Annotated in this window: 69 protein-coding genes, 1 tRNA gene, 1 other RNA gene and 6 pseudogenes (2 of these 77 running past the window's edge); 64 read left to right on the top strand and 13 right to left on the bottom strand. The window is 33.9% G+C overall.

Annotated elements, in window-relative coordinates; translation table 11 throughout:
* Both PGC14_RS06620 and PGC14_RS06615 read left to right on the top strand, forming a co-directional pair.
* Positions 1-640, top strand: partial view of a DUF6345 domain-containing protein gene (locus PGC14_RS06620; protein WP_271629825.1) — the 3' portion only. 209 nt of this gene lie to the left of the window's left edge; only the last 640 of its 849 coding nucleotides appear in the window; the start codon falls outside the window, past its left edge; its stop codon occupies positions 638-640.
* A gap of 19 nt (positions 641-659) precedes the next feature.
* Positions 660-1,607, top strand: coding sequence for a hypothetical protein (locus tag PGC14_RS06615; RefSeq protein ID WP_011917687.1), 948 nt, complete (start codon positions 660-662; stop codon positions 1,605-1,607).
* A 105-nt stretch (positions 1,608-1,712) separates the two neighbouring features.
* Here the strand turns inward: PGC14_RS06615 and PGC14_RS06610 are convergent.
* Positions 1,713-1,970 (bottom strand): annotated as a pseudogene (locus tag PGC14_RS06610) (glutamate--tRNA ligase family protein); the annotation flags it as partial.
* 264 nt (positions 1,971-2,234) lie between these two features.
* Between PGC14_RS06610 and PGC14_RS06605 the strand changes: the two are divergent.
* From PGC14_RS06605 to PGC14_RS06585, 5 genes are read left to right on the top strand one after another with little or no spacing between them, the layout of a single operon-like run.
* The gene (locus PGC14_RS06605) at positions 2,235-3,350 is read left to right on the top strand and encodes a hypothetical protein (protein ID WP_271629824.1); all 1,116 of its coding nucleotides are present in this window, start codon (positions 2,235-2,237) and stop codon (positions 3,348-3,350) included.
* Positions 3,351-3,358: 8 nt separating this feature from the next.
* Positions 3,359-3,721 (top strand): GntR family transcriptional regulator, encoded by a 363-nt coding sequence (locus tag PGC14_RS06600; protein WP_013430662.1) that lies wholly within the window; start codon positions 3,359-3,361, stop codon positions 3,719-3,721.
* A complete protein-coding gene (locus tag PGC14_RS06595) occupies positions 3,708-4,331 on the top strand; it encodes a hypothetical protein (RefSeq protein ID WP_271629823.1) in 624 nt (207 codons plus the stop codon). The genes PGC14_RS06600 and PGC14_RS06595 overlap by 14 nt, the downstream gene beginning before the upstream one ends.
* Positions 4,332-4,335: 4 nt before the next feature.
* Positions 4,336-5,430, top strand: a complete 1,095-nt coding sequence (locus PGC14_RS06590; protein ID WP_271629822.1) for an alpha/beta hydrolase — start codon at positions 4,336-4,338, stop codon at positions 5,428-5,430.
* Positions 5,431-5,467: 37 nt separating this feature from the next.
* A complete protein-coding gene (locus PGC14_RS06585; protein WP_271629821.1) occupies positions 5,468-6,322 on the top strand; it encodes an ABC transporter ATP-binding protein in 855 nt (284 codons plus the stop codon).
* Positions 6,323-6,519: 197 nt separating this feature from the next.
* Here the strand turns inward: PGC14_RS06585 and PGC14_RS06580 are convergent, their stop codons facing one another.
* Together PGC14_RS06580 and PGC14_RS06575 are read right to left on the bottom strand one after the other, a co-directional pair.
* Positions 6,520-6,816 carry a hypothetical protein gene (locus PGC14_RS06580; protein ID WP_271629820.1) on the bottom strand — a complete coding sequence of 99 codons (297 nt, stop codon included), beginning with the start codon at positions 6,814-6,816 and terminating at the stop codon, positions 6,520-6,522.
* Between the two features lie 75 nt (positions 6,817-6,891).
* Positions 6,892-7,257, bottom strand: coding sequence for a hypothetical protein (locus tag PGC14_RS06575; protein WP_011917673.1), 366 nt, complete (start codon positions 7,255-7,257; stop codon positions 6,892-6,894).
* Positions 7,258-7,484: 227 nt separating this feature from the next.
* On the opposite strand from PGC14_RS06575, the gene ylxM reads away from it, so the two are divergent.
* From ylxM to rnpB, 41 genes and pseudogenes are all read left to right on the top strand, one after another.
* A complete protein-coding gene (gene ylxM, locus PGC14_RS06570) occupies positions 7,485-7,835 on the top strand; it encodes a YlxM family DNA-binding protein (RefSeq protein WP_011917672.1) in 351 nt (116 codons plus the stop codon).
* Positions 7,828-9,159: a signal recognition particle protein gene (gene ffh, locus PGC14_RS06565; protein WP_011917671.1), complete on the top strand. Its 1,332-nt coding sequence runs from the start codon at positions 7,828-7,830 to the stop codon at positions 9,157-9,159. The genes ylxM and ffh overlap by 8 nt, the downstream gene beginning before the upstream one ends.
* Positions 9,160-9,195: 36 nt before the next feature.
* Positions 9,196-9,441 carry a 30S ribosomal protein S16 gene (gene rpsP / locus PGC14_RS06560; RefSeq protein WP_011917670.1) on the top strand — a complete coding sequence of 82 codons (246 nt, stop codon included), beginning with the start codon at positions 9,196-9,198 and terminating at the stop codon, positions 9,439-9,441.
* 28 nt (positions 9,442-9,469) lie between these two features.
* Entirely contained in the window at positions 9,470-9,703 is a 234-nt protein-coding gene (locus PGC14_RS06555; protein ID WP_011917669.1) for a KH domain-containing protein, read from the top strand.
* A 50-nt stretch (positions 9,704-9,753) separates the two neighbouring features.
* Positions 9,754-10,263: a ribosome maturation factor RimM gene (gene rimM, locus PGC14_RS06550; RefSeq protein WP_011917668.1), complete on the top strand. Its 510-nt coding sequence runs from the start codon at positions 9,754-9,756 to the stop codon at positions 10,261-10,263.
* Positions 10,264-10,265: 2 nt separating this feature from the next.
* Entirely contained in the window at positions 10,266-11,003 is a 738-nt protein-coding gene (trmD, locus tag PGC14_RS06545; protein ID WP_011917667.1) for a tRNA (guanosine(37)-N1)-methyltransferase TrmD, read from the top strand.
* Positions 11,004-11,110: 107 nt separating this feature from the next.
* Positions 11,111-11,497 (top strand): 50S ribosomal protein L19, encoded by a 387-nt coding sequence (gene rplS / locus PGC14_RS06540; RefSeq protein WP_271629819.1) that lies wholly within the window; start codon positions 11,111-11,113, stop codon positions 11,495-11,497.
* Positions 11,498-11,553: 56 nt separating this feature from the next.
* On the top strand, positions 11,554-12,405 hold the full coding sequence (ylqF, locus tag PGC14_RS06535) for a ribosome biogenesis GTPase YlqF (RefSeq protein ID WP_271629818.1): 852 nt from the start codon (positions 11,554-11,556) through the stop codon (positions 12,403-12,405).
* Positions 12,386-13,003, top strand: a complete 618-nt coding sequence (locus tag PGC14_RS06530) for a ribonuclease HII (RefSeq protein ID WP_271629817.1) — start codon at positions 12,386-12,388, stop codon at positions 13,001-13,003. Before ylqF ends, PGC14_RS06530 begins: the two co-directional genes overlap by 20 nt.
* Positions 13,004-13,009: 6 nt before the next feature.
* Entirely contained in the window at positions 13,010-14,437 is a 1,428-nt protein-coding gene (locus tag PGC14_RS06525) for a hypothetical protein (protein ID WP_271629816.1), read from the top strand.
* 4 nt (positions 14,438-14,441) lie between these two features.
* Entirely contained in the window at positions 14,442-14,726 is a 285-nt protein-coding gene (locus tag PGC14_RS06520; RefSeq protein ID WP_039764490.1) for an EscU/YscU/HrcU family type III secretion system export apparatus switch protein, read from the top strand.
* Complete coding sequence (locus PGC14_RS06515) at positions 14,723-15,079, top strand: YraN family protein (protein WP_039764488.1); 357 nt, start codon at positions 14,723-14,725, stop codon at positions 15,077-15,079. The genes PGC14_RS06520 and PGC14_RS06515 overlap by 4 nt, the downstream gene beginning before the upstream one ends.
* 84 nt (positions 15,080-15,163) lie before the next feature.
* Positions 15,164-15,313 carry a hypothetical protein gene (locus PGC14_RS06510; RefSeq protein WP_156823657.1) on the top strand — a complete coding sequence of 50 codons (150 nt, stop codon included), beginning with the start codon at positions 15,164-15,166 and terminating at the stop codon, positions 15,311-15,313.
* Positions 15,314-15,569: 256 nt separating this feature from the next.
* Positions 15,570-16,463 carry a dipicolinate synthase subunit DpsA gene (gene dpsA / locus PGC14_RS06505; RefSeq protein WP_039764487.1) on the top strand — a complete coding sequence of 298 codons (894 nt, stop codon included), beginning with the start codon at positions 15,570-15,572 and terminating at the stop codon, positions 16,461-16,463.
* Complete coding sequence (locus PGC14_RS06500) at positions 16,453-17,043, top strand: dipicolinate synthase subunit B (RefSeq protein ID WP_039764486.1); 591 nt, start codon at positions 16,453-16,455, stop codon at positions 17,041-17,043. Before dpsA ends, PGC14_RS06500 begins: the two co-directional genes overlap by 11 nt.
* A 109-nt stretch (positions 17,044-17,152) precedes the next feature.
* Positions 17,153-19,330 carry an FtsK/SpoIIIE family DNA translocase gene (locus PGC14_RS06495; RefSeq protein WP_039764485.1) on the top strand — a complete coding sequence of 726 codons (2,178 nt, stop codon included), beginning with the start codon at positions 17,153-17,155 and terminating at the stop codon, positions 19,328-19,330.
* A gap of 7 nt (positions 19,331-19,337) precedes the next feature.
* Positions 19,338-21,212 (top strand): YgiQ family radical SAM protein, encoded by a 1,875-nt coding sequence (locus tag PGC14_RS06490; RefSeq protein WP_039764484.1) that lies wholly within the window; start codon positions 19,338-19,340, stop codon positions 21,210-21,212.
* Entirely contained in the window at positions 21,154-22,023 is an 870-nt protein-coding gene (gene folD / locus PGC14_RS06485) for a bifunctional methylenetetrahydrofolate dehydrogenase/methenyltetrahydrofolate cyclohydrolase FolD (RefSeq protein ID WP_039764483.1), read from the top strand. Before PGC14_RS06490 ends, folD begins: the two co-directional genes overlap by 59 nt.
* A 28-nt stretch (positions 22,024-22,051) precedes the next feature.
* Positions 22,052-23,374 (top strand): 30S ribosomal protein S12 methylthiotransferase RimO, encoded by a 1,323-nt coding sequence (gene rimO / locus PGC14_RS06480; RefSeq protein ID WP_271629815.1) that lies wholly within the window; start codon positions 22,052-22,054, stop codon positions 23,372-23,374.
* Positions 23,374-23,922, top strand: a complete 549-nt coding sequence (gene pgsA / locus PGC14_RS06475; protein WP_271629814.1) for a CDP-diacylglycerol--glycerol-3-phosphate 3-phosphatidyltransferase — start codon at positions 23,374-23,376, stop codon at positions 23,920-23,922. The genes rimO and pgsA overlap by 1 nt, the downstream gene beginning before the upstream one ends.
* A gap of 14 nt (positions 23,923-23,936) precedes the next feature.
* A complete protein-coding gene (locus PGC14_RS06470; RefSeq protein WP_271629813.1) occupies positions 23,937-25,172 on the top strand; it encodes a competence/damage-inducible protein A in 1,236 nt (411 codons plus the stop codon).
* A gap of 62 nt (positions 25,173-25,234) precedes the next feature.
* Positions 25,235-26,306, top strand: a pseudogene (gene recA / locus PGC14_RS06465) (recombinase RecA).
* Positions 26,290-26,892 carry a regulatory protein RecX gene (locus PGC14_RS06460; protein ID WP_039764478.1) on the top strand — a complete coding sequence of 201 codons (603 nt, stop codon included), beginning with the start codon at positions 26,290-26,292 and terminating at the stop codon, positions 26,890-26,892. Before recA ends, PGC14_RS06460 begins: the two are co-directional and overlap by 17 nt.
* 85 nt (positions 26,893-26,977) lie before the next feature.
* A pseudogene (gene rny / locus PGC14_RS06455) lies at positions 26,978-28,544 on the top strand (ribonuclease Y).
* Between the two features lie 87 nt (positions 28,545-28,631).
* The gene (locus tag PGC14_RS06450) at positions 28,632-29,411 is read left to right on the top strand and encodes a TIGR00282 family metallophosphoesterase (protein WP_271629812.1); all 780 of its coding nucleotides are present in this window, start codon (positions 28,632-28,634) and stop codon (positions 29,409-29,411) included.
* 116 nt (positions 29,412-29,527) lie between these two features.
* Positions 29,528-30,451: an AAA family ATPase gene (locus PGC14_RS06445; protein WP_271629864.1), complete on the top strand. Its 924-nt coding sequence runs from the start codon at positions 29,528-29,530 to the stop codon at positions 30,449-30,451.
* A gap of 4 nt (positions 30,452-30,455) precedes the next feature.
* Positions 30,456-30,938: a stage III sporulation protein AB gene (locus PGC14_RS06440; protein WP_039764650.1), complete on the top strand. Its 483-nt coding sequence runs from the start codon at positions 30,456-30,458 to the stop codon at positions 30,936-30,938.
* A 21-nt stretch (positions 30,939-30,959) separates the two neighbouring features.
* Complete coding sequence (spoIIIAC, locus tag PGC14_RS06435) at positions 30,960-31,160, top strand: stage III sporulation protein AC (protein ID WP_039764475.1); 201 nt, start codon at positions 30,960-30,962, stop codon at positions 31,158-31,160.
* 14 nt (positions 31,161-31,174) lie between these two features.
* The gene (spoIIIAD, locus tag PGC14_RS06430) at positions 31,175-31,561 is read left to right on the top strand and encodes a stage III sporulation protein AD (RefSeq protein WP_039764474.1); all 387 of its coding nucleotides are present in this window, start codon (positions 31,175-31,177) and stop codon (positions 31,559-31,561) included.
* Positions 31,562-31,580: 19 nt separating this feature from the next.
* Positions 31,581-32,690, top strand: a complete 1,110-nt coding sequence (locus tag PGC14_RS06425) for a stage III sporulation protein AE (RefSeq protein ID WP_271629811.1) — start codon at positions 31,581-31,583, stop codon at positions 32,688-32,690.
* A gap of 4 nt (positions 32,691-32,694) precedes the next feature.
* A complete protein-coding gene (locus PGC14_RS06420) occupies positions 32,695-33,213 on the top strand; it encodes a stage III sporulation protein AF (protein ID WP_271629810.1) in 519 nt (172 codons plus the stop codon).
* A complete protein-coding gene (locus PGC14_RS06415) occupies positions 33,194-33,742 on the top strand; it encodes a hypothetical protein (protein WP_271629809.1) in 549 nt (182 codons plus the stop codon). The genes PGC14_RS06420 and PGC14_RS06415 overlap by 20 nt, the downstream gene beginning before the upstream one ends.
* Positions 33,739-34,254, top strand: coding sequence for a SpoIIIAH-like family protein (locus PGC14_RS06410; protein WP_039764471.1), 516 nt, complete (start codon positions 33,739-33,741; stop codon positions 34,252-34,254). Before PGC14_RS06415 ends, PGC14_RS06410 begins: the two co-directional genes overlap by 4 nt.
* A 91-nt stretch (positions 34,255-34,345) precedes the next feature.
* Positions 34,346-34,732, top strand: a complete 387-nt coding sequence (locus PGC14_RS06405; protein ID WP_011917640.1) for an Asp23/Gls24 family envelope stress response protein — start codon at positions 34,346-34,348, stop codon at positions 34,730-34,732.
* A gap of 53 nt (positions 34,733-34,785) precedes the next feature.
* A complete protein-coding gene (gene amaP / locus PGC14_RS06400) occupies positions 34,786-35,325 on the top strand; it encodes an alkaline shock response membrane anchor protein AmaP (RefSeq protein ID WP_039764469.1) in 540 nt (179 codons plus the stop codon).
* A 10-nt stretch (positions 35,326-35,335) separates the two neighbouring features.
* Positions 35,336-35,545 (top strand): DUF2273 domain-containing protein, encoded by a 210-nt coding sequence (locus PGC14_RS06395; RefSeq protein WP_039764468.1) that lies wholly within the window; start codon positions 35,336-35,338, stop codon positions 35,543-35,545.
* Positions 35,546-35,569: 24 nt separating this feature from the next.
* Positions 35,570-35,998 carry a transcription antitermination factor NusB gene (gene nusB, locus PGC14_RS06390; RefSeq protein ID WP_083931432.1) on the top strand — a complete coding sequence of 143 codons (429 nt, stop codon included), beginning with the start codon at positions 35,570-35,572 and terminating at the stop codon, positions 35,996-35,998.
* Positions 35,999-36,001: 3 nt separating this feature from the next.
* Positions 36,002-37,360, top strand: coding sequence for an exodeoxyribonuclease VII large subunit (xseA, locus tag PGC14_RS06385; protein WP_271629808.1), 1,359 nt, complete (start codon positions 36,002-36,004; stop codon positions 37,358-37,360).
* Complete coding sequence (xseB, locus tag PGC14_RS06380; protein WP_039764464.1) at positions 37,361-37,624, top strand: exodeoxyribonuclease VII small subunit; 264 nt, start codon at positions 37,361-37,363, stop codon at positions 37,622-37,624. It abuts the gene before it with no gap.
* Complete coding sequence (locus tag PGC14_RS06375) at positions 37,621-38,517, top strand: polyprenyl synthetase family protein (RefSeq protein ID WP_271629807.1); 897 nt, start codon at positions 37,621-37,623, stop codon at positions 38,515-38,517. Before xseB ends, PGC14_RS06375 begins: the two co-directional genes overlap by 4 nt.
* A 39-nt stretch (positions 38,518-38,556) precedes the next feature.
* Positions 38,557-38,916, top strand: an RNA gene (rnpB, locus tag PGC14_RS06370) — RNase P RNA component class A.
* 66 nt (positions 38,917-38,982) lie between these two features.
* Here rnpB and PGC14_RS06365 read toward each other — a convergent pair.
* The 3 genes from PGC14_RS06365 to PGC14_RS06355 form a co-directional block, all read right to left on the bottom strand.
* Complete coding sequence (locus PGC14_RS06365) at positions 38,983-40,323, bottom strand: MFS transporter (RefSeq protein WP_011917633.1); 1,341 nt, start codon at positions 40,321-40,323, stop codon at positions 38,983-38,985.
* Positions 40,324-40,482: 159 nt separating this feature from the next.
* A complete protein-coding gene (spoVT, locus tag PGC14_RS06360; RefSeq protein ID WP_271629806.1) occupies positions 40,483-41,034 on the bottom strand; it encodes a stage V sporulation protein T in 552 nt (183 codons plus the stop codon).
* Between the two features lie 79 nt (positions 41,035-41,113).
* A complete protein-coding gene (locus tag PGC14_RS06355; RefSeq protein WP_039764461.1) occupies positions 41,114-41,482 on the bottom strand; it encodes a hypothetical protein in 369 nt (122 codons plus the stop codon).
* 153 nt (positions 41,483-41,635) lie between these two features.
* On the opposite strand from PGC14_RS06355, the gene iorA reads away from it, so the two are divergent.
* The 8 genes and pseudogenes from iorA to PGC14_RS06310 all read left to right on the top strand — a co-directional run bounded on the left by iorA (position 41,636) and on the right by PGC14_RS06310 (position 49,063).
* Positions 41,636-43,432, top strand: a complete 1,797-nt coding sequence (iorA, locus tag PGC14_RS06350; RefSeq protein WP_271629805.1) for an indolepyruvate ferredoxin oxidoreductase subunit alpha — start codon at positions 41,636-41,638, stop codon at positions 43,430-43,432.
* On the top strand, positions 43,425-43,985 hold the full coding sequence (locus tag PGC14_RS06345; protein ID WP_039764459.1) for an indolepyruvate oxidoreductase subunit beta: 561 nt from the start codon (positions 43,425-43,427) through the stop codon (positions 43,983-43,985). Before iorA ends, PGC14_RS06345 begins: the two co-directional genes overlap by 8 nt.
* 43 nt (positions 43,986-44,028) lie before the next feature.
* Positions 44,029-45,277: pseudogene (locus tag PGC14_RS13255) on the top strand (phenylacetate--CoA ligase family protein).
* Positions 45,237-46,808, top strand: a complete 1,572-nt coding sequence (locus PGC14_RS06330) for a hypothetical protein (protein ID WP_271629802.1) — start codon at positions 45,237-45,239, stop codon at positions 46,806-46,808. Before PGC14_RS13255 ends, PGC14_RS06330 begins: the two are co-directional and overlap by 41 nt.
* A gap of 63 nt (positions 46,809-46,871) precedes the next feature.
* Complete coding sequence (locus PGC14_RS06325) at positions 46,872-47,549, top strand: DUF421 domain-containing protein (protein WP_271629801.1); 678 nt, start codon at positions 46,872-46,874, stop codon at positions 47,547-47,549.
* 5 nt (positions 47,550-47,554) lie between these two features.
* The gene (locus PGC14_RS06320) at positions 47,555-47,935 is read left to right on the top strand and encodes a DUF4363 family protein (RefSeq protein ID WP_271629800.1); all 381 of its coding nucleotides are present in this window, start codon (positions 47,555-47,557) and stop codon (positions 47,933-47,935) included.
* Between the two features lie 76 nt (positions 47,936-48,011).
* Positions 48,012-48,656: a hypothetical protein gene (locus tag PGC14_RS06315; protein WP_011917624.1), complete on the top strand. Its 645-nt coding sequence runs from the start codon at positions 48,012-48,014 to the stop codon at positions 48,654-48,656.
* 11 nt (positions 48,657-48,667) lie between these two features.
* The gene (locus tag PGC14_RS06310; protein ID WP_039764457.1) at positions 48,668-49,063 is read left to right on the top strand and encodes a CoA-binding protein; all 396 of its coding nucleotides are present in this window, start codon (positions 48,668-48,670) and stop codon (positions 49,061-49,063) included.
* 252 nt (positions 49,064-49,315) lie between these two features.
* On the opposite strand, the pseudogene PGC14_RS13480 reads toward PGC14_RS06310, so the two are convergent.
* The 4 genes and pseudogenes from PGC14_RS13480 to PGC14_RS06290 all read right to left on the bottom strand — a co-directional run bounded on the left by PGC14_RS13480 (position 49,316) and on the right by PGC14_RS06290 (position 50,752).
* A pseudogene (locus tag PGC14_RS13480) lies at positions 49,316-49,733 on the bottom strand (type II toxin-antitoxin system HicB family antitoxin).
* Positions 49,734-49,912: 179 nt separating this feature from the next.
* A complete protein-coding gene (locus tag PGC14_RS06300; RefSeq protein WP_162151430.1) occupies positions 49,913-50,104 on the bottom strand; it encodes an ImmA/IrrE family metallo-endopeptidase in 192 nt (63 codons plus the stop codon).
* A gap of 145 nt (positions 50,105-50,249) precedes the next feature.
* Positions 50,250-50,453, bottom strand: coding sequence for a hypothetical protein (locus PGC14_RS06295; protein WP_271629799.1), 204 nt, complete (start codon positions 50,451-50,453; stop codon positions 50,250-50,252).
* Positions 50,453-50,752 carry a HigA family addiction module antitoxin gene (locus PGC14_RS06290; RefSeq protein ID WP_039764453.1) on the bottom strand — a complete coding sequence of 100 codons (300 nt, stop codon included), beginning with the start codon at positions 50,750-50,752 and terminating at the stop codon, positions 50,453-50,455. The genes PGC14_RS06295 and PGC14_RS06290 overlap by 1 nt, the downstream gene beginning before the upstream one ends.
* 113 nt (positions 50,753-50,865) lie before the next feature.
* On the opposite strand from PGC14_RS06290, the pseudogene PGC14_RS06285 reads away from it, so the two are divergent.
* Positions 50,866-51,124 (top strand): annotated as a pseudogene (locus PGC14_RS06285) (IS256 family transposase); the annotation flags it as partial.
* A gap of 95 nt (positions 51,125-51,219) precedes the next feature.
* Here the strand turns inward: PGC14_RS06285 and PGC14_RS06280 are convergent.
* Both PGC14_RS06280 and PGC14_RS06275 read right to left on the bottom strand, forming a co-directional pair.
* A complete protein-coding gene (locus PGC14_RS06280; protein WP_051109292.1) occupies positions 51,220-51,432 on the bottom strand; it encodes a hypothetical protein in 213 nt (70 codons plus the stop codon).
* Between the two features lie 100 nt (positions 51,433-51,532).
* On the bottom strand, positions 51,533-51,670 hold the full coding sequence (locus PGC14_RS06275) for a helix-turn-helix domain-containing protein (RefSeq protein WP_156823655.1): 138 nt from the start codon (positions 51,668-51,670) through the stop codon (positions 51,533-51,535).
* 172 nt (positions 51,671-51,842) lie between these two features.
* Between PGC14_RS06275 and PGC14_RS06270 the strand changes: the two genes are divergently transcribed.
* The 6 genes from PGC14_RS06270 (at position 51,843) to PGC14_RS06245 (ending at position 54,438) form a co-directional block, all read left to right on the top strand.
* Positions 51,843-52,679: a helix-turn-helix domain-containing protein gene (locus PGC14_RS06270; protein WP_271629798.1), complete on the top strand. Its 837-nt coding sequence runs from the start codon at positions 51,843-51,845 to the stop codon at positions 52,677-52,679.
* Positions 52,660-53,241 carry a Uma2 family endonuclease gene (locus PGC14_RS06265; protein ID WP_039764452.1) on the top strand — a complete coding sequence of 194 codons (582 nt, stop codon included), beginning with the start codon at positions 52,660-52,662 and terminating at the stop codon, positions 53,239-53,241. The genes PGC14_RS06270 and PGC14_RS06265 overlap by 20 nt, the downstream gene beginning before the upstream one ends.
* Position 53,242: 1 nt before the next feature.
* Positions 53,243-53,392 carry a hypothetical protein gene (locus PGC14_RS06260; RefSeq protein ID WP_237738174.1) on the top strand — a complete coding sequence of 50 codons (150 nt, stop codon included), beginning with the start codon at positions 53,243-53,245 and terminating at the stop codon, positions 53,390-53,392.
* Positions 53,370-53,735 (top strand): N-terminal phage integrase SAM-like domain-containing protein, encoded by a 366-nt coding sequence (locus PGC14_RS06255; protein WP_271629797.1) that lies wholly within the window; start codon positions 53,370-53,372, stop codon positions 53,733-53,735. Before PGC14_RS06260 ends, PGC14_RS06255 begins: the two co-directional genes overlap by 23 nt.
* Before the next feature lie 155 nt (positions 53,736-53,890).
* Positions 53,891-54,136, top strand: a complete 246-nt coding sequence (locus tag PGC14_RS06250) for a hypothetical protein (RefSeq protein ID WP_271629796.1) — start codon at positions 53,891-53,893, stop codon at positions 54,134-54,136.
* Positions 54,137-54,162: 26 nt separating this feature from the next.
* Complete coding sequence (locus tag PGC14_RS06245; protein WP_307189054.1) at positions 54,163-54,438, top strand: tyrosine-type recombinase/integrase; 276 nt, start codon at positions 54,163-54,165, stop codon at positions 54,436-54,438.
* Positions 54,439-54,547: 109 nt separating this feature from the next.
* Here the strand turns inward: PGC14_RS06245 and PGC14_RS06240 are convergent.
* Positions 54,548-54,622: transfer RNA gene (locus tag PGC14_RS06240), tRNA-Thr, on the bottom strand.
* Positions 54,623-54,737: 115 nt separating this feature from the next.
* Between PGC14_RS06240 and PGC14_RS06235 the strand changes: the two genes are divergently transcribed.
* A protein-coding gene (locus PGC14_RS06235) for a damage-control phosphatase ARMT1 family protein (RefSeq protein ID WP_271629795.1) crosses the window boundary here: on the top strand, positions 54,738-54,942 show its beginning. The gene runs 674 nt beyond the window's last position; 205 of the gene's 879 nt are visible here — the first part of the coding sequence; the start codon lies at positions 54,738-54,740; its stop codon lies off the right edge, out of view.

Below are 54,942 nucleotides of genomic sequence, written 5' to 3'. Positions count from 1 at the left end.
TGCTTATCTTATAAAACTCAATAGTGAAGCGAATGAATCCTATTTGAAGGATACTTCACTTACGTCACAGGCTGATTTGTTAGTTTATTCTGGACATGGACTGTGTCTTTCTAAAGAGAATGCTGCTCACTTTTTTGCAAGAAGTACAGGTGAAACTTGGCATAACAGTTCGATGGAATATAATGATGAGGTGAATGCAAGAACAAACGAAGTTCGATTTGGGCGCAGTAATCTAAAATGGATTATAATGTATACATGTAACTGGCTTACCAACAACGGGGATCAAGAAAAATTAGAGAATATTTATAAAACATTTGAGGGCGCAACACTTGTTATGGGTTTTGCATCTACCATGTATTTAGACAGTCGTGAAGCAGTTGATTTTGTAAAGTTTTTAACGGGATACAAATATAGCTTTGTAAAAGCATTTGTGGAAGCTGCAAAAATTTATCAGCCACAAAGGCAAGATGGTCAAAGCAGTATTGTTCGTATAATGGGATATAAATTAGCAGCGAATGATTCGCTTTATAGTTTTTATGGCTGTCGACCTGAAAAAGAATGGTATAAAAATTACAAGCAAGGATATGGTATAATAGCAGAAAAAGTAATATATCCATCTAAAGTTACTGTTGTTAAGTGAATTAAAGGGGGATGATTAAATGAAAATAAATGGTATTAAAATTGGAAATATGTTAAAAGTTTTTTTTGTAATTTTAATAATTGCTTTTATAGCAGGTTATTTTTTGTATATAAGACCAAACAGGATACCACCACTTAATATTCCCAAGCCGGGGAATGAAATACCTGAAATAGACTATAAAGTAACAGCAAAATTTGACAATTTACCTACTGAAGCTATGGTATACAGATTTAAAAAACCTAAAGATCCAGAAGCAGAAATAAAATCTTTAGCTAAGATATTTGGACTAAATGGTGAGGTACAATATTATCAAGCGGCTAATGAATACTTTATAAAAGAGGGAGTGGACGATAGAGATTATCGTCTACTGAGGTATCAGATTAATACAGGGCGTTGGGTTTACACGGATATGAAGGAATATATGCATAACTATGATTATAAACCACAGAATCTGCCTTCAGATGAAGAAGCCAAAAAGATTGCACTTGATTTTTTAAAGAAAAATGGTATTTATGATAAAAGATTTATATATTGCGGAGTTGCATATGAATCCTCTGGAAGTGCGCTTACTAATGATTATAAAGTACTTCGTAAAGATGTAAATTTTTTCCCAGTAGTAGATGGGAAAGATGTATATGGTGTTTCGAAAATAATAGTTACTGTAGGTGACAATGGCAAAATAGTAGAAGTTACCAAATGGTACAAAGAGATAGAAGAGTATAAAAAGGTAAAATTAGTGCCTGTAGAGAAAGCCTTTGAGAAGGTAAAGAAGGAGGAAGCGTCAAATAGTATTAATCCGAAAGCAAAGTCTGCAACAATCAAAGAAGTTGTTCTTGCTTACTGGGAAGATGCAGGTACAATTGAAGAGCAGCCATATTTGCAACCTGTTTGGGTATTTGTTGGTGAGGCAGTGACAGAAGATGGAAAGGTGGAAAAATTTGATGCGATTGTTCCGGCTATAGAGTAAAAGTTCGGACTGGTTGTTTATGTAGGGATGTCTCAAGATAATAATTATTGATAATTAATATACAGTAAAAAATAAGAGGGTTGAGGTAAAGTTACCAACCAACCCTCTTGCTTTTTCTATTTCCTCTTGGCTACAAAAACAATAATAAGCTTTTCCTTCATCCCATTCAATTCCAAGCCATCTCAAGCTTCTCATAATACCTTCTGCCCACTCTTCTCTTGACCTCTCAAGGTCAGTGTCTTCTATACGCAAAATGAACTTTCCATTGTGTTTTTTGGCAAATAGATAGTTAAAAAGTGCTGTCCTTGCACCGCCTATGTGAAGCTGACCTGTTGGACTTGGTGCAAATCTGACTCTTACCATCTTTTTACTCCTTTCATGCTAAGTTGCGTTTTGATTAGCATTATAAGTTGTTTGGTTTATAACAGATTGTATTATAACACAAAAATGCAGCTGAAGGAGGAGTAATTTTGCAAAGAAAAGTAACAAAATGTGAGATAAATAATGGGCAAAATAGGCAATTCCATCCAGTTATATACAAAAAAAGAAAATACATCTTCTTGACAAAATCAAATCATAGTGTTATATAATTATATAACACTATAAAAATCAAACAGGAGGCAGATTATGCATTACAATCAAAATATTTTAGGACTTGTTAGTTTGCTGGTGGTCATCTTTTTCATTGCACTTGGACTTTTCTATCTTGTATCCAAAGATGGCTCTAACATATTTCAGATTAAAAAATTTCACACAAGCCAAACAATGAGACTTGTTTTATCACTGTTGTCAATTTTATTTGCATGGATTTTTCCATGGACTGCATTAAAAGTTTTGTTTGTATTGAGCTGCATTTTGTTTTTATTTAGTATTTTTCCAATAAAGAAAACCTCTTTTGGAATGGTTATTGCTGTAGCCTTAGTCACATTGGTTATTGTTGGTTTAATTATATCTCAACTTCACTACTATTCTTCTGATAAGCAAGATTATAAGTTTTCTGGGTTATCAAAAAGTATTTCACAAATAATTTCTGATGTGATTACCAGCAGCGACTTTATTGAGGTTTATCATTCAATTACTTATTCTCCAGACCAGGATATGTCAATTAAGAATTTTGATGAAATTGTAATTACCTGTTCAGGCGGAATAGATTTAGAACTCATTGATGATGAAGATACCATCTATTTTCCTTCAGTGCTCAAAACAAAAGTTTCAGGAAAAACTTTGAAAGTCTTTGACAGAAATACAGAATTTGATACAACATATGAAATAAGACTTGGTACAAAATCTTTGAGAAATGTAAAAATTTCCTGTAGAGGGCTAAAAACAAGAGGTGATGGGAAGTTCAAAAATCTAACAGTAAATTCAACTGGCAGCTTTATTCAAGGGCAGATTGAAGCAACAAATGATATCTCTATAGACTGTGCAGGGCTTGAGCTGAGAGCTGATTTTAAGGGGAAGCATTTGAAGGTTAATTCTTCTGGAGCAGATATAAATTCACAGTTGATATTTGATAAAATTGAGATTGATTCAACAGGATTGAATATCAGGGCAAAAGCAAGGTTTGAGGATTTTGATATTAATGCAACAGGATTGAATGGATCAATTAATATTTTAAATAGCGAAAATGAAAAGGGCATTTTGAACATTGAAGCAACAGGTGGTATTGTAAAAATCAATAACCTTTACAGTGCACCTGTTACAACCAAAACTTCAGGTTATGTAAAACTTATAAGAGAGTGATGATTAAAATGCTAAGAAAAGTTGATAAACACAGCGGTGTGCCTGCATACGTGCAGATTGTCAACATGATTAAATCAGAGATAATACTTGGAAATCTTCAGCAAGGTTTACAGCTTCCAACTGTAAGAGAACTTCAGGCAATTTTTGATGTGAATATAAACACTGTCTTAAAAGCACTTGAAAAACTAAAAGCTGAAGGTTTTATTGAAGCAGAACAGGGGATTGGGTATTTTGTGAAGAAGGATATTGATGTTGATAAAAAGATAATTGAGATAATAAAAGAGTGTGTTAGGGAACTTAAAAGTCATCAAATAGATTTTTACACAGCCATGATTTTATTTGAGGAGGTGTGGAAAAATGAAGAGGTTTGAATTTTCAAGAATTTTAAATTTTAACATCGAAGAAAGTCTAACAAAAATGGATATTTACATTGGAAAAGAACTAAAAGAAAAAACAGGTCAAATACTATTTTTCACGCTAATATTGTTTATACCGAGTTTTACCATGAGAGTTATTGGCATAATACTTCTTTGCTCTGCAATGCTTGTGAATGATATTAAGAATAAAAATGTTGAGCTTTTGTATTTTTTGCCGTTCTCAAAAAGAGAGCTTTTCCTATATAATCTAATGTTTTTAGTTCTTATAATTTCAATAACATCGGCAGCTGATAAAATATACTATAACCTGACCATTTTAGAAGGGTTATTGGTTATTTTAAAAACAATCATTGCGCTTTTAGCAATTTACGGGATAAGTATGTTATTCACGACATTAGGACATGATGGTTTTATTTGGAGTATTGTAATAACAATTGCAGATGCTTTGCTGGGAGATTTAGGCTCAACTAATTTGAATGCAGCTGATTTTAATCCATATAGTTTAATAAGCTTTACAAAGCAGGGAAGCATGATTTTAGCCTTTTTGTATGCTGCTCTGATTTGCTTTTTAGCATACATTGCATATGTCAAAAAGGAGGGATAGAAAGATGAATTTAATAGCAAAGACTCAAAAAAATAAAAACAAGATTATAGCTGCAATACTTTTTATTATCTTAATAAGTTTTTCAATTTGTTTACTAATTACCACTGTTTTATATAGTCAAGCTTTTAAGAGATGTACCTCCAAAGATGATAAAGTGTATTCTCTTGTGAAAAAGTATCCTGATTTAATTTACAAAAGAGTACAATTCAAATCAAATGCAGGACAAATGTTAAGAGGTTATATTTATTATAAGAAAAATAATATCGAAGCTAAAAAAGGTTTAATTGTTGTATCACACGGATTTGGCGGAACCCATATCAATTATTTAGATGAAATAAATTATTTTACGGACAAAGGATATTACGTTCTTGGATTCGATAATACTGGATGTGGTGAAAGTGAAAGGGATTCAATGATTGGGCTTCCACAAGCTGTTGCTGATCTTGATTATGCGTTACGTTTTATTGAAAAGAATAATGAATTTAAAAACATGCCCATATTGCTTTTTGGACATAGTTGGGGTGGTTATGCTGTTTGTGCTGTTTTATCCTATTCTCATAAAATTGCAGGTGTTGTTTCGTGTGCTGGTTTCAATTCCCCGGATGAAATGATAAAAACAACTGCAATGGACTCTTATGGAAGATGGGGGAAAGTTATTTTGCCTTATTTAAGTTTGCTTGAAAAAATAAAGTTTGGCAAATTAGCAAACGTATCTGCAATAGATGGGATAAAGAAAAGTTCAGTACCTGTGTTGGTCATACATAGTAAGGATGATGATACAGTGAAATTGGAAAATAGTATTTTTGAGGCGTGCAAACATTTAAATAAAACTAATGTTAGTTTAAAACTATTTGATAATAAAGGACATGATATTTTTTTATCAGACAATGCCTTGAAATATATTCGACAAAAAAGAAATGAATTTAAAGAGTTAACAAGTAAGTATGGCAGCTACAAAAAAATTCCTAAAAAAATACTTAAGGACTTTCAAGCTAGTATAAACCGCAAATTAATGTCTGAGATTGATCAAGACATGATGGAGCAAATAGTTGAATTTTTTGATAATGCAATAGAATTACAAAAAAATAGAAGTATGTAGCGAGGTCTTAATAAAAGAGAAGGCGGTGAGTACTGAGATGGTAGTATTAGAAGTCAAAAATTTGAGCAAAAGAATAAGCGGGAAACAGATTTTAGCCGACGTGAATTTTTCAGTTCAAAAAGGTGAGATATTGGCTCTTGTTGGACCAAATGGGGCTGGTAAGACGACAACTCTAAAGTGTATAATAAATGCAGCTTCCAGAGATACCGGAGAAGTTTTGATTTTTGGCAAGCCTTTTGAGCCTTCTTTAAAGAAGAACATAGCATTTGTTTCTGAGCACAGAAAAGTTTTTTCAAGGTTGACATTAGGTGATTACTATAAGATGTATCAAGCCTTGTATCCAAATTGGGATGATTTATTTTTCAAAAATTTTCTTTCAAGCTATGGGTTTAGTACAAATCAAGAACTTTCTAAATTTTCAATGGGTCAAAGAACGCTTATACTTGTTATCTTGGCGTTGGCAACAAATGCAGAGCTGGTGCTTTTAGATGAACCTACTCAAAACCTTGACCCAACTGTAAGATTTGAGTTGATACAACTTATAAAACAATATGTTCAAGAGAAAAATATAGCAGTTATTGTGTCTTCACACGAGATTTTTGAACTTGAAGAGTATGCAACAAATATTGCGATAATCAAAAATGGCAGAATTTTGTACTGCGATTCAATTGATGATGCTAAACAAAAACACAGAATAGTCTCTTCAATGGCAAACTTGAAGGATGCAGAAGTTATAGGTTTGCTTGACGGTGAGGTTTTAGTAAGAACTGAGAAGGATATGGGAGAATATCCCCGATTAAATCAAATTATAATTGGCTATTTAAGAGGAAAAGAAGGTATGCAGGAAATTAAAAGTGGTTACTACCAAACAACAGATTTAAATTCTGTATAATATACCTTAAAATAACTGAAAATGTTCGGCTCACTTTGCTCTTGTATCTTAGGATAAAGTTACAAAGATTGTTCATAGCCATTAAAAAATTTCTGCCAATATTCCTTGTATTCTCTTCCAATTCTTACTAATATAAAATTGTGTTTTTAAGGCTAACAAAAAGGTGGGAAGTTTTAACTTCCCACCTTTTAGATATTTTATTTTTCTGAAGAGCTTTTAGTTTGCGATTCAGATTCTGCTTCGTAGTACTTCTCCCATACATCTTTTGGGACATCATCATACATAGGAACATTTTCAAGTTTATCTATTCTTTTGAACTCTTCTGATAATTGATCTAAGGTTATATTAAAATATTTCTTCTTATATCTTTCATCATACCACCAACAAGCAGGATATACGGTATTGTTGCTGTTCACTTTGAATATAAACCTATTGGGACAATTTACATACCAGGTATTAGGCCTTGTGTTTTTTCCTTTTGTCAGAACAAACACAAATTTTTCACCAGGATTCATTGCAAAAAGATCAGAGTGATTTTGCGGATCAAAGACTACAAAGCCTACATCAATTTATTTTTCATCTAATTTGCCTTTGAGAACCTTTTCAACTTCAACTGTAACATAAAGTCTTGGCAGGGTCTTAACAAAAGGTATGCCTGCTGCTTTCGCAACTCCATATTCATTTGTACCAGGTTGTGCAGTTATTGTTTCTTCTACTTGTTCTTTTTTAATAACTTTTCCAACGATAATAAGCTCTGAATATTTTGCGCAAAATTCAAAATTAAGAAATCTTACAGAAGACATAGGATCAATATAAATTTTAGGTTTCTCATATTGAATTGTTGTGTGTGTATTTTTAAATCTGATAAGCATGTAAGGCAGCATAATTAACAAAAAAACAAAAAGAATTGAAATGCTTATTTTAATTCTTTTCATCTACTATTGCCTCTAATAGCAAAGATTTTACACAAATTATAATTTATAAATAGCAAAATAAGAAAATCATGTCAAGCTTTATTTTAAATAATAATATAATTTATAAAAAAATTTTCTACAAACTCTTGACACTATCCAATCACAAAAAATTTTTGACAAAAGAGCAGAAGTTTATTATCATATAATAGTGTCAAGTTTTTAAGCTTTACAGAGAGATGAAATTAAAAATGCAGCAAGAAAATAAGGTATATTTGAGCCTTCTTTACGATTTTTATAAGGACTTTTTGACCGAAAGACAAAAAAAGATTATAGAGCTGTATGTAAATGAAGATTTAACCTTGGGAGAGATATCAAAAGAACTTGGCATATCACGGCAGGGTGTTTTTGATGCATTTAGAAAAGCAGAAATAGCCTTGAAAAGGTATGAGGCAAAGCTGAAACTGGCAGACAAGTACTATAAGAACAGGAGCATAATTGAAGAGGTCCTACAGAAACTAAGGAGAATATACGAGAGATATAAAGATGAAGAGATTATGAGCATAATAAATAGTATTCAGGAGTGGCAAGAAAATGTTTAGTAGTCTTTCTGAAAAACTGCAGGATGTATTTAAAAAGCTGAGGGGCAAGGGCAAGCTCACAGAAAAGGATATCAAAGACGCTATGAAAGAGGTAAAGCTTGCGCTATTAGAGGCTGATGTAAACTACAAAGTGGTAAAAGATTTTATCAACACTGTGACACAAAAGGCTGTGGGAGAAGAAGTTTTAGAAAGCCTCACTCCTGCCCAGCAGGTAATAAAGATTGTATACGATGAGATGGTAAACCTTTTAGGAGGAAATGACACAAAACTTACATTTTCTCCGAGCGGTTTTTCAATCTATATGATGGTAGGGTTGCAAGGTTCAGGTAAGACTACAACTGCAGGAAAGCTTGCAGCGCTTTTAAAAAAGCAAGGGAAAAAACCACTTCTCATCGCGTGTGACATATATCGACCAGCAGCCATTAAGCAATTAGAAGTGGTGGCAGAAAAAGTAGGAGTCAGCTGTTACGCAGATTATGATAAAAAAGATGCTGTAAAAATCGCTGTTGAGGGCGTGAACTTTGCAAAGTCAAACAGATTTGATATTGCAATTGTAGACACAGCAGGAAGGCTTCACATAAATGAAGAGCTTATGAACGAACTTGTTGCAATTAAGAGTGCTATAAAACCCACAGAGATTTTGCTTGTATTAGATGCTATGACTGGACAGGATGCCGTAAATGTTGCTGAGGCATTTAATAATCAACTTGGTATTGATGGTATAATTATGACAAAGCTTGATGGTGATACAAGGGGTGGAGCTGCTCTTTCTGTCAAGGCTATAACAGGAAAGCCTATCAAGTTTGCAGGAATGGGCGAAAAGATGGAAGATTTAGAAGTATTTTATCCTGATAGAATGGCATCAAGAATACTTGGAATGGGAGATATTTTGACATTAATAGAGAAAGCACAGGAAGCAATTGACCAGAAAAAGGCTGAGGAGCTTGAGAAAAAGCTCAGAAGCATGCAGTTTACTCTTGAAGATTTTTTAGACCAGTTAAAGCAAATAAAGAAGATGGGACCTTTATCTCAGATTATTTCCATGATACCCGGCATTAAATTGAAAGGTGATGTGGATTTTGATGCTGGTGAGAAGGAACTTAAAAAAATAGAAGCAATCATAAATTCCATGACAAAAGAAGAACGCCAAGATCCAAGCATTATTAATTCCAGCAGAAAAAGAAGAATTGCGATGGGGTCAGGTACCACTGTGCAGGATGTGAACAGGCTTTTAAAACAGTTTGAAGACATGAAAAGGATGATGAAGCAGTTTTCAAATCCCAGCTTTGCTAAGAAAGGAAAATTTAAATTTCCTTTCATGTAATATATAAAAAACTTTTGAATAGGGGAGGTGATATGTGTGGCAGTAAGAATTAGACTTAAGAGAATGGGTGCAAAAAACAATCCATTTTATAGAATTGTTGTTGCAGACTCAAGAAGTCCAAGAGACGGGAAGACTATTGATGAAATAGGATATTATAATCCTCTCAAAAACCCTGCTGATATCAAAGTTGATGTTGAAAAAGCAAAAAAGTGGCTTTCAAATGGTGCTCAGCCAACAGACACTGTAAAAATTTTGCTTAAAAAAGTTGGGGTAATTGAATAAACCATTTTATGAGGAGGGAGAACTTGACATGCTAAAAGATTTAGTTGAGGTCATAGCAAAATCTTTAGTTGACAACCCAGACCAAGTAAAGGTTAGTGAAATCCATGGTGAGCAATCTGTAATAATAGAATTAAAAGTGGCTCCTGAAGATATGGGCAAGGTAATTGGTAAGCAAGGTAGAATTGCAAGAGCTATAAGGACAGTTGTCAGAGCTGCAGCAAGCAAGGACAACAAAAGAGTTATTGTTGAGATTTTACAATAAAAGAGTTAGGCGTAGTTTTGCCTAACTCTTTTTTAAAAAGGTGAGAAAAGATGTATAAGTACCTCCAAGTCGGCAAAATTGTGAACACCTTTGGTCTCAAAGGTGAAGTGAAAGTAATACCTCTTACAGACAGTCCTGACAGATTTTCTGAGCTTAATTATGTTCTTTTGGAAGACAATCTTTCTCAAAAGCTTACAATCGAAAGGTACAGGGTAAAGGATAATATTGTAATAATGAAATTTAGAGAAATCTCAAGCATAGATGAAGCGCTAAAACTAAAAAATCGTTTTTTAGTGATAGAAAGAGAAAGGGCTAAAAAACTTCCAGAAGATACCTATTTTATATGCGACATAATTGGGCTTGAGGTTTATGATTTAGATGGGAGAAAGCTTGGCAAGGTGAAAGACGTCTTGCAGACGGGAAGCAATGATGTGTATATCTGCCAAAGCTATATAGGCAAGAAAGATTTGTTAATCCCAGCTTTAAAAGATATTGTTAAAGAAGTGAATATCGAACAAGGGTATATGAAAATAAAGGTTATTGAAGGGTTGTTAGATTAAAGATGGTATTTAAGGTTTTGACTCTGTTTCCAGAAGTGATTTTGCAAGCAACAAACTTCAGTATTTTGAAAAGGGCACAAGAAAAAGGTTTAATTAAGATTGAGGCAATAAATATAAGGGATTATACCAAAGATAAACACAAAAGGACAGATGATTATCCTTATGGCGGCGGGTTTGGAATGGTTATGACTGCCCAGCCGATAGTTGACGCATATGAGAGTATAAAGTCCTCTAAACCTCACAGAGTAATTTATCTCACACCTCAAGGTAAAAAGTATACGCAGGATATTGCCAAGGAATTTTCAAAAGAAGAGGAGCTTGTCATCATTTGTGGACATTATGAGGGGATAGACCAAAGGGTTATTGATTTGATTGTGACAGATGAAATTTCGATAGGAGATTATGTTTTAAGCGGAGGAGAGTATGCAGCCCTTGTTTTAATTGATTCTATATCAAGACTTGTTGAAGGTGTTATTGAAAAGAAATCAGTAGAAGAAGAAAGTTTCTCTGAATGTCTTTTGGAATACCCACATTACACAAGACCATATGAATTCAGAGGGCTTAAAGTTCCTGAGGTTCTTCTCTCAGGGAATCATGAAAAAATAAAAAAGTGGCGTAGGTATCAAAGCCTTTTAAAGACAATTAAATCAAGGCCAGATCTTATAAATGCTGCTAATTTAACAAAGGAGGATATAGAATTTTTAATAAAATATTGTGAGAGTCAAAAAATTGTGTTATAATTACACATGTTCATTTTAAAGCTTTTTTCTTTAAATTTAATGATCCACTGCAATTGAATATTCTCAAATTGCACGAACATCTATACAGGAAGGAGGGAAATAAAAAGATGGATATCATTAGAGAAATTGAAAGCGAAATGCTAAGAAAGGATATTCCTGATTTCAAACCAGGTGATACAGTAAGAGTTCATTTTAAGGTTATTGAAGGTGGAAGAGAAAGAATACAAGCTTTTGAAGGGCTTGTTATAAAAAGAAGAGGTAAGGGACTTTCAGAGACATTCACAGTTAGAAGAATCTCTTACGGTGTGGGGGTGGAAAGAGTATTTCCTCTTCACTCACCAAGGATTGAGAAGATTGAAGTTATAAGAAGAGGTAAAGTAAGAAGAGCAAAACTTTATTATATCAGGGAGAAGATTGGTAAGGCTGCAAAGATAAAAGAGCTTATTGAAGCGTCTCAAAAAGAGGATAATATCCAAGAAGAGACTAATGCTTAAAAGTTTAAGCTTAGTCTCTTTTTTATATTTTTTAGGGAAAAAGGAGGCTTTATAGTTTGATTGTTCAATGGTACCCAGGTCATATGCAGAAAGCAAAGAGAGAAATACTTGAGCTTAACAAGTATGTAGACTTGTATCTCATCCTGCTTGATGCAAGAGCACCTTTAAGTTCCCGAAATGAGCAGTTAGAATCACTTATAAAAGACAAACCCAAAATTTTTCTTTTAAACAAAGCTGAGTTGGCTGATGAAAAGAAAAATACTCAATTTTTAGACTATTTTGAATCAATCAATCAAAGAGCTCTTTGTATTGATTCTTTAAAGGGCACAAATGTAAAGAATATCTTCAAAATCGCCGAAAATTTATTAAAAGATAAAATTGAAGAGGCAAGGCAAAAAGGAAAAAGAAGAAAAATAATAAGATTTGGTGTTCTTGGAATTCCGAATGTTGGAAAATCTACACTTATAAATAAAATAACAAATTCCTCTAAGGCAAAAACTGGAGACAAGCCGGGGGTTACAAAGTCTAAGCAGTGGATAAAGATAAATGATTATTTTGAGATGTTGGACACGCCTGGTATCTTGGTGCCAAAGATTGAAGATGATTTGGTTGCTATAAAGCTTTGTGCTATAGGAAGTATCAAGGATGAGCTATATGATAAGGAACTTGTCGCAAAAAAAACTATAGAGATTATCAAAAAAGATTACTGCGAGCTTTTGAATAAAAAATACTCTCTTGACTTTTTGAATATGTCTGAAGATGAGTACCTTATTGAGATTGGTAAGAAAAGAGGCTGCGTTTTGAAAGAAGGCAAGATTGACACCTTAAAAGCTGCTAATTTGTTTTTAGAAGATTTGAGGAAGGCAAAAATTGGGAGGATTACGCTTGATGAAATTGGGAACAGATGAAAATTATTTTGAACTTGAAGAGAGCTTGCTAAAAGAAGGATATAGATTCATCTGTGGAGTTGATGAGGCAGGAAGAGGTCCATTGGCAGGACCTGTTTTTGCTGCTGCTGTCATAATGGATAGAAAGAGAATAATTGAAGGTGTGAGAGATTCAAAAAAGCTTTCTCCCCAAAAAAGAGAGAAACTTTTTGAAGAAATTTTGAAAGAGAGTATCACATATTCGGTGGCGATGGTTGACAACAAAACAATTGATGAGATAAATATAAACAACGCTACATTTTTAGCAATGAAAAACGCAATAGAAGCTTTGGATCTTGTCCCTGACGTGGTTTTGGTTGATGGTTATGAGATTCCTGACTTAAATCTTCCTCAAAAAGCGTTGATAAAAGGAGATAGAAAGTCATATTCTATTGCATGTGCTTCTATTTTGGCAAAGGTTTCAAGAGACAGGTTTATTACTCAAATTTCTTCTTTATATCCTGTTTACAAGTTTGAAAAGCACAAAGGATATGGCACAAAAGAGCATATACGGCTAATCTTAGAATATGGTCCATGTGAAATTCACAGGAAATCTTTCTTGAAAAATATTCTCAGGTGATTAAAAATGAATGAGATAAATAACTATATAACACTTTATAGGCAAAATCTTATAAATGAAATATTGAATCTTATTGACAATTCCAATCAACAGATAACTGGTGAGATTATAAAAGTAAATGGTGACAATTTAATTCTTAATATAAACTCTCAAACCATTATGGCAAAAAACCTCTCTTCATTTTCTTTCAAAGAGGGTGATAAAGTTTGGTTGAGCAGTCCTAAGTACCAAGATGGTAAATTGACTTTTAAGATTGTCGAATTGTTACCCCAAAATACCAGAACCAACTCAGATGTAAGCTCGAATGACAATTTAAGTAATATTACGTTTGCAAAATCTCAAAATTCAGATGTTGAAAGAGATATTTCGAATAAAATAGAGAATTTGATTAGATTTACAAAACCAGAAAGCTTTCTTTTTATTAAAGAAGATAAAATTCCAAGCTCTCTTTTAGAATTTGCCAAGAGAAACAAAGTATTTTTAGGGACTATTACAATAGAAAAAGAAGGTGAATCGGAAAAGCTAATTATAAAAGTTGGTGAGAAGACATTTGAAATAGAGAATGAGTTGAATACATTTTATCTACAAGGGAAAATAAAGGAAGGTAAAATTTTTAGTGGTGATAACAATCTTTTTCTGTTCGTATTTGATAAGGAAAAAGGGCTTATTTTGATTCCTAAAGAGACGGTCGTAAACAAGGAGTTTAAAGACATTATTTTGTCCATTTTTTCAAATAACCGAATCGAGCCAAAAGAAGAAAAGGATTTTTTGGCTATTCTGAGTTTGATACTTGCAAAAAGGCCAATTACAAAAGATGAGTTTATGATGGAAAGAGCCCAGCTTAACAAATTTTTGGACAGCCTAAATAAGGTATTTGCCAACAAGCATCAAGGTCAGGATTTGGATAAAGAAAATTTGATTATAAACACAAAAGAAGGCTTTTTTATATTCAAACTTCTAAGTAGAGATGATAAAGCGTTTGAGCAAAAGGTAGTTCAGATATTGAATGACTTGAGATTTAATCAGAAAGAAAATGTCCAGTTTGACTTTGGTAGCTTTTATTTAAACATTTTTAATTTCAAGCTAAACATAAATGAAAAGCCTTTTGAACTTCAATTTTTTGTTAATAGGAAAAAGGGTATTAATATGAAAGTGAACTCAGTAATGATAAGAATAAACACACAAACTTTGGGCTGTATAGGTGTTTATGTAAAAAAGATTTCACAAAATACCTTTAAAGCAATGATTGCCTCAGATAGGCTCTTTACTTTAAAATTAATTGAAAGCAAAGCAAATGAACTCATCTCTGCTTTGAAAGAAAGAGGGTATAAGCTCGAAATTGACTATAAAATGGAAGATACTTCAACAACAAATGTAATATTAGATTTTTTGATGTGTGAAGCTCCTATTCAAAAAATTGATATGAAGGTGTAAAATAATGAAAGAAAAGAAAAAAAAGAAAGCAGTTGCTATAAAGTATGATATCAAGGAAATAGCGCCTAAAGTCATAGCAAAAGGTCAAGGACTTGTTGCAGAAAGGATTTTAGAGAAGGCAAAAGAGAAAAACATTCCTATTTACCATGACCAATATGTAGCAGAGAGGTTATTCAATTTAGAACTGCAGCAATATATTCCTGAAGACCTTTATGAAGTAGTAGCACAAATCTTAGTCTTTATTGGATATTTAGACAAAATAACTCAAAATGGAGATAAAAACCCATGAACAAAAGAGAACTGGGGAATAGTGGTGAGGAAAAGGCAGTAGAGTTTTTGAAGAAAATGGGCTATGAAATTTTACATAGGAATTTTCGGTGCAAGCTTGGAGAGGTTGACATTATAGCAAAAGAAGGGAATACCATTGTTTTTGTTGAAGTAAAGACAAGAAGGAGTCTTAAATTTGGCTATCCTTCTGAAGCTATTACTATGACAAAACAAAGACATTTAAAAAGAGTTGCTGAGTATTTTGTTCAAAGGCAAAAAGCAAAAAATTGTATGTATAGATTTGATGTTGTTGAAGTGTATATGAATGCCAAAAATGAAGTATTAGATATAAATTTAATTAAAAATGCTTTTTAAAAAATACTAAAAAAAGTAGATATTAGCAGTTGTCAAAGTTGTAGCTATTGTCACCAACATTGAGTTTGTCGGCAAGAAGATGATATGAAAAAACTATATGATACATTACATCAGGCAGGTGGTATTGTGGATTACGTTTCAGCTCAGACCAAATTGGTCTTAGACAGGCTTTTTGCTCTAATGAAGATTAGCGAGGGATGTCAAGGGTATTATTGTAAGAAATGGGTTAAATGAATTAGAAGCTGTGAAAAAAGAAAAGAGGTTTTGGAAAGGACATTTGAGCTTGGCAAGGAGATTGTAAAAAGGTAAGTGAAGAAAGATTACAATACAAAAATAAAGTTGTTGTGTTAAATGCCTCCAGTATAACTTTTGTTAATGGAAGTGGTTATGCTGGAGGCTTTTTATTTTTAATTATTTAGACAAGCACCATTTTTTATCAAGAGACATAGATTATATTAGCTTTGTTGGAAAGTTAAGAGGGAAAATAGGAATGAAAAAACATATAGGATTTGTGGGTGGTGATCAGAGAATTTTAAATGTGGCTGAAAATCTAATTGAGAAGGGCTTTGATATTTGGGTGTGTGCAATCGACCAAGAGCAAGAAAGTCAGACACCAAAATTCAATATTGCAAGGAATTTGGAAGAAATTGTAGAGAATTCAGATGTAATAGTTGGACCTATTCCGTTTTCACAGGATGGAAAATATATATTTTCGCCTCTTTCAGAAAGACTATTAGAAATAGAAGAACTTGTTGAGAATCTGTGCAAAAAGGGTATTCCACTCATTGCAAGTGTAATACCAGAGAATACAAAACGATTTTGTGAACTAAAAAAGGTGAAATATTACGATTTATATGAAAAAGAGGAACTGGCAATTCTAAATGCTATTCCCACAGCTGAGGGTGCTATTGGTATTGCTATCGAAAAAATGCCAATAGCTCTTCATTCTTCAAATGTTTTGATATTAGGATACGGAAGAATAGGCAAGATACTCTCAAAGATATTAAAAGCTTTTGAGTGTAGTCTGTTTGTAGCTGCCAGAAAAATTTCAGATTTAACATGGTGCAAGGCATTAGGCTATGTACCTGTTGAATTATCAGAGTTAAAGGAATATGTTGCTAAAATGGATTTGATTGTAAATACCATTCCGGCAAAGGTAATTGACAAAGAAGTTATAGATAATATAAGAAAAGATACTCTTGTCATTGACCTTGCTTCAAAACCAGGTGGTGTTGACTTTGAATATGCAAAACAAAAGGGAATAGAGGCTGTTCATGCGCTTTCTCTTCCTGGCAAAGTTGCACCAAAAACTGCTGCCCAGTATATAGTTGAGGTTCTTTTAAATTTGTTAGATGAATTGGAGGGAGAGAAAATTGAGTCTTAACAATGTCAAGATTGGATTTGCTCTTACAGGGTCGTTTTGTACATTTGATAAAATAATACCTATTATAGGAAAACTCAAAGAACAAGGAGCTTTTATAACTCCAATCTTTAGTGAGAAAGTACAGACAACTGATACTCGGTACGGGAAGGCTTCAGAGATTATGGGCAAAATAATAAGTATTTGTGGAAACAAGCCAATAACCAGTATTGTCGAAGCAGAGCCAGTTGGACCTAAGGATCTTTTTGACATATTGGTGATTGCCCCTGCAACTGGTAATTTCATTGCAAAACTTGCAAATGGTATTATTGATGAGACAACTGTTATGTGTGCAAAAGCGCAACTTAGAAATCAAAAACCTGTAGTGATTGCAATATCTACAAATGATGCACTTGGGCTAAATTGCAAAAACCTTGCAACTCTTATAAATAGCAAAAATATATATTTTGTGCCTTTTAGGCAAGATGACCCAATTTCAAAGCCAAATTCGCTTGTTGCTGAGTATGACCTTTTAATACCGACGATAGTTCAAGCACTTTCTGGAAAGCAAATTCAACCTCTTTTGCTTGGTTCAAATGTTTAAAAGGTGTAAAGAACCCCTTGTCAATTTTAGGGGTTTTATTTTTTTGGAAAAGGGCTATAATATACTTAGAAAATTATGAGGATTATTCAAAAGGTGAAGTGAGTTTTTGATGAGAGCAAAGACAGTGGAGAAAAAAAAGAGATATAGAATAAAAAAAGAGGTTTTTGATAGATTGAATGCTGAGATTTTCGGCACCTTTTTATTTTTTATTTTTGTCTTTTGCACATTTTCAATTTTTACAGATAAAGTAGGGATAATTGGTGAGTTCATCAAAAAGATACTTCTTGGGTGTTTTGGAATAGGAGTCTTTATAATACTTGGATTTTTACTTTATGTTTCTCTTGATTCTATTCTTAGAAGACCTAAAGTTTTTTCAAAAACTGATGTCACAATTTTTACTTACATAATCCTTGCGTTTATATTAGGGACAACCTTTTTACAAGCGTCACTATATTCAATGTCTAATTCTTTTGTAAAGGTTTTAAAAGACTCTTATTTTAAAGGCTTAGAATTTAAGGGGTTTGGAGTTTTTGGAAGCGTACTTACATACCCTTTTATTACCTTATTTGGTTATACCGGTACGCTTATAGTGTGCATCTCAATATTAGTAATCCTGAGTATGGTTGTTTTTAGTTTTTCAATAAGAAAGTTTATAAAATACCAAAAAGCAAAGAATGAGCATATTAATAACCAAGATAAGAAAAGTGAAAAAAATACCAAGCAAAAAATGGAGAGCTTTTATAATTATCAAGAGGATGTAGGAATCCAAGAAAAAAAAACTGAGGAGATAGTTGTTAACCTGCCAAAGTCAAGAAATAGAACAAAATCTGTGGATAAAAAAGAAGAGAGACTAGAAAATGGAGAGTATTTATATCCGCCACTTGAATACTTAAAAAAGCCAAGTGAGAGTATTTCTGTCTCTAAAAAGGATATAAACGAGAACATTAGAAAACTCGAAGAAACGTTAAAGAATTTCGGTATAGAGGCCAAAGTTACTGAGGTAAATGTAGGACCTACTGTAACACGATATGAAATTCAGCCTGGCCAAGGTGTGAAAGTAAGCAGAATTGTCAGTCTTTCAGATGATATAGCCTTGGCTTTGGCAGCGCCCTCTGTGAGGATTGAAGCCCCTATTCCTAATAAGTCTGCAATTGGAATAGAAATTCCAAACAAAGAACCACAACCTGTTTTAATCCGAGAGCTATTAGAAGACCAGCTATTTTATACACAGGCTACGAAGATTCCTTTTGCAATAGGGAAAGATGTTGCAGGTGCACCTATTATAGGAGATATAACCAAAATGCCTCATCTTTTAATTGCTGGGGCAACTGGTTCTGGAAAAAGTGTGTGTATAAACTCGCTCATTATAAGCATCTTATATAGGTGCAGACCTGATGAGGTGAAACTCATTTTAATTGACCCGAAAGTTGTGGAATTGAGCCTTTATAATGGAATACCGCACCTTTTGATACCTGTTGTAACAGATGCGAAAAAAGCGGCAAATGCACTTTCGTGGGCTGTGTCTGAGATGACAAATAGATACAAGCTCTTTGCCCAAGCAGGAGTAAGAGATATTTCAGGTTACAATAAATGGTGCGAGGAAAATGGTCAGGAAAAGCTCCCCTTTGTTGTGATTGTGATTGATGAGCTTGCTGACCTTATGATGGTATCTCCAGCTGAAGTTGAAGATGCAATTTGCAGGCTTGCACAGATGGCAAGAGCAGCTGGAATGCATCTAGTTGTGGCAACCCAAAGGCCATCTGTTGATGTTATAACAGGACTTATAAAAGCGAACATACCGTCAAGAATTGCGTTTGCTGTCTCATCACAGGTTGATTCACGGACTATATTGGACCAATCAGGTGCAGAAAAGCTCTTGGGAAGAGGGGATATGCTCTATCTTCCAATGGGTTTAGCAAAACCAATAAGAGTTCAAGGTGCGTATGTCTCTGAATCTGAGGTTGAGAAAGTTGTTGAGTTTTTAAAACAGAATTTTAAAATTGAGTACAACCAAGAGGTAATCGATGAGATAAACAATAAGATTTCAAGTATTAAAGAACAAGAGACAGATGAACTTTTGATAAAAGCTATACAGATTGTTGTTGAGTCACAAAATGCTTCAACTTCATTTTTGCAGCGAAAACTTAGAATTGGGTATTCACGGGCTGCACGCCTTCTTGACCAAATGGAAGAAAGAGGAATTGTGAGCAGAATGGATAGCGGTGGAAAGCGTCAAGTTTTAATCACAAAAGAGCAGTTTGACGAGATGCTTATGAATATGGAGTGATGGTATTGTGGCTTTCTTGCCAATCTGCAAAGAGGACATGAAAAGACGCGGCTGGGATGAGCTTGACTTTGTGTTTGTATGTGGTGATGCGTATGTAGACCATCCTTCTTTTGGACATGCTATAATCTCAAGAATAATTGAGGATTTTGGATTCAGAATAGGAATTGTCCCTCAACCAGATTGGAAAGATTCGAAGAGTATTACAGTGTTAGGAAGACCACGTATTGCCTTTTTGGTATCAAGTGGAAACCTTGATTCAATGGTTGCACATTATACATCATTCAAAAAGCCGCGAAGTCAGGATTATTCCTCACCTGGGATGAAGATGGGTTTGCGTCCTAACAGGGCTACAATTGTGTATTGTAATCTCATAAGAAAGGAATATGGTGATATTCCCATTATAATTGGAGGAATCGAGGCATCACTCAGAAGGTTTGCTCACTATGATTACTGGTCTGATAAGGTAAGAGCATCTATCTTAATTGACAGTGCAGCTGACCTTCTGATATTTGGCATGGGGGAAAAACCGTTATTTGAAATTTTACCAAGGCTAAAAAAAGGCGAGGATTTAAGACAAATTAAAGATGTGCCAGGAACGTGTTATGTTGCAAAAGACCTTTCTCATCTTGAAGGAAAGGATTATATAGTTATTGACAGCTATGAAAAGGTAAAAGAAGACAAGGTGGCATATGCAGAAGCATTTGCTACTCAGTACAGAGAACAGAATCCTTTTACGGGTAGGATAATTGTGCAGCCTCACAAAAACCTGTATCTTGTTCAAAATCCACCTGCAAAGCCTCTTACAACAGAAGAAATGGACTATGTGTATTCTTTGCCATATGAACGTAATTACCATCCAATCTACGAAAAAGATGGCGGAATTAAAGCTCTTGAAGAGGTAAAATTTAGTATTGTTTCTCACAGAGGATGTTTTGGTGGATGTAATTTCTGTGCTCTGCATTTTCACCAAGGAAGAATAATTCAAAAGAGAAGTGAAAAGTCAATCTTAGAAGAAGTAAAAAAGCTCACCAAGCTTCCTGATTTTAAGGGGTATATTCACGATGTAGGTGGACCAACTGCAAACTTTAGGAATCCTGCTTGCAGTCTTCAGCTTGAAAGAGGTGCTTGCAAAAATAGAGGGTGTTTATTTCCGACACCTTGTAAAAATTTGATTGTGGACCATAGGGAGTACTTTGAACTGCTTGAGAAGATAAGAAAAATAAAAGGTGTAAAGAAAGTGTTCATTCGTTCGGGAATAAGGTATGATTATCTTTTACTTGACAAGAATTATGAAAAATATCTTGAAGAGCTATGTCGCTATTATGTTTCTGGCCAGTTAAAAATTGCACCTGAACATATTTGCAATAATGTGTTAAAATATATGGGTAAACCATCAAAAGAAGTTTATGAGAGGTTTGTAGAAGAATATTTTAAAACTAACAAGAAACTTAAAAAGAAACAGTTCATAATTCCCTATTTGATGTCAGGGCATCCAGGGTGTACATTAAACGATGCAATTGAACTTGCTCTTTACTTGAAGAAAAATGGTTTTATTCCTGAGCAAGTTCAGGACTTTTATCCAACACCGGGGACTGTTTCAACTACTATGTATTATACTGGTTTAAATCCTTTTACGTTAGAGAAGGTGTATGTACCAAAAACTTTGAAAGAAAAAATGATGCAAAGGGCCTTGCTTCATTTTCATAATCCTAAGAATTACGACCTTGTGTATGAAGCATTAAAACTTGCAAAAAGAGAAGATTTGATTGGCTATGGGAAAAACTGCCTAATTGCTCCAAAAAAACAAGACGGGGGTAAGAGAAGTGTCAGCAAAGATAATCGACGGCAAAAAGATAGCACAGAGAATAAAAGAGGAGGTTAAAAGTGAGATAGAGAAGTTAAAAGAAAAGGGAATAGAGTCAACATTGGCTGTTGTAATTGTCGGCAGTGATCCGGCTTCACGAAGTTATGTCAATTCAAAAAAAAGAACATGTTCAGAGCTTGGAATAAATTCGATAGAGTATGCGTTAGATAACACTACAACTCAAGAGCAACTTGAAGACCTCATTGAAAAGCTAAATCAAGATCCAAAGATTAACGGTATTTTAGTGCAACTTCCATTACCAAAGGGCTTGGATGAGTCAAGAGTTTGTAAAAAGATTTTGCCTCAAAAGGATGTTGATGGTTTTCATCCTATGAATGTCGGAATGGTTACAACAGGTATAGATTTTGAATTTGCAATAAAACCATGTACACCATTTGGGATAATAGAGCTTTTGAAACAGGAGAATATAGAAATCAAAGGAAAACATGCAGTTGTGATAGGACGTAGCAATATAGTAGGAAAGCCTTTGGCTCTCTTATTTTTGAGGGAAAATGCTACTGTCACAATATGTCACTCTTACACAAAGGATTTAAAAGATATATGCAAGACTGCAGATATACTGGTTGCGGCAGTGGGCAAGCCAAAATTTGTAACTGCTGATATGGTAAAAGAGGGGGCTGTTGTAATTGATGTTGGAATAAACAGGGATGAGACCACAAAAAAGATAGTAGGTGATGTAGATTTTGAAACTGTCAGAAAGGTTGCATCTTACATAACACCAGTACCAGGCGGTGTTGGACCAATGACAGTTGCAATGCTTATGAAAAATACACTTTTTGCAACACTGCTTCAAAACGGGCTTGTGTAGAAGATAGTAAAAAATGGAGGAGTTTGGTTTGGTGAAGGTTGGTTTTGTATCGCTTGGGTGTAACAAGAATCTTGTTGACAGTGAGATAATGATGGGGGCATGCAAAGAAGCTGGGTTTGAGATCACACCAAATGCTGAAGATGCTGATGTTATTGTTATTAATACATGCGGTTTTATAAATGATGCAAAGCAAGAGTCGATTGATACCATATTAGAAATGGCTGAGTACAAGAATAAAAAATGCAAATTTTTGATAGTGACAGGATGTTTAACACAACGCTATAAAGACGAGATTTTGAAAGAGCTACCAGAAGTTGATGCAATTCTTGGTGTAAAAGAGATGTTGAAACTTCCAGATGTAATCAAAAAACTTTATGAGGGGGAGAGCAAACTCCAAGTATTTGACGACAAACCTACATTTATCTATACAAGCTCAACGCCACGCCTTATTGCAACCCCTAAGTTTTATGCCTACATAAAAATAGCAGAAGGTTGCAACAATAGATGCTCATATTGTTCAATACCGTTGATTAGGGGAAATTACACAAGTAGATATATAGATGATATAATTCAGGAGGCAAAAAGGCTTTCTGAGGATGGTTATAAAGAGATTGTACTCACTGCTCAGGATACAACAAAATATGGAATAGATATATATCAAAAAAAGATGTTAGCAACATTGCTTCAAAAATTAAGTGAGATTGATAACATAAAATGGATTAGATTTTTATACTCTTATCCAGAAGACATTGACGATGAGCTTTTAAATATTGTAAAGAGTCTTCCAAAGGTTGTTAAATACTTTGATATACCAATTCAACACATTAATAACAGAATTTTGAAACTGATGAACAGAAAAACCTCATCAGAAGGTATTAAAGAGCTCATTCAAAGAATAAGGTCAGCATTTGATGAGGTTGTAATAAGGACAACAGTTATGGTTGGGTTCCCAACAGAGTCAGAAAAGGAGTTTGAAGAGCTTTGCGGGTTTGTCAAATGGGCAAAGTTTGATCGGCTTGGTGCATTTATGTACTCCCAGGAGGAAGGGACTTTTGCTGCAACCTTGCCACAAATAGATGATGAGACAAAGGTCAAAAGATATGAAAGGATTTTAAATCTTCAAAGGAAGATTTCACTGGAAAGAAATAGAAAGAGAATTGGCAAAAAGTATGAGGTTGTTATAGAAGGCAGAGATAAAAACAACTTTTACATTGCAAGAAGCCAATTTGAAGCTCCTGAGGTTGACGGAAAGATTATAGTATTTTCCAAACGAAAACTTTTGTCTGGTGAGTTTGTAAATGTAAAAATTTTGGATGTGTTTGAGTATGATTTGGTAGGAGAGGTAATTTGATGAATATTGCCAATATAATTACAAGTATAAGGATATTGTTGATTCCTATATTTATGTTCTTTTTACTTAATTTTAACATTTCATACTCGAAATTAATAGCTGCAGCTATTTTCATAGTTGCAGCTATTACAGACAGTCTGGATGGGTACATTGCGCGCTCTAAAAAGATTGTAACAAATTTTGGAAAATTTCTTGACCCGCTTGCAGATAAGCTGTTGATTACAGCAGCCCTTGTTGGACTTGTTGAGCTTCAGAAGATTTCTTCTTGGATAGCTATGATAATAATTGGACGAGAATTTATTGTAACAGGGCTTAGAATGGTTGCTGCTGCAGAAGGTATAGTAATTTCTGCTAACATTTGGGGAAAGTTAAAGACGATAAGTCAGATTATTGCAATAGTGTTACTTTTGGTTGACAACTATCCTTTTAGATTTCTAAATTTTCCTTTTGACAAGATAGCTTTATGGGTTGCTGTGATACTCACAATCTATTCAGGTATTGACTATATACGGGTTAATTGGAAAGTAATAGACTTTACGAAAAAGTGAGGCGATTTTTCAAGATGGTAGCTGAGATAATCTGTGTTGGTACAGAGCTCTTGCTTGGTCAGATAGTGAATACAAATGCACAGTATCTTTCGCAAAGGTTAGCAAGCTTAGGAATAGACTTATATTTTCAGACAACAGTTGGTGACAATTTAAATAGGCTCAAAAGTGCTATCGACATCGCACTCAAAAGATCAGATATACTTATCTTTACTGGTGGACTTGGACCAACATCTGATGATATTACAAAGGAAGCTGTGTGCGAATATTTTGGAAAGAAGCTTATACTAAATCAAGAGGTTTTGAATAAGATTGAAGAGTACTTTAAACACCGTGGTGTAAAGATGCCAGAAATTAACAAGAAACAGGCATATGTTCCTGAGGGTAGTATTATATTGGAAAACAGGCACGGTACTGCACCGGGACTTATAATTGAGAAAGATGGTAAAATAGCAATTTTACTGCCAGGTCCACCTTTTGAGATGCAGCCCATGTTCGAAGAGTATGTTGTGCCTTATTTAGAAAGATTCTCTAAAGAGAAGATATATTCAAGAGTTTTAAAGTTCATTGGAATTGGTGAGTCATCTATTGAAGAGAGGTTAAGTGAGCTTATACACAACCAGTCAGACCCGAGCTTAGCTTTGTATGCAAAACCGTTTGAGGTTGAGCTAAGAATCTCAACGAAAAAAAGTAACGGAGATTTGGCAAAAGATATACTTGATCAAATGGAAAACAAAGTAAGAGCTTTGCTTGGTGAGTATATCTATGGTATAGATAATCAGACTTTAGAAGAGGTTGTAGTTGAGATGCTTTTGCAAAAAGGTCTTAAGGTTTCGGTAGCAGAATCGTGCACAGGTGGACTCATATGTAACAAAATTACAAATGTTCCTGGTGCGTCAAATGTTTTTGACAGAGGTTTTATAACATACTCAAATGAAGCAAAGGTAAAAGAGCTGGGAGTATCAGAAGAAACATTAAAGAATTTTGGTGCTGTGAGTCATGAAGTAGCTAAGCAGATGGCTCAAGGTGCTCTAAGAAATTCTTTGGCAGATGTTGCAATATCAACAACTGGAATTGCAGGACCAACTGGAGCAACAAAGACAAAACCAGTAGGGCTTGTATATATTGGAGTTGCTACAAAAAATTATATTGACAGTTTTGAGTTTAGATTTTCAGGTGATAGACTTAGGATTAAAGAGACTGCTTCAAAGGCTGCTTTAGACATTCTCAGAAAGACCATAATTAATTATTGAAAAGTTTGCTTCAAAATTATATAATAATTCTAAACATTTGTTCGAAAAGTTGGAGGTTTAAAATGGAAAACTTAGATAAGAAGAAAGCCTTAGACAGGGTAATCATGGAGATTGAAAAGGCATATGGCAAAGGTGCCATTATGAAACTTGGCGAGATGGCCAAAGAAAACATTGACGTAATTCCAACAGGAGCACTTTCTTTGGACATTGCGCTGGGTGTTGGAGGAGTTCCACGAGGAAGGATTGTAGAGATATACGGTGCTGAGTCGTCTGGTAAAACAACAATTGCACTACACATAATAGCAGAGGCGCAGAAGATGGGTGGTGAAGCAGCGTTTATTGACGCTGAGCACGCTTTAGACCCATTTTATGCAAAAAGGCTGGGGGTAGACATAAACAATCTCATTGTCTCTCAGCCAGACAGTGGTGAGCAGGCGCTTGAGATTGTTGAAGCACTTGTGAGAAGTAATGCGATTGATGTTATTGTTGTCGACTCGGTTGCAGCACTTGTGCCACAAGCAGAGATTGATGGAGAGATGGGAGAGGCTCATGTTGGACTTCAAGCAAGGCTTATGTCACAAGCACTAAGAAAGCTTGCAGGGATTACAAGCAAAACAAAAACTACAGTTATATTCATTAACCAACTAAGAGAAAAGGTTGGTGTGATGTTTGGCAATCCTGAGACAACACCAGGTGGTAGAGCACTGAAGTTCTACGCATCAGTCAGGCTTGAGGTCAGAAAAGGCGAGATTATAAAACAGCAAGGTCAACCAATTGGAACAAAAGTTAAAGTAAAGGTTGTCAAAAACAAGGTTGCGCCTCCGTTCAAGGAAGCTGAGTTTGATTTGATATATGGTGAAGGAATATCAAAAGAAGGAAATGTGTTAGACGTTGCAGTCAATATTGACGTAATCCAAAAGAGTGGGGCATGGTATACTTACAATGGTCAAAAGATAGGACAAGGCAGAGAAAATGCAAAACAGTTTTTAAAAAGAAAATCCTGATATTATGCAAGAGATAATTGAAAAGATAAAACAAAATGCAAATCTTGCGTTTGAGAAGATAAAGACAACAGCTGAAATACCCGAAGATGACTTTCTTTTAAGTGGTGAAATAAATGAGGATATTGGATAAGAAGTTACATGGTGAAAGGTATTTGATAATCCTCGAAGATGGAAGAGAGTTTGCGATAGACAAAGATATCTATTTTGAAAAAAGAGTATATGAATTGGAGGATATTGATGAAAAAACTCTTAGTCTACTTATTTTTGAGGACAATCTAAAAAAGGCAAAACAAGATCTTGTTGGCTATCTTACAAGGTATCCAATGAGGTCTGAGTTCATGTATTATAAACATCTGCTTGGCAAAGGATATGATTCGGCTACTGCTGCTAAGGCGGTAGCTTATTTTGTTAAGATAGGGTATATAGATGAGCTTTCTGCCGCTAAAAAACTTGTTGCAAAGTATCAAAGATCTAAATCCAATCTTCAGATAATAAATATTCTTAAGAAAAATGGGTTTAAAAATTCTACAATCTCTCAGCTAAATCTCAGCCCTGAAAGTGACTTACGGCTTCTTGATAAACTTTTACAAAGAAAGCTAAGACATCTCAAAAAGCCTGACAATAAAGAGATTTTGAAATTAATAAAATGGTTTGTTGCAAGAGGATATGATTACAATACAATAGTAGAAAAAATTAGGGAATACTTAAATTATTGAAAAATCACTGTTGTTGACACTCTGTGCAAAAAGTAATAAAATTTAATTGTGACAGTTTTAAGACTTCCAAGCTAAAAAGAAGGAGGTGCAAAAGATTAGTGATACATTAAAGTTAATAATTACTGCAGGAGTCAGTATAGCTCTTGCAATAGTTGCCTTTTTCTTGGGCTATTTATATAGAAAAAAGATTGCAGAAAAGACTATAAAAAGTGCCGAACAAGAAGCCCAAAGAATTGTCGAGGAAGCAAAAAAACAAGCCGAGGCATATAAAAAAGAAGCAACTATCTTAGCAAAAGAAGAGATTCACAAAGCAAGAAGCGAGTTTGATAGAGAAGTTAGAGAAAGGCGTGCAGAGCTTCAGAGATTTGAAAGAAGGCTAATTCAAAAAGAAGAGATGCTTGATAAAAAAGATGGCCACTGTTGAGGAAAAAGAAGAGCAGTTGAATCAAAAGATAAAGGATGTACAAAAACTACAAGAGGAGATAGAACTATTAAAGCAAAAACAGCAGGAAGAGCTTCAGAGGATTTCTGGACTTACCCAGGAAGAAGCACGCCAGATTATCCTAAAGAGTGTTGAGCAGGATGTAAAACACGATGTTGCACTTATGATTAAGGAATTAGAGCAACAAGCAAAAGAAGAGGCTGATAAAAAAGCAAGAGAAATCATTGCACTGGCTATCCAGCGCTATTCTTCAGATTATGTAGCAGAAAACACTGTATCTGTTGTGACACTACCAAATGACGAGATGAAAGGTAGAATAATAGGAAGAGAAGGAAGAAATATCAAGACATTTGAGACTGTCACTGGAATTGATCTAATTATTGATGATACTCCGGAGGCTGTAATTCTTTCAGGATTTGACCCTATAAGGCGTGAGATTGCAAAGCTCACTTTAGAAAAGTTGATTTTGGATGGTCGAATCCATCCTGCACGAATTGAAGAAATGTATGAAAAGGCTAAACGTGAGATTGAAAACAAAATTCGTGAAGAAGGCGAAAGAGTTGTATTTGAACTTGGTATTCACAACCTTCACCCAGAGCTTATAAAGTTGATTGGTAAGCTTAGATACAGAACAAGTTATGGACAAAACGTACTTGCTCACTCTATCGAGGTTGCAAACATCGCAGGTATCATGGCCGCAGAGCTTGGACTTGACCAGGGCATTGCAAAACGAGCAGGTCTTTTGCATGACATTGGTAAGGCTGTTGACCATGAGGTTGAAGGTTCTCACGCTTTGATTGGTTATGACCTTGCAAAAAGGTATAAAGAGACAAACCCTGATGTCCTGGAAGCGATTGGTGGACATCACGGTGAGATGGAAACAAGGTCAATTTACAATGTGTTAATTCAAGCTGCTGATTCTGTTTCGGCAGCACGGCCAGGGGCAAGGAGAGAATCTCTTGAGTCGTATATAAGGAGACTTCAGAAACTTGAAGAAATTGCGAACTCATTTGAAGGTGTTGAAAAAGCATATGCTATTCAAGCAGGTAGAGAGATAAGAATTATGGTGAAACCAGACCATGTTAGTGACGATGATATTGTGATAATGGCAAGAGAGATAGTGAAAAGAATTGAAAGTGAGCTTGATTACCCTGGACAGATAAAGGTAAATGTCATTCGTGAAGTTAGAGCTGTTGAATATGCAAAATAAGAAAGAAAAGCGTGTTTTGTTCAAGCTTTTGAACAGAACACGCTTTTTATAAATCCTTTTTTAGTTTAAAAAGTTTGGAGGTTTGGAATGAGATTTTTAGCAATAGGTGATGTTGTAGGAAGACCAGGAAGAAATATTCTCAAGAATTCCCTCTCAAAGGTCAAGGAGAATTACAAGATAGACGTTGTCATAGCAAATTGTGAAAATGCAGCTGGCGGGAATGGTCTTACCAAAAAGGTTGCTGATGAGCTATTTAATATAGGAATTGACATTATGACAATGGGCAATCATGTATGGTCTAATAAGGAGATTTTCTCGTTCATAGAGAATGAACCTCGCATAATAAGACCTGCAAACTATCCTGAATATACAACCCCTGGTAGGGGTTATAACATTTTTGAAAAAAACAATATTAAGTTTGCAGTGATAAATCTATGTGGACGGGTCTTTATGGAAAACTTTGATTGCCCGTTTAGGAAAAGTGATGAGATTTTAAAAAAACTTGACACAAATATAATAATTGTGGATTTTCACGCTGAAGCTACATCTGAAAAGATTGCTTTGGGTTTTTACCTTGATGGACGTGTTTCTTGCGTGTATGGTACACATACACATGTCCAAACAGCCGACGAAAAGATTCTTCCAAACGGGACAGCATATATCACAGATATTGGAATGACTGGCCCCAGTGATTCAGTTTTAGGGGTTGACAAAGAGATTGTAATTCAAAAATTTGTTACTATGCTACCAGTCAAGTTTGAAGTGGCAAAAGGAAAAGCTCAGTTCAATGGAATTGTATTTGAAATTGATGATTCAACTGGTAAAGCTATTTCTATTGACAGAATTAACTTTACTTTAGAGGAATAATTGAAAGAAAGAGGCTGCAAAAAAGAGTTTTGTAGCCTCTTAATTTTTTTTCATAAAATCGCAGGTAACATAATAATTATTTACTATAAAACAAATGAATAAGGATGTGATTTACTATTGTAAAACTCAACACTGACTCTATACATGCTCTTTTAGAAAAACTGCCTTCTGAGATTTACAGTAATATACAAAAAAGATTTCAACAGGAAGGCGCTTCCAAAATCAATGAAATAAGGATAAATTTGTTTTGTCCTCTTATTGTTTTGGGAAATGAGGAGTATATCTTTGAGAATTTGATAATAACAAAAGAGCTTCTCCACTCAGCTATAAGAACGCTTACTAACAACTCTTTATTTAGTTATGAAAGAGAAATTCTTCAAGGCTATTTTACTATAGAGGGTGGACATAGAATAGGTGTTGCTGGGAAATTTACTTCAGATGGCAAAAGAATAATTTCGCTAAATTCTATCACAGGTCTTAATATAAGAGTTGCAAAAAGCATTGAAGGAATTGGCATTAAGGTGATAAAGCATATTTTAAATCCATCAAAATCCATATATAACACTCTCATAGTATCACCGCCTGGCTGTGGTAAAACCACTCTTTTGAGGGATATTATAAGGATTTTAAGCAATGGAGAAATTAATCTATCTTTTAGTGGTTTCAGAGTTGTTGTAATTGATGAGAGGTCAGAGATAAGCACATACTCACAAGAACAAAGCAAGCTTGGTACCAGAACATTTGTTTTAGATGGTGTGGACAAATTAAACGGTGTATTTATGGCGATCCGAAGTTTAAATCCCGAGATAATTGCTATGGATGAGCTTGGCGGTCCTCAAGACTATTTAGCAGTAGCCGAAGCTTCTAAGATGGGTGTAAAAATCATTGCAACAATGCATGGGGAAAATCTGCATGAACTTAAAAAAAGGACGTATTCAAAAAGGGTTCTTGAACAAAATGTTTTTGAAAAGGTGATATTTTTAAGTTCTAAGGATGGTCCAGGTACAGTAGAAGAAATAATAACATTGGGTGATAAATAAGATGATGTTAAAGTTAATTGGTTCAAGTTTAATAATTTTCTCTTCACTTCTCATTGGGTATTCTAAAACTTTAAAGTTAAGAGAACAACTCAGGATAATAAACCTTTTTATAAACTTTTTTAGTTTTGCAAGGGCTGATATTTTAACAACACGCCTCACACTTTTTGAAATTTTAAATAGATTTAAATCAAAAGTATTTTCTGCACATACCACTATTTTGGAATATTATTATAAGCAGAATGGAAAGGCTCTTTTAGATGTGAAAAATGTATACCAGCTTGATGAAAATGTGCACAAGCTTATACTAAACCTTTTTAACTCAATTAGTTACTCTTCTATTAGTGAGATAGACAGGATAATAGATGAGGGTATTAGGGAGCTGCGGGAATATTATGAAATTCACAAAGAAAAGTACAACAAAAACTCGAAAATGTTTACTTTGCTTGGTCTTTTTTGTGGAGTGTCAATTTGTATATTACTTTTATAAGATGTTGAGGTGTGGCTTTGAATGAATGGAATAGACTTGATATTTAAAATAGCTGTAATTGGAATAATACTTTACCTTGTAAATCAGGTACTTGTCAAGGCAGAAAAAGAAGAACTTGCAATGATGACAACTTTGGTTGGAGTTATAATTGTACTTTTTCTAATTATTGACCTCATTAAAAGATTCTTTGATACAGTAAAGTCTGTATTTAATCTCTTTTAGGTTGAGTGGTAGAGATGGAGATATTTAATATAGTCGTACTTTGCATAGTTTCCATGCTTATAGTGAGCATTTTAAGAAGAACTCAAAAAGAAATTGCAATTGTAATAACTGTGATATTTGGCGTTTTGGTGTTTATCTTGGTTGTTGACAAGCTTGCCTATATTGTAGAAAAGATAACAGAGATGAGCACAAAAATCTCATATGCAAATACCTATATAAAAACTTTGCTTAAGATGACAGGGATAGCTTTAATCTCAGAATATACAGCAAGTGTTTGTAAAGACAGTGGAGAAGAAGCAATTGCGAGAAAGCTTGAGTTTGCAGGAAAGATTTTGATACTATTTCTCTCTCTACCTTTAATTTTGGGTTTGTTTGAGGTAATATTAAAGTTTCTAAAATAAGTAAAAGGAAAATCTAAAAATGGATATGAAAAAGGTTATAGCACTTGCGTTTTTTATATCTTTGATTTTGGGATGTGAATTTTGTCAAGCCTCGAAAATATCACAGAGTTATATCGAAAAAACTAAACATATAGTAAATAAAACTGCTGAGAATGATGTTAAAGATTACATAGATGGTGTATTGAATGGGAGAAAACTCAATATAGAGATATTTAGACTTATAAAAGACAAGCTTTTTTCAGAAATAGATGCAACATTAAAACAAATAGCTACAATCTTGGTGGTAACACTGATATATACTCTAATCTATAGTGTACAAAACAGCTTAAAAAATCAAGGTCTCGGAAAAACAACCTTTTTAGCTTTTTTCCTCACCTTATCAACAATAGTGCTTCAAAATCTAAAGGATGTACTTTTATATGCAAATGAGGTTATCCAAAAAGGGAATAGCTTTGTAGAAGCCATATTTCCTATTCTCATCTCGACTTTAGCAACAATGGGATATGCTACATATGCTGCTTCTCTCAGCCCCAAGATAGTATTTGCGTTGGTATTTTCATCCGAGTTTTTAAAGAATATTATATTGCCGATTGTAAATGTTTATATTGTAATCAGTATCCTTTCAAATATAGATGGTGGAAGGTTTAATCTGAGGCGACTTCTTAGTTTTTTAAAGACAGTTCTTCTTTGGTCAATTGTAATTGGACTTGTAGTGTTCACTGGCATTGTTTCTATAGAAGGTTTTACCGGAGTTACAGTGGACAACCTTGTTGCAAAGTCAATTAAATACACTGTGGGGAATTTTGTGCCTTTTGTTGGTAAGATTTTATCTGATGCAGCAGATACCTTAGCTGGCAGCCTTGGAATTATAAAAAATACAATAAGTGTAGTAGGGCTTCTTACTTTGCTGCTCATTGTTGGAGTTCCACTTCTCAAAATCTTAATTATTTCGCTTTTATTCAGGCTCACTGCAGCCTTTGTTGGAATTATTTCTGATTCGCGTTTTGCCCAGTTTTTAGATGATTATGCTGATAACATCCTTTTGATTTTTTCAATTGTATTTGCTTCTCTGTTGGTGTTTGTAGTTACATTTTCAACAGTTTTGTTTATTATTCAGGTTGGAAGGTGAAATAGTGCAAGACTTTATAAATCAAACTGTAACAAACTTGTTCTATATAGTGATAGTGATTTTAATTATTGAAGTCTTGATTCCGGAAAATTATAGAAGGTATATTGATATTTTTTTAGGCATTTGTATAGTCTTGATTATATTCACCCCAATTTTAGAAAAATCAGAAAATCTAAAGCTTCAATTTATGGAGAGCATAAATAAACTTGAAGATGAATTTAAAGAAAAAAAGATATATTCTGAAGACCTGTACAAGCAAAGCTTGGTAGATGAGTATAAGGATAGATTAAAAGAAGATATTAAAAAGAAAATAGAGGCTGAGACGGGTATGGATATTGAAATTGTCTTGCTTAAAATCTGTGAAGATTTGAATATGCCTAAGTTTGGCAGAGTAGAGAAAATAAAAATTAAAGGTGATTACAATGAAAAAATTGTTAACATTTTAAAAAATCAATATGGTATGAGTAAAGATAAAATAGAGTTTGAAGAGGTGAAGGTTAAAGATGACAATCAGTCCAGATAGGTTAAAATCTGTAATAGAAAAAACCTTAAAGAACAAAGATATATTAATATTCTTGGGAGTTTGTGGACTTTTGATACTTGTAGTTTCTGCAACATTTTCCACAGCCCCCAAGCAAATGGTAAAAGAAAGCGAGCAAAATCAACAAGAAGAAAAATATGAGGAAGTAGTAGAGAAAAAGCTCGAAAAGATTTTAAAAGAAATTGATCCTACAAAGAATGTCTCTGTTATGATAACATTTGATGACTGCTATGAATATGTTGTTGCAACTGAAACACGCAAAAATGTCAGAAGTGAAAAACAGGATGAAAACAAAATTTCAACAGAGGAAGAGGTTGATAGCAAAGTGGTGCTGGTCCAACAGGGAAATGAGTCAAAACCATTTATTGTAAAAAAGATATATCCGAAAGTGAGAGGTGTTGCAATTGTCTCTGAAGGAGCAAGGGAGAAGAAGGTTTACATAGGTCTTATAAAAGCTGCATCAACGGTTTTAGGAATAACTCCTGATAAAGTTGAGGTGTTTGTAAAATGAATAAAAAGATTTTTATAAAGGTTTATAACAAAAGACAGATAACATTAGTTTTGCTTGTTATATTAGTAATTGTTGTTGGCATTATCAACTCAAGAATAGAAAATAGTAACAAGAAAAAGCTAAATCCCTCTGTAATAGAGGTAAGTAAAGAAGTTGAGAGGAGTAGTGAAAATGTTCTGAGCGAGATAAAATTAAAGCGTGAAGTTGAGCGTTCAAAAGAAGTAAATACTCTGAGAAGTCTTCTTAGTGAAAAGTTGGATGAAGATAGTCAAAAGTTGATTGATAAGAAAATTTCCGACATAGTTGACAACAACAATAAAGAGATGATATGTGAAAGTATCTTGAGCTCAAAAGGTATAGGTGATTGTATAGTACTATCCTCTCGTGATATTATTTATGTGGTAACGCAAAAGAGACTATCAAAACAACAAGCAATTCAAGTACAAAATGTGGTTATGAATGTTTTTAAAGTAGCGGTGAATAAGATTAGGATAACATCTGCCTCTCAATGAAAATAATAAAATCTGTTAAAATAAAAAACTGTAGGGTATAATATGAATAGTAAAGAAAAAACTTTTATCAAATAAGGAGGTACTATTTGAGATGTCAGAAAATATTATTAATGAGACCACTGGTGGAGTTGTAAAGATTGCTGAAGAGGTTGTGGCAATTATTGCGGCAGTTGCAGCATCAGAGGTAAAAGGTGTTGCCTCAATGGTTGGTTCATGGACAGGTAATATTACTGAAGCGCTTGGAAAAAAGAACTTGGCAAAAGGGGTTAAAGTGCAAGTTGGAGAAAAGGAAGCGGCAATCGACATCTACATAACAGTAGAGTATGGTGTCAGAATTCCTGAAGTTGCCTGGGAGATACAAGAAAAGGTTAAAAATGCAGTTGAGAGCATGACGGGATTAAAGGTTGTTGAAGTAAATATCCACGTTCAAGGAATAAAATTTGAAAAAGAAGAGCAAAAAGAAGGATCAGAAGAGTAAATCTCTGGTCATCTAGAGATTTACTCTCATTTTTGCGAGGAGGAATTATACAAATGAAGATTGGTGAGAGAATATTATTAACAATATTTACATTAATAGTTATTGTGGCTGCAATTTTTGCAATATTATTACCTCTTAATGTATTTAGCATTGATACAATACAGAGTGCAGTTTATGAATATGTAAACAATCCCATTTATGGGCTTGTACCGTTAGTAATTGTAGTAATGGGCTTTGCTGTAATGTTTATTGGGATTAAAAAGAAAAAGGTGAGACTTGGAATAATTCATACCAACGAGCTTGGCAATCTTGTCATATCACCAAAGACATTTGAGTCTGCTGGTTACTGTGCTATAAAGGATATAAAAGGGATTAAAGATGTAACCATTGAGATAGAGTTTGATGAAAGTGGTGTTGAATACCATGTTGATGCACTTGTGATAAATGATGTAAATGTACCTGAGTTGACAAAAGAGGTTCAAAATGCTATAAAGAATCATGTTGAAACCTCAATAGGTATTCCGGTTAAAAGTGTGAATTTGCATGTTAAAGATATGGTTGCCCCTCAAACATCCATTACTCATTTGAGGTAGGGGTGTTGATATGAAATTAATATTAGAATTTGTTTTAAAACATATAGGTGAAACAGTTGGCGGAATTATAGGACTTGTTTTTGCTATATTTGTTCTAATATTTGGTTTTTGGAAGACATTATTTATATTTTTATGCATAGCAATAGGAGTATTTATTGGTGGTCGCTATTTTGAAAAGAAGAAATTGTTAGAGTTTTTAGACAAACATTTACCATGGTAAAAAAGGGGTTGGAAGAGAAGGACGATGCATAAAAGACGAAAAACAAGAGAGCTTTGTATGAAGATATTATATGCATATAGATTTCAAAATAATGAATATGATATCATCGAGTTTCTAAACAAATTCAAAGAATTAAATCCAGATGAGAATTTTAAAGAGATAGATGAAGAGTATTTAAAAAAGCTCTTGACAGGCGTTATTCGGAATCAGCAACTTATAGATAATCTTATTGAGAAATACTCTAAGGATTGGCCTTTGAACAGAATTCCAATGGTGGAATTAGAACTTATGCGGATTGCTATTTATGAACTTTTGTTTGAAGAGGAGATTCCCATATCTGTTGCAATAGATGAAGCTGTGGATTTGTCAAGTATATTTGGTGTAGAGAAGGCACCAAGCTTTGTAAATGGGATACTTGGCAGTATTGCTGCAAATGAGGTGAAAAGAGAATAAAAGATGCTTTTTGACAATATTGTTTCTAAAAAAGAGTGGAGTGTGTATGAGCTAACAAGCTATTTGCGAAAAAAAGTTGAAATGGACATCTTGCTAAAGAACATATACCTAAAAGGAGAGGTTATTAGACCCACTTTGTCGGGTGAACATTTGTATTTTGAACTTAAAGATTTAGAGTACGACGCAAAAGTAAAATGCGTCTATTTTTGGTTTGACAAAAAGATTGAGGTAAGACATGGTACTAAAGTTTTAGTCAAAGGTAGTGTTATCTTTTATGAAAAAGAAGGAATAATTGAAATAAAGGTAAGTGAAATAACTGATATTGGTCTTGGGGAGCTGGTTGTAAAACTCAAACAATTAGAGGAAAAGTTAAAACAAGAAGGGCTTTTTGATCAAAAACATAAAAAAGAAATACCTCGATATCCCAAAAAGATTGGTATTGTTACTTCCAAAAATGGTGCAGCTGTGAGAGATATTCTCAATACAATCTATTCAAAATTTGAAAATATAGAAGTTTATATATTCAACTGTTCTGTTCAAGGACAAAACGCTCCTTATGAGATATGTGAGGGAATAGAGTATTTTAATAACATTTTGCCTGTGGAGGTTATAATTGTAGGACGTGGTGGCGGCGCGTTTGAGGATTTGATGGCTTTTAATGATGAGATGGTGGTAAGAAAGATATTTGAATCAAAAATTCCTGTAATATCAGCTGTTGGACATGAAAGAGACTATGTGTTGACAGATTTTGTTGCTGACCTTCGTGCCATTACTCCAACAAATGCGGGCGAGATTGTTGTTAGTTTTCAAAACAAAGCTTTAGAAAAACTGGATGAATATCGCCGAAAAATGAAAAATTTGATTTCTAAGAAGATAGAGTCAAGCAGAGAAGATTTAAAACTTCAGCTCTATCGACTATATCAAAACTCGCCATCAAACAAACTTACCAAGCTTGCACAAGATGCGGATTTACTTTCAAGCAAACTTACGTTTCTGCTTAATAAAAAACTTCATCATATATCAAGTAACCTAAAGATTTTGGGAAAGAGATTGTCAGTTTCAGGTCCTTATGTAAGATTTGCAAAAGCAAAGAATGACTATGAAATGCTCCTTAAAAGACTAAATATAGCTTTTAAGAACTTTTGTCAGAAAAAAGAGTTTGAGTTTAAAATCAAGGTGGAAAAATTGATTGCTTTAAATCCACTTAATATTCTAAAAAGAGGTTACTCGGTCACGATACATAACTCAAAAGTACTTACAACTGTAAGAGTGGTAAGTATTGGTGATGAGATAGTTACACGCATCACAGATGGGATTATCAAATCTAAGGTGTTTTGGACAGAAGAAGGGGCGGATGAATAGGTGTGTGAAGAGGTAAGAAATGAAATTAAATTTGAAGATGCAATGAAGCGTTTAGAAGAAATTGTAAAGAGTTTGGAAGAAGAAAATCTCGATTTAGATGAGGCAATAAAGCTTTATGAGGAAGGGATAAAACTTTCAAGGCTATGCAATGACATTTTGCGTTCGGTTGAAAAGAGGATTGTTTTGATTGAAAAATTAAATGGCGAATATGTGGAAAATGATATAACGAATGATATATATGGAGGCTTAGGGCAAAAAGAATGAGTAGTGAGAGGTTAACAGAATACTTGAAATACGCTCAAGAAAAGATAGACAAGCACCTTGACAGCTTGCTTGGAAAAAATTCTCTTGATGTTATATATGAAGCGATGAGATATAGTGTTTTTGCAGGTGGAAAACGCCTAAGACCCATTTTGTGTTTGCTTTCTTATGAACTTTTGAGCGGTAAAGAAGCTGATGAGAAGGTACTGGATATTGCTTGTGCAATAGAGCTGATTCACACATATTCTTTGATTCATGATGACCTTCCTGCAATGGATAATGATGTTTTACGCCGTGGTAAACCTACAAATCATGTGGTGTTTGGCGAGGCAATAGCTATACTGGCAGGAGATGCACTTTTGAACAAAGCAGCAGAAGTATGCTTTAATTGGATACTCAGAAACAAAGCTAAAGAGAATTTTATAAAAGCAGCAGAATATCTTTTTAGAGCGTCTGGGACAGAAGGAATGATAGGTGGACAGGTAATAGATGTGGTAAATTCAGGAAAAGAAATAACAGAAGAGAATTTGCTTTATGAGATGCATCTTAAGAAGACATCTAAGCTCATTCAAGCTTCTTGTGTTTGTGGAGCATATGTTGCAGGGGCAAAAGAAGAGGTGATATTGGATTTTGAGGAGTATGGAAAAAATTTAGGGCTTGCTTTTCAGATTAGAGATGATATCTTGGATTTTATAGGTGACAGTAAAAAAGTAGGCAAAAGCATTGGAAAGGATATAAAAGAGAAAAAAAATACGTTTGTAACTTTTTATGGAATTGAAAAGGCTCAGAACTATGTAGAGAGCTTTTCAAAGAAGGCCATTGAGATAGTAGAAAAGTACGACAGGATGGGTCTTTTTATTGAGCTCACAAATTATTTGATAAATAGAGAAAAATAACGGTTGACATAAAACGCAAAATAATTATAATAATGTATGCGAGCAGGTCGAACGGCTGCGCAAGGTGAAAGTTTTTCACCTTGTGAGGAAAGTCCGAGCTCCGCAGGGCAGGGTGCCGGGTAACACCCGGTGGAGGCGACTCCAAGGAAAGTGCAACAGAAAAGAACCGCCATCCACATTTTTGGTGGGTGGTAAGGGTGAAAAGGTGAGGTAAGAGCTCACCAGCAGTTAGGCGACTAACTGGCTGTGCAAACCCCACCCGGAGCAAGACCAAATAGGGGAACAATGCAGTGGCCCGCTGCGTTCCCGGGTTGGTCGCTTATGAGTCTGATGGTAACATCAGACCAAAAGAGAAATAGCCGTTCTCGACAGAACTCGGCTTACAGACCTGGTCGTACTTTTATATACCTAAAATCGAGAATGCCCAGTCTTGGAAAAGAAAACTGGGCATTTTTATTTGTGTTTTTAGTTTACTTTTATCTTGTTGATTATTACATTTTTCAGACTCTTTGCACCAGGTTCTTTTACATTCTTTTTCAGATAAATTACGGCTAAAAACCTAATCAAACCCGATGTAAAAAAAGCTACATGGTATGTGGCAACATTTATTCCTATATGGTTTTTCAAAAAAGCTACTACAACTGGTGCTATATCTTCAATAAAATATCCTCCCAGTATAATAGGAATAGCACTTCCAAATATAGCATTGAACAAATTAATTACAGCTACATACATAGATGTTTGGCTTTGGTCAGACAACTTTAAAATGAGATTGTTATTCCCCATATCAATTATTGGCCATAAAAGACCTGCAAATATACTAATAATTGTGACCAAAACTTTGTAATTGTTTACACTAGTAAAACACCATATTATAGGAAGCAAGGATATAAAGCCTGTTGCTATAAGAAGCATTGGTCTATTCCCAATTTTATCAACTATTCTTCCAATATACGGTAGTGTTATTATGGTGACAACGTTGCTGACAATTTGGGTTAGCAATATTATCTCAAAATAGCTCATTTTCAAATCTTTTATCATGTACATGTTGAAGTAGGGACCTGCAATGTTAAGTCCAAAATTCCATATTACGAAGAACATCATAAATCTTCTGAAGTAATGATTATTGAGTGTGGAAAAAAACATTTTTTTCAAATCTAATTGAGTTTCCTCATTTTTCATTGGTAGGTCTTTTACAAAAAAGAAACAGCTAATATCCAACATCCCCATTATTGCAGCAAAGACAAATATTATAGAAAAACCTGGCAAATTGTTATGTAAGTCTAAGAATTTGCCAATAGCCAAGCCACTTAGCATTCCAACAATTGTTGAAATAGTAGCTCTTCTTGAGAAAAATCGTCCTCTTATATGCTCTGGTATTAAATCACCCATCCACGACCAAAATGAGACATTAGTAAATGAGTTTGAAATTGAAGAAATTGTCATAAATGCAATCAGTAAAAATAACAATGTATAAGAGCCTTTACCTAAAAATAATGGTAAAATTGCTATAAACACCCATGGCAGCCTATGTAAAAAACCACTTATCAAAAATATAGATTTTCTCTTTTTTGATTTTTCTAAGACAAACGATGCAAAAACTTGAGCAACTCCACCTAATACGGGTAATGCTAACATGATTCCATACATTAAATCTCCAAAACCAATAGCTTTGGCAAAACCAGCAACTGGTGAGCCTGTTGTAACATTAAAGAATACGATTCCAAAAGTTATTCCAAGAATGACAAAGTTAAGGCTTCTTTGCAAAGACCTGTCTGATGTCAAATCAGAGTTTAAGCCAAACATTTAATGACCCCCAACCAATTTATTATTTGGTACTTTAATGTTCTATAGCTGCAAAACCTGATGCAAAGGTCACATTGTCTATTATACTCTATTATTGCATTAAAAAAAACTGTAGGCATTAAAACCTACAGTCAAAACCCAAAAGTTTGTTCAAAACAACTATTGTTCAAGTTGTTTGCCAAAGAATGATGTTGCAGCTTGAACAAGCTTGTACTCTGAGTCTCCCATCTTGACATTTGATTCGGTTGAACACATAATAACACATCCAATTACGGTGCCTTCAGAGAGAATTGGGCTGACAATTTGAGCAGTATACCTTGTTGTGTCTCCTTCAACAATTGGGATGCTGCTCATGTCATTTTCAGATTTTACAAACACAATAGTATTTTCTTCCATAACCCTTTCAAGTTCTTGGCTCAAGGCTTTATCCATATAATCCTTTTTTGAGGCGCCTGACAAAGCAATAACTTTGTCTCTATCAGTTATGATTACAATGTGCCCACTTACTTGATGCAAGGTGTCTGCGTATTCTTTTGCAAAAGCTCCCATCTCACCAATTGGTGAATACTTTTTTAAGATGACCTCACCTTCATTGTCTGTATATATCTCAAGTGGGTCACCTTCTCGAATTTTAAGAGTTCTTCTTATTTCTTTTGGAATTACAACTCGACCTAAATCGTCAATGCGTCTTACAATTCCTGTTGCCTTCATTTTACTTTCAACTCCTTTTTAAATTTTCTATAATTAGTTTTTATAATTCTCCTATTTGTTATTCTTTAAAAAATCTTTATTACTCGTCGTCAGCTTTTTTAATTAAATTTTCAAGCTGGATTTTTCTGTAGTGTTGACGCTTTAAGATATTGTTTATGATGTGTTTTGGAAGTTTTTCTTTGTAATGTTGCAAATATCCTTCTGTGTATAGATAATTTTTTACAAGATTTCTCACTTCAGCTTCTTTATCGTGTTCTTTTAAAATTGCTTTTTGAATATTGTTTATCTGCTCTTCTCTTCTCCTCTGTTTTTGAACTACCTGCTGAATTTTTTCATATGGTAGAAACTGGCTATACTCTTCAAGATGGCGTTGAGTTCTTGTATAATTTTCGACAAGGTTTTTTAAATGTAAAAATCGGCGTTTATTAAGATGTAAATCTTCTCTCATCTTTTCACCTTCTTTTATATTCTACTTAGTATTTTTTGCAAATCTATATATTTTTACTCTTAAATAATATTCAAAAAAGTCATTTTTCAGATTATCAAGATTGCTGTATAATAAAAAACAAGACTATGCTTTTGAAAAGGTGATGAAAAGAAAATGAAAAAGGTGTTAATGGGCAATGAAGCTGTTGCTTATTCTCTCTTCATAAACGGTGTAAATGTTGCTACTGGTTATCCTGGAACACCTTCAACAGAGGTTATAGAAACCCTCAAAAAGTTCTCAGATGATGACTTTTATGTTGAATGGTCTGTTAACGAAAAAGTTGCACTTGAGGTTGCAGCAGGTGCGAGTCTTTCTGGTGCAAGAAGTGTTGCGACAATGAAACAGGTCGGGCTTAATGTTGCAGCAGACCCACTTCTTTCACTATCAATTATCGGCATAGAAGGCGGTATGATTGTGTTTGTAGCAGACGACCCGGGACCACATTCTTCGCAAACAGAGCAGGACACAAGAAATTTTGCTCGATTTTGCAATCTGCCAGTTCTTGACCCATCATCTCCGAAAGAAGCATTTTCTCTTGTGAGAGTAGCATTTGAGATATCAGAAAAGTATAAACTACCTGTTATCTTTAGAATGACTACTCGCGTTTGCCATTCAAACGAGACATTGGAATTTGAATTCAAAAGAGAAAAGAGAAAGCTCTCAAGCTTTGAAAAAAGACCTCAGTGGGTGATATTACCAGGGCTTTCTTATAAAAAACACATTGAACTTGAGGAAAAACTCACCAAAATAAGAACAGAACTGGGAAGATTAAATATTATTGAAGGACATGGACAAATAGGGATTGTTACATCAGGAATCTCATATTTTTATGTAAAAGAAGCAATAAGAGAATTTGAAGATTTATTTTCTATCCTGAAAGTAACTGTAGCACATCCTATAGATGACAGAACAATCTTAGATTTTGCCGCAGGGAAAAGAATGTTAATATTTATAGAAGAACTTGACCCTGTGGTTGAAGAAGAGACAAAACTTGTGCTTTTTGAAAATGGAATGCATATTCTAACATATGGTAAACGAAATGGCTATGTTCCATTTGCTGGAGAACTTGATGTTGACAAAGTAAAACAAATAATATACAACGTTACAAAAAAGGAAGGACTCTTAGTACAAAAAAGCTTTGTAAATGCTCCTGAGATACCAAGAAGACAGTCTCAGCTTTGTTCGGGGTGCCCTCATAGAAGTTCATTTTTGATAGTGAAAAATGCATGCAAAGGTAAAGATGTGATATATACAGGAGATATAGGCTGCTATACCCTTGGATACGCAAAGCCAATCTCAACAACAGACACCTGCCTTTGTATGGGTGCAAGTATTACAATGGCACAGGGATTAAAACTTGCTGATGAAAAAAAGAAAGTGGTTGCTTTTATTGGAGATTCTACATTCTTTCACAGTGGGATTACAGGCCTTGTAAATGCATATTATAATAGACACAACATAACAGTTTGTGTCCTGGACAATTTAACAACTGGAATGACGGGGTTTCAACCTCATCCTGGTGTTGGGCAAAAAGCGACGGGGCAAGAGGGTCAAAGAGTTGAAATAGCTGAGGTTGTAAAGGGAATCGGTATCAAAGAGGTTTTGATAATTGACCCTTATGAAGATTTTAATTTATGTGTTCAAAAGGTGAGAGAATTTATAGAAAAAGATAAGCTTTCTGTTATTGTATTCAGACGAAAATGTGCAAATTTGGAGCGTTATAATGGTTATTATAGAATAAATGAAAAATGTATAAATTGCAAAGTTTGTATAAATGTTACGGGCTGTCCGGCAATTAGTGAGGATGAAGAGAAAAATGTCTTCATAGACAAAACTCTTTGCAGTGGATGTGGGCTTTGTGCAAGTTTTTGCCCAAGGATGGCAATTGAGAAGGTGGGAGAAAATGAGTAATATTCTTATAGCTGGAGTAGGTGGTCAAGGAAATATTTTTCTCTCAAGGGTAATTTGTCAGCTTTACATGAACAGGGGCTATAGTGTCAAAACAGCAGAGAACATAGGTATGAGCCAAAGGGGAGGGTCTGTTGTAAGTTTTGTAAGGATAGGTAGTGACGTTGGTCCTATCATCCCAGATGGTTTAAGTGACGTGCTAATAGGGCTTGAGATGTGTGAGGCGCTGAGAAATGTGCACAAACTAAATGTTCATTCAAAGATAATCTTGAATAACAGGTATATAAAACCAAAAGAGACAAAGATAAAGAAAGAAGAGATTGTAGAGTTTTTTAAGCAAAATTTTAAGCATGTATATCATTTTGATGCACACAACATAGCAATAGAGCTTGGTGTGCCGAAAGCAGAGAACATTGCGATGCTCTCTTTGATTTGCAAAAGTTCTTTATTGCCTTTTTCAAAAGAGGAGATTTTGAGAGCCTTGAGTGAGCTGCTACCGCAAAAGATGTTTGGCATAAATAAATTTTTGGTTGAAAAGATTTATGAAAAATATTAAAATAAAAATAACTTGAAAGAAGAGAAGAGAGGAGAAAAAAGCAGTGGAAAGAGTTGAGATGAGAGAGGTCAAAGAGGAGCTTTTTTTGCAGCAAATTAAAAATGCCTATGAGAATAGCCCTTTTTATAGAAGAAAATACCAGGAGTTAGGGATTGATGTAGATGATATCAAAAGCTTGGCAGATATAAAAAAGCTTCCATTTACAACCAAAGAGGAACTCCGACAAGCTTATCCTCTCGGACTTGCGTCAACTGATGAGAGGAAAATAGTAAGAATTCACTCTTCCTCAGGTACAACAGGAGTTCCAGTGATAATTCCATACACACAAAAGGATGTAGATGACTGGAAAGAGATGATGAAAAGATGTTATCAATTTGCTGGTGTGACTGAGCTTGACAGGGTGCAGATAACACCAGCTTATGGGCTTTGGACAGCCGGAATAGGATTTCAGCTTGGTGCTGAGTACTTAGGTGCGATGGTAATACCAATGGGTCCAGGCAATACAGAAAAACAGCTTCAAATGATGATGGATTTGAAATCCACAGTACTTGTTGCAACCTCGTCATATGGTCTTTTGCTTGCAGAAGAAGTAATAAAAAAAAAGACTTAAAGACAAAATTCACCTAAGAGTTGGAATATTTGGGTCTGAAAGATGGGGAGAAAAACAGAGAAAGATAATTGAGGAGTATTTAGGAATAGAGACATTTGATATATATGGTCTGACAGAGATTTATGGTCCTGGTATTGCAATTGATTGTAAGTACCATGATGGACTTCACTATTTTGATGACTATCTTTATTTTGAGGTAATCGACCCGCAAACAGGACAAGAGGTTCCAGATGGTGAGTTTGGCGAGCTTGTCATAACAACCCTGCAAAAAGAAGGTGCACCTCTTATTAGATACAGGACAAGAGATATTACAAGAAAACTTCCAGGAATGTGCCAATGTGGGTCTACATATCCGAGAATTGATAGAATAGTTGGCAGAACTGACGATATGGTTAAAGTAAAAGGCGTTAATATTTTTCCTGCTCAGATAGATACGTTTTTAAAAGATATAAAGGGTGTTGGCAGCGAGTATCAAGTTGTTATTGAAAGAATAGGTTTTCGAGATAAATTGACCCTGAAAGTTGAAGTTGAAGATGAATTTTATACAAGTTCAATGAAGGACTTAATTTCTAATGAATTTAAGAATAAAATAGGAGTGTCTGCTGAGATAATATTATGTAGAATTGGTGAACTTCCACGAAGTGAAAAGAAAACAAAGCGTATATTTGATTTGCGAGGATGATAGAATAATGGTAAAGACAAAGCTTTTAAGAGGAAGGCGAATGCTTTCCTCTATTTTAATTGTAATAGCTCTTTATTATTCTGCGCCAAATATTTTTTCACATGATAGGCTTAGTGCAAATAGGCTTTTGAGCTGGCTTTTGTTATATCAAATATTTATCTTTTTCTCTTCGGCAATTACAATTTCTTTACTGGTCAGATTTTTGAGTATGAGGTATTCTCGTAAGGTCTCAAATTATATCTTAAGTCTTTGCTGGAATGATGTTTTGGCAGTTTTTTCAAGTGTATCTGTACTTCATACTGCCTTTATGCTTGCCTCAGTAAATGTAATTGATTATTCTTCTCAATGGATTATCAAGGGAATTAACTTTGATATAGTGATTTCATTTACTAATATTTTGGTAATAACTCTCTATTTTTATATCTTTTACGCAATAACTCAACCGAAGAAGCTTTTTAAAAAAATGCTAAAAGACTTAAATAGCTTTTTAAAAGCAGGTGAAAAAGAACGAGTTAATGAACAGCTTTTGCTCATAAAGGAATTTTTTCAAAAAGCAAATCTGTTTTTAGATTTAGAACTACTAATTTCTATACTTAATAGTCCGAAGGCTTTTCAACTTTTCATTGAAGGAGAGAAGAAAAATAATGGTTATTTAGAGGAGATAGTGGAAATATTGTTCAAGAATATGGAAAGTGCTATCTCATCGGAAAGGGCAGAGAAATTTAAAGAAGCAGTTGATTTTTTAGATAGTTTTGTTGATAAGGTTCAGGACACAACGATTTATATTTTTGAAAAGCTGATTACAGGTTATTACAGTTTTATCTTCCACAATGTTCAAAGGTTAAAATATGAGCAGGTTTTGCATATAGTAAATCATTTGAAAAGGATTTTTGAAACCCTTTTAAAAAAACAAATAAACATAAGTGATAAATCAAAGTCTGATTTGATTGGGATTTTAGATAGGCTTTCATATATAATCTTTCATGAAAATTCAGCAAAAAGTAGTGAGCTGCTTTCGATCTTAGAATTTTATATTATTTTATTTGCTTTTTTTGAAAAGGATCATATTTTCTACTCTCAGGTTAAGGAAGAATTTGATACCTTTGCAATTTATTTGTTAAAAAGTACACATGAATTTCCAAAAAAAGAAGCTAAAGAATACATTCTTAAGATAATTGAGAAACCAAAACGTTACAAAATTTCTTTTACAAGAATGGTGTTTGTTTATATTTTTCTTTTGACATTAGAATATAAAAAGTACGATATTGGATACATTCTTTTTAATGGAATCATGGAATTAGTAAAGACAGGAGAATTTACTGTAAGAGGTACACATACTTCTTATCATAATGCTGATACAGCGAAGAAGATGTTCTACCTTTATAAATGTTTAGCGACAATGAAAAGTGGGATAAGTAGCGAAAAGTACAAAAAGAAAATGTATAAAAAATACATGGTGGCAACAGGTAACTGTAAACTCAAGAAACTTTCTCAGTATGTGAGGTTTAAAAGAATGTCTGGAAGGAAATAAGAATAAATGCTTCATTCTTTGGAAAAATAGTAAATAGGAAAAACTCCAAAGGAGAGACTTTTTTTGATTATCACAGTCTTTACAAGAACACTTATCTTATATGTATTAGTTGTATTAGTTATGAGACTAATGGGAAAAAGGCAAATGGGCGAGCTTCAACCATTTGAACTTGTAATTACAATAATGATTTCTGAACTTGCTGCTGTGCCCATGCAAAATACAGGTGTTCCACTTCTCAACGGAATTGTTCCTATTCTGACATTACTATTTTTACAAACCCTGATTACCTTTGGCACATTGAAATCTGACCTGATGAAAAAATTAGTGTGCGGGAGTCCTACAATATTGATTGCTAAAGGAAGAGTATTGGAAGATGCTCTTAGAAAAACACGATATAGCTTAAACGATTTGATGGAGCAGCTGAGAATTAAAGGATATTTCAATATTCATGATATTGAATACGCTATATTAGAGACAGATGGAGACATATCAGTGATTCCAAAGTCACAAAAAAGGCCTGTAACGCCTGCAGATTTGGGTATTCAGACAAAATACGAAGGCCTTCCTATAAGTGTAGTTGTGGACGGCAAGGTTAAAAAGGATGTCTTAAAATATGCAAACCTCAGTGAACAAGAGGTTTTGGTAGAACTTAATAAAAGAGGTATTAATACCCCAGAGGAGGTATTTTTTGCTTGCATCGATCCAGAAGGCAATTGGTTTGTTCAAAAAAAGGAGGGTTAAACTAAATGAAGGTGTGGTATATTGTAGTTGGATTTATAGTTTTGATCATTACTTTAACTATTATCTCTACTAATATAATAATAGGTACTACACACCACATTGAAGATAATTTAGCAAAAGCATACGATTATATAAAAATTAACAACTATAAACTTGCAAAGTCAAGTTTTTGTAATACTATTAAAGAATGGGAAGGGTATAAGAAAAAGTGGGCGATGTTGATAGAGCATCAGGAAATAGATAATATAGATGAGCAGATAGCAAGGGTAAAAGAGCTACTTGAACAAGGTAATAAAGATTTACTTTTGTGTGAGCTTGGTACTTTGAAATTTTATATTAAGCACGTAAAAGATATGGCTTTACTCAAGATTGAAAATATTTTTTAAAAAATTTTTAATACAAATGAGCGTTTGAGTGGTATATAATATATAAGAAATGTTTTTTAGATTGGAGGGGAGAGCCATGAAAAGGTACGTTGTTGTAATGGGCTACTCCTTTGAGGAATATGACATCGAAAATGGGAATGCAGGTTTTGCTTACTTTTTCGTAGATGATTTAAAAGAGCTTGAAAAAGATAAATACACTGTTATTCCCTATAAAGATTATAATGAATTTGCAACAAAATTCAAGGATGCAGCTTTAGTAGAAAAAATGGACGGATATTTGATTGATAATATTATTGAAGCTTGTGTAGATATTTCCCGGATAATATATCCTTCGGATAGATTTTTCTCTGTGATTACTTACAATGTCTCTGAAAGTTTTAAGGAACTTATGTTCGAAACAAAGGCGAACGAGTTTAAGATTATAGTTGATAGAAGGTCTAATTCTATTGAAATTAAGGGTGAAGGGGTTTTACGCGATCCTGTTGTGGTAAAAGAATATGACATTGTAGATGCGGTGGATGAATTTTTGTTTGAATACAGAAAAGAAAATGTAAAACAGTTTATGATAAGCTTGAAAAGGATGTACAAAGACAAATATGGCGAAGATTTAAGAATGAATGTTGTGGGGAATAAACTACTGATTTCAATTGGCAAGGATACCTTTGAATTTGATGATACACGTTTAGATATAGTTTATAACTTTATTATGAGTAGGAAATGAGGATTTGAAAAATGGAACAGGTAATTGAGAATGCTCTAAAACTTAAAAATTGGGCGGTTGTTGGTGCAACCCCAAGGAAGGAAAAATATGGCTACTTGGTGTTCAAAAGATTGATGGAAAGAGGTTACAATGTGTTTGCCGTAAACCCATTTTATAACGAGATTGAAGGTCACAAGGTTTATAAAAGTCTGGAAGAAGTATCTGACAATATTGAGTGTGTGAGTATGATTGTCTCACCAGACAAAGGCGAGAAATACGTAAAAGAAGCAGCAGCCTTAGGAGTTAAATATATCTGGTTTCAGCCAGGTGCAGAAAGTATTAAGCTTATTGATATGTGCAAAGAACTCAGTCTAATTCCCATTTATAATGCCTGCATTTTAGTGACTTTAAATTCCTTAAAAAAATAACTGTCAGGTTTTTCTGTTTAAACCTGACAGTTTTTTATTTATCTTGATAGATCATGGAGCTCCATGGGGGATACGAACCCCCGACCAGTCAAATACGAAATCGCTGAGATACCTTTTTACAAACTTTAACAAACTACAAACAGCTTGATACATCTTAATTACAAGACTTTGAAAATTTATTCCAACTCAATAAAAAACACATTTTTTTATTTTCAGTAGCTGTAGTGTAGCTGTATTAGCTGTAGAAAAATTTCACTTGTGTTTGTAGTCATTTATCCCTAATTTTTCTTTTAATGCCTCTTGGAGCACTTGTGAAAAGTTTATGTTATGTTTTTCAGCTAATATATTCAACCACTGAGGAATTGTCAAAGTCTTTTTTACTGCCTTGTTGTCCACCTCATGCCTAACAAGTGGCATCCAAACTTCAAACAGCATTGGTATTTGATTTTGTTCAAGTTTTAATTTGTTCACAGGTGTTGGCTCTGGTATTGGTTCATTATCTTTTTCCATGCTCCAAAGATACAGCCCTAATATTTCTTTTTTGCTTTTTCACTGCTTCATCCAAAGTATCAGCATATGAAATACAGCCGGGCAGGTCTGGAAATTCAATTGTTATGCCGTCATCATCAAAAGTAAAAATGACAGGGAAAATATAACTCTCTTTTTTCATTTTTTTCACTCCTACTTCTGCCAAGTAATTTTTGGTCTCAATTCAGTAAAATCCCAATGGTTAATCTTTTTATCATGCATTAATCTTCCTACTACAATGCATGGATGAATGTTGAGAGAGTTGGCAAAAGAAATTATTTTGTCTTTTGTGAAGGACTTATTTTCAGTAATAAACTTTTTTTAATCTTTATATGGTATCAATATATTTGCAGCAAAATTATCTGCTTCTTCTTCCAGTTCGCATTTTAAAATTCCATCATTACTTTCAATAAAAACCTCTTTTCTACCATGTTTTAATATATGTCCTAATTCATGAAAAAATGAAAACCAATAAGCGTCAGCAAACTTGTATCCATAACTTAAAGCTAACAACACCTTATCTTTTTTTAGCCACTTTGTAGCACCGTTTACATAAGTGCCTTTTAAATGTGGAAGTGTTACTAAAGCAATTCCACATTCTGAACAAAGGTTTATCAGCTTTGGGTAAATTTCATCCCAAGAATGTTTTGTGAGTTCTCTAATAACAGATATGATTTGATAAATTTTTTTCTTTATTAAAAGGTTTTGTTTCTATCTTGTGAGTTTCTGTTTCGGCTTTCCTAATCCATGCTGCTAAAGCATAACATGAAGTTTTTTCGTTATTAGCTTTTCGAAAACAAACTTCCAAAGTTTGAGGAATAAAATTTAAAGATGATACTCCAAAGAAATTTCTAAGATTCATTATTTTTTTTCCTCCTTTAATTTTTGTTTTTCAGCTATTCTTGCTTTAGCAAGTTGATAATTAGCTTCTAAGTTCATCCAAAATTCAGCAGAAGCACCTATTACATTTTCTAACTTAAGAGCTGTTTCATAAGTAATTGGAGCAATACCGTTAATTATTTCACTTACCGTTTTTTCTGAAAGTCCCATCCTTTGAGCAAACTCAGCCTGTGTCATACCTAAGTACTCAAGATTTTCTTTTATAGTCTCACCAGGTGGAATAGCAATCAATTCTTCTTTTCCATCTTTTTTCCTTCCCATGATAATCTATCACCTCTTCAATTTGAATTATTACTATTTTCGGGAGTTAAAATAAAATTATGTCCACTTTATAATTAGCATTGAAATAATAATCACCAAAGGGGCTCACGATTATAAAGAAAAATGAAATTTTTGAGACCGCTAAAAATATGGCTATCGAACAAGTGCTAAATATGTATTGGTTCCTGTGATGATCCTACTCGCCCAGCTCTAAAACAGCTAAAAAAGTAAAACTTGCTCGATTGCTTTATGTTATCGGAAAGAACTGTTTACCTTGCTAAAAACGAAAATGACAAAGACAATGGCTTCTATGAGAGAAAACTTGCAACACCTGCCTTGTGTCTTGAAATTTCTATTCCTCGTACACACACTTAGAACCTTTATTTACAAAGAGAAAACTTGCGTCGGGGCAAGTGGAAAAACGGGATGTCTATTCTTAAAAAATGTAGTTACAATATATTACAGCTCTACAATATACGCTTATTGATGTGGAAACACAAAATTCTTGACAAGTCTCTGAGTATTCTTCGCTGCTCTGCTAAGATTTTTGGGAAGTCTCTCCTGTGGATTAAGGTAAGCATTACGTTGTATGATATCCCCAGCATTTGGGCAGCTTCCTTGTTGCTAATTGTCAATTTCTCTATTTTGTCTCTTTGAGGTTGAGGATTGTAGATTTCCATCAGAATTGCCTCCTTTATCTTCAAATTTAATACCAAAAATTTCCTCAAAATCTACTTTTAACGCTTCAACTATAGCTTTAGCAGTTTTAGGTGATGGATTTTAAATACCTTTTTCAATGAGTGCTATGGTAGAATAGTGAACGCCAGCCAATTTTGCTAAGTCTCTTATTGTGTATCTTTGTTTTATTCCAAGTGTTCTTATTTTAAAACCTTTTACAGGAATATAAGAAATTTTCATAAGCGTTATTCTCCATAAATCAATAAATTGTTGATTTATATTCAATCTATAAACAAATTTAATTATAAATCAATTTTTTGTTTATGTCAATAACTTTTTATCAACTTTTTATTGATAAGATAAAAGGAAAGTGTTAAAATTAAATTAAGATATACTGAAAAGGAAGATGATAATGTTTGGTAAAAGATTAAAAGAATTGCGTGAGGAAAGAGGATTAACCCAAGCTGAATTAGCAAAAGAATTAGGAATATCTGTCCAAAATCTTTCGTATTATGAAAATGGAAGAGAACCCAAATATGAATTACTTATAAAAATTGCAGACTATTTTGGTGTCACAGTTGATTATCTTATTGGTAGAAGTGAGTATAGGACAGTAGAAGAACAATTTTCCAAAAGAACAAAGTTTGAGAAATTTGTAGTTGAAAATCTACCTTATGCAATTTGGGATGAAAAAATTGAAAAAAAAGTTGCAACATTTATTGAACAGGTATTAGAACCTTTGTTAGTTAATACTGCTATTATTTACTTTTTTGCTCATGAACAAGAAAGAAATAGAGATTTTATTACTGATTTAATCTATCGTTTAATAAGTCATATAAACTTATTCTTTGAAAAATTTAGAACATTTTTAGAAGATGAAGAGAATAGATTCATTGCTTTAGATGATTTGTATCCAAATGATAAAGTTGAAAAATTGTTTGCAGATTTTATTGATGGTCAAATAACTTATGAGGAATTTAAGAAGGAAGATGAGAAAATAAAGAGCAAGTATGATTATTTTGAGAGAGTATTAAATGAAATGGGTGAAATTTACAAAAATATTAGGGATAATTTTTCTGTGCTTTTTGATTTTTTAGAGGATATGCCAAGAAGTTATTCAGAAGCTTTATATTTAGCATTGTTTAAGACAGAAGGAATTTTTGTAGAAAAAGTTAAAGAATATAAGAAAAAAGATAAAAGTATTGATTATTCCAAGGAAGGTGAATCTGATGGAAACCAGAATACCTAAAATATACACCTATACAGACTATCTTCAGCTGCCAGAAGACGCAAGGGTGGAGCTGATTGAAGGTGTCATCTACGATATGAGCCCTGCTCCTTCAAGAGTGCACCAAGAAATTGTAATAGAGCTTGCAACATTGATAAAGAATTATCTCAAATCTTCTAATAAGCCCTGCAAGTTATACACAGCTCCATTTGATGTAGTCCTAACAGAGGAAGGACAGGATGAAAAACAAGCAATCAACGTTGTGCAGCCTGATATTTCAATTATTTGCGACAAGAGAAAGCTTACTGATAAAGGATGTGTTGGAGCTCCTGAGATGATAATTGAGGTTGTATCTGAGAGCAATTTTTCACATGACTATATCCGAAAGCTCAATCTTTATACACAATTTAAGGTTAAAGAATACTGGATTGTCAATCCTAAAAATCAAACAATCTTGGTGTACAGACTCAAAGACAATGAAGATTACTTGCCACCAGAAGCTTATACCTTCAGTGACAAGGTCAAGGTTGGTATTTTTGAAGACCTTATAATAGACTTTGCCCAAATAAAAGAGGTGTTATAATATGCCTGCAAATACTAAAAAGAGAGGAAACAATGAAGGCAGCATATACAGAAGGAAAGACGGGCTTTGGTGTGGTCAAATTACCATAGGAAGAGATGAAAACGGCAGACAAAAGCGGCAATATTTCTATGGCAAGACAAGAGGTTACTGAAAAGATAGCAAAGGCATTTAATGACGTAGCAACAGGTGTTTATGTTGACCCTACAAAGACAACGTTGAAAGATTGGCTTAACCCATGGCTTTGGGAATATAAAAAACAGACATTGCGACCTTCAACGTTCAAAGATTATTTGTGCTATATAGAAAGACATATAAATCCTGCCATTGGTCATTATAAGCTAAAGGATTGGAGACCTGAGCATCTTCAAGCTTTGTATAATACCAAATATCAAGAAGGTTTGAGTATAAGTACGATTAAGCAGATTCATGTTGTTTTACATTCAGCTTTAGACCAAGCTTTGAAAAATGGACTTGTCAACAGAAATGTTTCATAGGCAACCACTTTGCCAAAAGGCAAGCCAAAAATGGAAATAAGAATACTGAGTTTAGAAGAACAAAAAAGATTTATTGCAGCTTTGGAGGGGAAAAAGTAAAAACTGCATTTTTTGTTGAGTTAGCAAGTAGACTTAGAATAGGTGAACTTTTAGCTTTGCGCTGGAAAGATGTGAATTTTAAGGATGGATACATTGAAGTTAGAAGGACACTGCAGCAAGTAAAGATTTTTGATGGTAGTAGCTCCAAAAAGACTGCACTTGCTTTTCAAAAGCTAAAAACAGAGGCTGGTAAAAGAATAGTACCTTTGCCACCAGTAATAATTGAAGAGTTAAAGCAGCACAGGAAAAAACAGTTAGAAGAAAAATTAAAAGCTGGAATGCTTTATGAAGATAATGATTAGTATTTACAACAGAGTTTGGCACTCCAATTGACATAGGGAAATTTGAAAGGCTTTTTTACAGAATAAGAGAAAAAGCAGGTATTGACAAAAGAGTAAATTTTCATACACCAAGACACACATATGCAACAAGGCTTTTAGAAGCGAACGAACATCCAAAAGTTGTTCAAGAGCTTTTAGGACACAAAGATATTTCTACAACCCTCAATATTTATTCTCATGTTATGCCTGAAATAAAGAAAGCTGCTGCAATGAAATTAAACAGCTTATTTGAGGATATAAAAACAAAGGGTAACCACTCCTAAGATAGTGGAGTAGTTACCCTAAAATTTTACAGTTTCTCGGGTAGCAGTAAGATAGCTGTAGAAAATGCACTTGTTATATTTTACCTATCCTCAAACCCCTTGATTTTATTGGAGCTCCATGGGGGATTCGAACCCCCGCCCAGTCGATTACGAATCGACTGCTCTACCACTGAGCTAATGGAGCAAGTACAATAAAATTATAATATCTATCTTGACAATAAATCAAGAGTTATTATATTAATTTAAAATGTTAAACCTCATCTCAGCATACAAAATGATGAAAGGAGAATTCTAATACTATGAATGCTCTTATAGATTGTATTCACTGTTATTTAAAACAAGCTGTTTCATGCATGGAAATGGCTAATATACCTGACGAGAGAAAGAAAGAAGTTTTGTATGAGCTAATGGACTTTATAAAAACTTTAAATCCACAGGATTCACCAGCTTATAATTCTTCACTTGTTTTGCTTAAAACGTATGAAATAATACAAAATAACGATC

Source organism: Caldicellulosiruptor sp. DIB 104C (assembly GCF_028198085.1).
In the GTDB taxonomy this organism is placed as follows: Bacteria; Bacillota; Thermoanaerobacteria; order Caldicellulosiruptorales; family Caldicellulosiruptoraceae; genus Caldicellulosiruptor; species Caldicellulosiruptor saccharolyticus.
This window is presented reverse-complemented; position numbering and strand designations above follow the sequence as displayed.

What these genes read in the sequence shown, in the direction of transcription:
- PGC14_RS06575 (WP_011917673.1), bottom strand. Translation starts at nt 7,257, where the DNA reads ATGAAAAGAATTAAAATAAGCATTTCAATTCTTTTTGTTTTTTTGTTA.
- PGC14_RS06355 (WP_039764461.1), bottom strand. Translation starts at nt 41,482, where the DNA reads ATGAGAGAAGATTTACATCTTAATAAACGCCGATTTTTACATTTAAAA.
- PGC14_RS06320 (WP_271629800.1), top strand. Translation starts at nt 47,555, where the DNA reads ATGAAGGTGTGGTATATTGTAGTTGGATTTATAGTTTTGATCATTACT.
- PGC14_RS06525 (WP_271629816.1), top strand. Translation starts at nt 13,010, where the DNA reads ATGAATGAGATAAATAACTATATAACACTTTATAGGCAAAATCTTATA.
- dpsA (WP_039764487.1), top strand. Translation starts at nt 15,570, where the DNA reads ATGAAAAAACATATAGGATTTGTGGGTGGTGATCAGAGAATTTTAAAT.
- PGC14_RS06310 (WP_039764457.1), top strand. Translation starts at nt 48,668, where the DNA reads ATGGAACAGGTAATTGAGAATGCTCTAAAACTTAAAAATTGGGCGGTT.
- ffh (WP_011917671.1), top strand. Translation starts at nt 7,828, where the DNA reads ATGTTTAGTAGTCTTTCTGAAAAACTGCAGGATGTATTTAAAAAGCTG.
- PGC14_RS06515 (WP_039764488.1), top strand. Translation starts at nt 14,723, where the DNA reads ATGAACAAAAGAGAACTGGGGAATAGTGGTGAGGAAAAGGCAGTAGAG.
- xseA (WP_271629808.1), top strand. Translation starts at nt 36,002, where the DNA reads ATGCTTTTTGACAATATTGTTTCTAAAAAAGAGTGGAGTGTGTATGAG.
- PGC14_RS06270 (WP_271629798.1), top strand. Translation starts at nt 51,843, where the DNA reads ATGTTTGGTAAAAGATTAAAAGAATTGCGTGAGGAAAGAGGATTAACC.
- pgsA (WP_271629814.1), top strand. Translation starts at nt 23,374, where the DNA reads ATGAATATTGCCAATATAATTACAAGTATAAGGATATTGTTGATTCCT.
- iorA (WP_271629805.1), top strand. Translation starts at nt 41,636, where the DNA reads ATGAAAAAGGTGTTAATGGGCAATGAAGCTGTTGCTTATTCTCTCTTC.
- PGC14_RS06440 (WP_039764650.1), top strand. Translation starts at nt 30,456, where the DNA reads ATGTTAAAGTTAATTGGTTCAAGTTTAATAATTTTCTCTTCACTTCTC.
- ylxM (WP_011917672.1), top strand. Translation starts at nt 7,485, where the DNA reads ATGCAGCAAGAAAATAAGGTATATTTGAGCCTTCTTTACGATTTTTAT.
- PGC14_RS06395 (WP_039764468.1), top strand. Translation starts at nt 35,336, where the DNA reads ATGAAATTAATATTAGAATTTGTTTTAAAACATATAGGTGAAACAGTT.
- spoIIIAD (WP_039764474.1), top strand. Translation starts at nt 31,175, where the DNA reads ATGGAGATATTTAATATAGTCGTACTTTGCATAGTTTCCATGCTTATA.
- nusB (WP_083931432.1), top strand. Translation starts at nt 35,570, where the DNA reads ATGCATAAAAGACGAAAAACAAGAGAGCTTTGTATGAAGATATTATAT.
- PGC14_RS06345 (WP_039764459.1), top strand. Translation starts at nt 43,425, where the DNA reads ATGAGTAATATTCTTATAGCTGGAGTAGGTGGTCAAGGAAATATTTTT.
- PGC14_RS06450 (WP_271629812.1), top strand. Translation starts at nt 28,632, where the DNA reads ATGAGATTTTTAGCAATAGGTGATGTTGTAGGAAGACCAGGAAGAAAT.
- PGC14_RS06375 (WP_271629807.1), top strand. Translation starts at nt 37,621, where the DNA reads ATGAGTAGTGAGAGGTTAACAGAATACTTGAAATACGCTCAAGAAAAG.
- spoVT (WP_271629806.1), bottom strand. Translation starts at nt 41,034, where the DNA reads ATGAAGGCAACAGGAATTGTAAGACGCATTGACGATTTAGGTCGAGTT.
- PGC14_RS06315 (WP_011917624.1), top strand. Translation starts at nt 48,012, where the DNA reads ATGAAAAGGTACGTTGTTGTAATGGGCTACTCCTTTGAGGAATATGAC.
- PGC14_RS06260 (WP_237738174.1), top strand. Translation starts at nt 53,243, where the DNA reads ATGCCTGCAAATACTAAAAAGAGAGGAAACAATGAAGGCAGCATATAC.
- PGC14_RS06275 (WP_156823655.1), bottom strand. Translation starts at nt 51,670, where the DNA reads ATGAAAATTTCTTATATTCCTGTAAAAGGTTTTAAAATAAGAACACTT.
- trmD (WP_011917667.1), top strand. Translation starts at nt 10,266, where the DNA reads ATGGTATTTAAGGTTTTGACTCTGTTTCCAGAAGTGATTTTGCAAGCA.
- PGC14_RS06530 (WP_271629817.1), top strand. Translation starts at nt 12,386, where the DNA reads ATGAAATTGGGAACAGATGAAAATTATTTTGAACTTGAAGAGAGCTTG.
- PGC14_RS06600 (WP_013430662.1), top strand. Translation starts at nt 3,359, where the DNA reads ATGCTAAGAAAAGTTGATAAACACAGCGGTGTGCCTGCATACGTGCAG.
- spoIIIAC (WP_039764475.1), top strand. Translation starts at nt 30,960, where the DNA reads ATGAATGGAATAGACTTGATATTTAAAATAGCTGTAATTGGAATAATA.
- PGC14_RS06365 (WP_011917633.1), bottom strand. Translation starts at nt 40,323, where the DNA reads ATGTTTGGCTTAAACTCTGATTTGACATCAGACAGGTCTTTGCAAAGA.
- PGC14_RS06605 (WP_271629824.1), top strand. Translation starts at nt 2,235, where the DNA reads ATGCATTACAATCAAAATATTTTAGGACTTGTTAGTTTGCTGGTGGTC.
- PGC14_RS06595 (WP_271629823.1), top strand. Translation starts at nt 3,708, where the DNA reads ATGAAGAGGTTTGAATTTTCAAGAATTTTAAATTTTAACATCGAAGAA.
- PGC14_RS06290 (WP_039764453.1), bottom strand. Translation starts at nt 50,752, where the DNA reads ATGGGAAGGAAAAAAGATGGAAAAGAAGAATTGATTGCTATTCCACCT.
- PGC14_RS06415 (WP_271629809.1), top strand. Translation starts at nt 33,194, where the DNA reads ATGACAATCAGTCCAGATAGGTTAAAATCTGTAATAGAAAAAACCTTA.
- PGC14_RS06295 (WP_271629799.1), bottom strand. Translation starts at nt 50,453, where the DNA reads ATGAATCTTAGAAATTTCTTTGGAGTATCATCTTTAAATTTTATTCCT.
- rimM (WP_011917668.1), top strand. Translation starts at nt 9,754, where the DNA reads ATGTATAAGTACCTCCAAGTCGGCAAAATTGTGAACACCTTTGGTCTC.
- amaP (WP_039764469.1), top strand. Translation starts at nt 34,786, where the DNA reads ATGAAGATTGGTGAGAGAATATTATTAACAATATTTACATTAATAGTT.
- PGC14_RS06585 (WP_271629821.1), top strand. Translation starts at nt 5,468, where the DNA reads ATGGTAGTATTAGAAGTCAAAAATTTGAGCAAAAGAATAAGCGGGAAA.
- PGC14_RS06280 (WP_051109292.1), bottom strand. Translation starts at nt 51,432, where the DNA reads ATGGAAATCTACAATCCTCAACCTCAAAGAGACAAAATAGAGAAATTG.
- PGC14_RS06255 (WP_271629797.1), top strand. Translation starts at nt 53,370, where the DNA reads ATGGCAAGACAAGAGGTTACTGAAAAGATAGCAAAGGCATTTAATGAC.
- PGC14_RS06615 (WP_011917687.1), top strand. Translation starts at nt 660, where the DNA reads ATGAAAATAAATGGTATTAAAATTGGAAATATGTTAAAAGTTTTTTTT.
- PGC14_RS06265 (WP_039764452.1), top strand. Translation starts at nt 52,660, where the DNA reads ATGGAAACCAGAATACCTAAAATATACACCTATACAGACTATCTTCAG.
- rplS (WP_271629819.1), top strand. Translation starts at nt 11,111, where the DNA reads ATGGATATCATTAGAGAAATTGAAAGCGAAATGCTAAGAAAGGATATT.
- PGC14_RS06555 (WP_011917669.1), top strand. Translation starts at nt 9,470, where the DNA reads ATGCTAAAAGATTTAGTTGAGGTCATAGCAAAATCTTTAGTTGACAAC.
- PGC14_RS06510 (WP_156823657.1), top strand. Translation starts at nt 15,164, where the DNA reads ATGAAAAAACTATATGATACATTACATCAGGCAGGTGGTATTGTGGAT.
- PGC14_RS06460 (WP_039764478.1), top strand. Translation starts at nt 26,290, where the DNA reads ATGAGGATATTGGATAAGAAGTTACATGGTGAAAGGTATTTGATAATC.
- PGC14_RS06520 (WP_039764490.1), top strand. Translation starts at nt 14,442, where the DNA reads ATGAAAGAAAAGAAAAAAAAGAAAGCAGTTGCTATAAAGTATGATATC.
- PGC14_RS06425 (WP_271629811.1), top strand. Translation starts at nt 31,581, where the DNA reads ATGGATATGAAAAAGGTTATAGCACTTGCGTTTTTTATATCTTTGATT.
- PGC14_RS06410 (WP_039764471.1), top strand. Translation starts at nt 33,739, where the DNA reads ATGAATAAAAAGATTTTTATAAAGGTTTATAACAAAAGACAGATAACA.
- PGC14_RS06590 (WP_271629822.1), top strand. Translation starts at nt 4,336, where the DNA reads ATGAATTTAATAGCAAAGACTCAAAAAAATAAAAACAAGATTATAGCT.
- PGC14_RS06495 (WP_039764485.1), top strand. Translation starts at nt 17,153, where the DNA reads ATGAGAGCAAAGACAGTGGAGAAAAAAAAGAGATATAGAATAAAAAAA.
- PGC14_RS06405 (WP_011917640.1), top strand. Translation starts at nt 34,346, where the DNA reads ATGTCAGAAAATATTATTAATGAGACCACTGGTGGAGTTGTAAAGATT.
- PGC14_RS06470 (WP_271629813.1), top strand. Translation starts at nt 23,937, where the DNA reads ATGGTAGCTGAGATAATCTGTGTTGGTACAGAGCTCTTGCTTGGTCAG.